We start from the raw sequence: 56,742 nt of genomic DNA, 5'->3' as shown, positions 1-56,742 counted from the left end.
GGATGACCGGGGTTCTGCCTGGCTCGGACGAACGCCCGGGGCGGCCTTCGAGGTGCGGCCTGTGGGGCCGGTGGATGCGCTCACGCGGGGTCTCCTTCTGTCGACGTTGACGTGGTGGGGCTGGACTGAGTATTCCTGCAGGAAATCCGGGCGGCAATAGCCGGTTCCGCAGAGCGCGTGTGCATACTTGCAGATATGAACGACGCACCACGAACGGGCCGACAGAGCGGGCCCCTCCGGCCGACAGGCACCCCCAGCCCGAACCCCGACGACCTGCTGGTGCTGCTCGCCGTCTCGCGAAGCGGCCGGTTCACGACGGCTGCCGAGACTCTCGGTCTCAACCACACCACCGTGTCCCGCCGCATCGCCGCGCTGGAGGCCGCACTCGGCGGCCGACTTCTCGCCCGGTCCCCGGGTGGCTGGCAGCTCACCGACCGCGGGCAGGACGCCGTGCGGGCCGCCGAGGAGGTCGAGAACGCGGTGCGGGCGCTCAGCGACGATCCGTCGGGGTCGACACGCCTCAGCGGCGTGGTGCGGCTCTCGGCGACCGACGGCTTCAGCGCCTACATCGCCGCTCCGGCGATCGCCGCACTGCAGCAGCGGCATCCGCTCCTCAGAGCCGAGATCGTGACCGCCACCCGCCGCGCTCTCCAGCACCGCTCCGGGCTCGACATCGAGATCGTGGTCGGCGAGCCCCAGGTGCACCGGGCCGAGGCGCACCTGCTCGGCGAGTACGCCCTCGGAATGTACGCCTCACACACCTATCTCGTCGACCACGGCACCCCGGCCTCGACCGACGAACTCGTCGGCCATCCCCTGATCTACTTCATCGACTCGATCCTGCAGGTGGACGACCTCGACGCCCCGCGGCGGCTCGTGCCGAGCATGCACGACGGAATCAGCTCGACGAACGTCTTCGTGCACGTCGAGGCCACGCGGGCCGGTGCCGGCATCGGGTTCCTGCCGTGCTTCATGGCCGACCGGCACGCGGATCTGGTGCGGGTGATGCCCGCGGACTACGACGAGCACCTGCCGTACTGGATGGTCGTACGGTCGGAGTCGCTCCGCCAGAGCGCCGTGGCGGCCGTCGCCGACGCGCTGCGGGAGCGTACCCGGGCGATGGCCGGGGAGCTCGCCGGCCACGGTGGAGATGCGGGCGCCTACCGGGCCGACCAGCCGCCGTCCATCGTGTAGCTCGCGCCCGTCACCATCGCGGCGTCGTCGGCGGCCAGCCAGGCGACCAGCGCCGCGACCTCCTGCGGTTCGACCAGTCGCTTGATAGCACTCTCGGTGAGCATGATCGAGCTGAGCACCTCGGACTCCGGGATGCCATGCAGGGCTGCCTGGTCGGCCAGCTGCTTCTCGACCAACGGAGTGCGCACGTACCCGGGGTTCACGCAGTTGCTGGTGACTCCCCGCTCGCCGCCCTCGAGTGCCGTCGTCTTCGACAGACCCTCGAGGCCGTGTTTCGCCGAGACGTAAGCGCTCTTGAACGGCGACGCGCGGAGCCCGTGCACCGAGGAGACGTTGATGATGCGTCCGAAACCGCGCTCGTACATCCCGGGCAGCGCCGCTCGGATGAGCAGGAACGGAGCCTCGAGCATCAGTCGCAGGATGCCGCGGAACTCCTCGACCTCGAACGTCTCGATCGGATTCACCCGCTGGATGCCCGCATTGTTCACCAGGATGTCGATGTTGCCGAGCTCCGGCGCCAGCACTTCGTCACTGAGCGCGTGGGTGTCCTGCAGGTCGACGACCCAGCTGCTGCCGCCGATGTCCGAGGCGACTCGGTCGGCCTGCCGGGCATCCCGATCGGCGATGACGACCTCGGCGCCGCGGGCCGCGAGGGCACGGGCGGAGGCCTCCCCGATGCCGGATGCGCCGCCGGTCACGAGAGCGCGCCGACCGTCGAGCGGCAGGCGGAGGCGCTCCGGGCCGGAGTTCGGTGCGGTCTCAGGATGCTCGGTCATCAGTGTCTCCCACGGCTCCGCTCGACCTCAGCCCTTGAACTCGGCGAACCTCCCCGAGTCTCACCCGTGCGTTCGTCGGCCGTCAACGAACGAATCTGCAGAGCGCGTGTGTTTTTTTGCAGACCACCGGGGCACGGGTAGAGTTCTTCGAGCCCATGACTACTCCTTCGCCAGAACTGCCTGAACACGCGACATCCACCACACAGGGCATCGACCAGCACGAGCTGGAGGTGGCCCTGCGCGTTCTGGCGAGCCTGCACGAGCTCGACGACGAGCATCCGGACTTCGTCGCTGTGCGCCGCGCCACGGCCAGGATGTTCAAGTCGGTCAAGAAGAACCGCCGCGACGAGAAGCGCGACGCCATCGCGAACGCCGACCGCAGCGTGATCGCCAACACGGCGACCGGCGCCCCCGACCGCATCGACGACGAGACCCGTGGCGTGCAGCTCGCCGCGATCACGACCGCACCGACCGCCGGCACGCTGATCAAGTCGCGCCCCTGCTACATCTGCAAGCAGCACTACACCCAGGTCGACGCGTTCTACCACCAGCTCTGCCCGTCGTGCGCGGCAACGAGCCACGCGAAGCGGGATGCCCGTACCGACCTCACCGGAAAGCGAGCGCTGCTCACCGGCGGCCGCGCCAAGATCGGTATGTACATCGCGCTCCGCCTCCTGCGTGACGGCGCACACACAACCATCACGACCCGGTTCCCGCGGGACGCTGTGCGGCGGTTCTCGAGCCTCCCCGATTCTGGCGACTGGCTGCACCGGCTGAAGATCGTGGGCATCGACCTGCGCGATCCGGCGCAGGTCATCGGGCTGGCCGAGACGGTCGCCGCCGCGGGCCCGCTCGACATTCTGATCAACAATGCGGCGCAGACGGTGAAGCGCTCCCCCGGGTCGTACGCGCCGCTCGCCGAGGCGGAACTCGAGCCGCTGCCCGATGGCCCGGGCCCCGAGATGATCACGTTCGGCCACACGAACGACGCCCACCCGCAGGCGCTCGCCGCGTCGGTGGCTGCGCATCCGCTGTTGCAGCGTGCGGCTGTCGTCGCGCCCGCAGCCGCGTTGGGGCTCGCCCCGATCGGGCACGCCTCGGGGATCACGGATGCTGATGCGAACGCCGAACTGGTCGGATCCGAGTTGCTCGGGGCGGCGTTGGCTGGCGCCGGTCTGACGCCGGGTGAGCTGAGTGCCGACGAGCTCTCCGGGCTGGCGCTGGCCGCCGGATCCTCCTCGCTGTCGCGGCTCGCGGACGGCACCGCCATCGACGCCGGAGGGCTCGTACCCGACACGCACCACAAGAACAGCTGGACGCAGGCCGTGCAGGATGTCGACCCGCTCGAGATGCTCGAGGTGCAGCTCTGCAACACGACCGCGCCGTTCCTGCTGGTGTCGCGGTTGCGGCCGGCGCTCGCTGCGGGGGCTTCGGCCGCGGCATCCGGGCGCGCGTACATCGTGAACGTGTCGGCCATGGAGGGCGTGTTCGCCCGCGGGTACAAGGGCCCGGGGCATCCGCACACCAACATGGCAAAGGCTGCGCTCAACATGCTGACCCGTACGAGTGGCAAGGAGATGCTGACCGACGGCATCCTGATGACGAGCGTCGACACGGGCTGGATCACCGACGAACGTCCGCACCCCACGAAGGTGCGGCTTGCCGAGGAGGGCTTCCACGCGCCCCTCGACCTTGTCGACGGGGCCGCCCGCGTCTACGACCCGGTCGTCCGCGGCGAGGCCGGCGAGGATCTCAGCGGCGTCTTCCTGAAGGACTACGCCCCCTCCCCCTGGTGATCGCACGGCGCCTCGCGCTCCGCGCCCCACGCAGGCGCTTGTCCTGACGGGGGGTCGTTCGCGGAACGAGGGCTGTGCGACGCGGGGGGCACGGATTCGCTTCGCGCGCTCTCCCCCCACCGCGGGCGATGCCGATCCGGGGGGCAGTTCGGGCCCTGAGGCACCACCTTCAGGGCCCGAACTGCCCACTCGTTCGGGTTGAGGGGCGCGAAGGCGGGCCGGCGACGGTCGAGGCGACGGCGGTCGAGGAGGACTTCACGCCGCACCCCCTCCCAAACCCATCCCGTCGTGGAGTCGTTTTCCGCCCCAACCGGCCGGTTTTGGGGCGGAAAACGACTCCGCGATTGATGGTGGTAGGGGGATCCCTTGGGCGGGCCGGCGGGTGTCAGGCCGAGGCGGCGGGTGTCAGGCCGAGGCGGCGGCCGCCGAGGCGGATTCGACGCGGCGGATGTCGGCGTCGGCCGTCGAGGCGCCGAGGTCGGCGGCCGCGAACTCAGGGGTGCCGGGCAGGTGCACCTCGATGCCGGTGACCGGCTGCAGGTACAGGGTGCCCGACGTCACGGTGTAGCTCAGCGTGTGCCCGCCGTGCGTGCGCGAGTCGTTCAGGTAGTGCAGGTGGTAGCCCGCCACGCTCACCCCCTGGAAGATGTGCGGCGCCCAGAAACCGACCAGCGTGCCGGTCGTCGAGGGCAGCGTCATCTCGCGCTGGCCGGCCATCACCTCGGACAACGGGCGGTACGGATGATGCTGGCGCACCGGCTCCCGCACGAGCATGTCTTCGAACTCACCGTCGAGCCGGATCGCGTAGAACTGGTTCGGGTTGCCGACCAGCCCGCTGATCAGCGCTTCGAGGCCCGTGCGGTCGACGGATCCGGCCAGCTCGTGCTGGAGTGTCGGCGCGAACGCCACGACTTCGGCGAAGGGCAGCAGCTCATCCGGGTCGCCGGCACTGACGGCGCCGTCGTCGGTGCAGCGGAAGATCTGCCCGTCGACGATGACGAGTTCACCGTTCAGGGCATTGCCGCAGCCGAGCCCGAAGTCGCCCACCGCGAGCACCTCGCTGGAGGGGAACGCTCCGTCGTAGAGCCCGGCCATCAGGGCCTGGATGACGGAGAACTGGTGGATGCGCACCGGCGGTGTCCCGGCGGCCGGGATGCCGGCGGCCGCGATGCTCGCGGTCGGCGTGCTCACGACCGGGCACCGCGGCTCTGGCCGACGCGCGCGCGGGCCCGCCTCCGGAGGATCGCCCCTGCGATCAGCCGCCAGCCGAGCAGGAACACCCCGAGCACAATGATCGCCACGATCACGAAACTCACGGCGACACCCTGCCCGCTCAGCAGGCGGAACAGCATGCCGACGGCGACGGTGAACAGCCAGATCGGGATGCCCGGCAGCACCAGTGCGAACGGATAGCGCCAGGCCCGGGTGGCCAGCCAGCCGACGGCGAGTCCGAGGAGGAAGGGCCACCAGGTGGTGAGGATGCCCGGAACACTGAGCGCCTCGGCGTGATTGCCCCGCCCGATGATGACGAAGGCCAGTACGAGAACGATGTCGATCACGAGCGCCAGCACCACGTGGAGCGGCGGAACGGGCGGGCGCACCTTGCGGAGCGGGGCGGGCTGGGTCATGATCCCCAGTCTACGAAGAACGGCCGACAGCCTGCGGCCAGGTGGCGGGGGCTGGGGGGGCTGGGGTACTGACCCGACAGCACACGGCGGGCACCCCCGGTCATCCGGAACCGCCCGCGACTACAGCCCGAGGTGCGGGGCCCGGCGGATACCGAACGTCACGGCGAGAGCCCGCCTGGCCGCGTGCCAGCCGGCGGACCCGTTGACGCCGGGGCCGGGCGGCGTCGACTGCGAGCACAGATACACGCCCTCCATCGGGGTCTGCCACGGGTGAAGCGACAGCGTCGGGCGCCGGACGAGTTGCGTCAGCGTGGCGGCCCCCGCCGAGATGTCACCGCCGACATAGTTCGGGTTCTGCGCCTCCTCCCCCACGGCGGTTCGACCGGCATGGCTGAGGATCGTGTCTCGGAACCCGGGCGCGAACCGCTCGATCTGCCCGATGATCGTCTCGGTCTGGTCGACGTCGGAGCCTCGCGGCACATGGGTGTAGGCCCACAGCACGTGCCGCCCGGCCGGCGCCCGCGACGCGTCGACCACGCCCGGCTGCGAGACCAGCACGTAGGGCTTCGAGGCATGCTTGCCGGAAGCCACGATCGCCTCCGCGCGGGCGATCTCCGCGTGGGTTCCGCCGACGTGCACGGTGCCGGCCTTCCGCAGCTCGGGGTTCGTCCACGGCACCGGGTCGCTGAGCGCGAGATCGAGCTTCGCGACGGCATTTCCGTAGCGGAACCGCGACAGCGCCCTGCCATATCGGGCGGGCATCCGCGAACCGGCGATCGACAGCAGTCCGCGCGGCGAGACATCCAGGAGCACCGCACTGTTCGGCGGGAGTTCGTCGAGACTGGTGACCTCGGTCGATGTCTGGATGCTGCCGCCGTGGGCGACCAGGTCGTCGGCGAGCGCCTGCACGATCGACCGGCTGCCCCCCATGGGAATGGGCCAGCCGACACCGTGGGCGAGCGTCGCGAGGATCAGCCCTGCCGCAGCGGGCGCGAGCCCCGGCAGCGGAAGGATCGAGTGCGCGGAGACACCACTCATCATGGCCGGCGCGACCACGCTCTCGAAACGCTGGCTCCAGAGCGGACTGCCCTGCTCGAGCATCCGCAGCCCGAAGGCGGCGAGCGCAGCCGGGCTCTGCGGCACCCGCAGGAGGGAACCGCTCGTGTACGACGTGAGCCCCTCCCAGCGCGACACCAGGGGGCGGAGCATCCGCTGCCAGGCCGGTCCGTCGACGCCGAGGCCGCGAGCTGTCTCGTCGAGGCTCCGGTAGGCGATCCCGGCCCTGCCGCCGTCGAGTGGATGCCCGTAGGCGACCTCGGGCTGTCGGAGCTCCACCCGCGAGGCGAGCTCGAACGCGCGGAAGAACGGCGAGGCGAGAGCCATCGGATGCACGGCGGAGCACACGTCGTGGAGGTATCCCGCAAGCGTGAGTTCGGCCGTTCGGGCTCCCCCGCCGATCGTCGACTCCCGCTCGTACACCCGCACGGAGAGGCCCGCCCGGGCGAGGGTGACAGCCGCGGCGAGGCCGTTCGGCCCAGAGCCCACGACGATGGCGTCTACGGTGTCCATGAGACCCAGTATCCCCTGATCAACGCGCGATCCTCTGCGTTCTCGATGCTCATTCCCAGCCGCGTGTCAATCCCTGCCGTCAGGGTCGACTTGATGCTTGTATAACGTCAAGCACCCAACCAAAGGAGGTTGTTGTGACCGACCAGCTCAGCGCACTACCGCTTGCTGCAGACATCCGGATCTCGATCCTCTCCGATCACGAGTGGCGCATCTGCGACCGCCGTGTTCCCGACACCAACGCCGAGAGCGTGCTCGGCTACATCGAGAAGACCGGGGCCTACTTCGAGGTGATGAAGCTCTCCTCGCCCCGCAATCTGTTCTACTTCACCGATCTCGAGCACGCCGTCGAGTGCTTCTCCACAGACGGTCCACCCGTCACGCTGAGCAGACGCCTGTGAGCGATACGTTGGCCCGCGAGGGTTCACCGGCAGCCGTTCTCTTCGACATCGACGGAACGCTCGTCGACTCCAACTACCTGCACGTGTTCGCGTGGAGCCTGGCCCTGAACGACGTGGGCCACCGGGTGGACGATTGGCGGATCCATGCCCTGATCGGCATGGACTCGGCGGGGCTCAAGGACGAGCTGCTCGGCGACGATGCGGATCGCCTCGGCAATGCGGCTTCGGATGCGCACAGCTCCCGGTATGCCGAGCTCGCCGGCGAGTTGCGTCCGTTCGCGGGAGCCCGCGATCTGCTGGCCGAGTGCGCTCTGCGAGGCGTCCGGGTCGTGCTGGCGACCAGTGCGCCGGCGGACGAACTGAAGAAGCTCCGCGACGCGCTCGACAGCGAGGATTCACTGTATGCGGTCACATCGTCGGAAGACGTGGAGACGGCGAAACCTTCACCCGACCTCGTGCGGGTCGCCCTGGAGAGGGCGGGCGTCCACGCATCCCGCGCGGTGATGGTGGGCGACACCGTCTGGGACATCCAGGCGGCGGACCGGGCTGGCGTGCGCTGCATCGGGGTGCGGAGCGGCGGGATCGGCGCAGCCGCGTTGGAGGAGGCCGGCGCGGTTGCGGTCTACGACGACGTGGCGGCCCTGCTCGCGGCGTTCGACGAGAGCCCGCTCGCCGGGTTGCTCTGAGCCGGCCCCCGCGCGCCGCCCTCCCCCGCCGCTGCCGCCTGGCGCACAGTAATTCAGGATATGCGCGGCGCCGAGCCCTCCTGGTGGATGGCCCCGCGCATTGCCTGAATTACGGTCCGGCGGGGCGGATGGGGCGGTCAGGGGTGGAGGGTGCGGAAGTCCGGTGCCACGGTTTCGGACGGGGGCGCTTCAACGGCGAGTGCGGCCGCGAAGCGGGGCAGCAGCGGCGAGTCCACATCGCGCCAAGTGATCGTGCGCGAGTCGACCAGCGTACGACCGAGGAGGGCGCCCGCCACCTCGAGGTGCCGGGGGTCCCGGCGGAGGCCCGAGCCGATGGCCTTGGCGACCGCCTCCTTGCGCACCCAGAGCGCAGCCCGTGCGGCGATCGCAGCGTGCGCATCGAGGCCCGCGGCACCGAGCGAAGCGCGTTCGGACGCGCTCAGAGCCACGTCGTCGAAGCGCGGGAACCCGACCGCATCGATGCGCTCGAGGTCGACGCCGATCGCCGGCACCCGCTCCCCCGCCGGCGCGACCAGCACGGCGAAGAGTGCGGCACCGGCCGACCGCGAGAGCGAGATTGAGACCGAAACGGAGACCGACTCCGGCCCGGCACCGGCGACGACCCTCGGGCGGCCGTGCTGTTCCCCGCACCGCTCGCAGGCGAAGTCGAGAACAACGTCGCTCGGATGAGCACCGACGCTGTCGGCGACGGCCAGCCGGAGCAGGTGGTGCGACACGACGAAACGGTGCCGGTCGACGGGGTCGACCAGCTGCGCGGCCCGGAGCACCTCGCCCGGGGTCAGCCCTCCGGGATCGGCAGGGCGGGCATCCAGACCCGGCTCGGAGTAGAGCGCCACAAGCCACATGCCCCCAGACTGCCACAGAGCGCCGCCGCCGCCCCGCCCAGACCGGTAGCCTCGCAGCATGGATGACCAGACCTGGGCACGCACCCCCATCGAACCGCAGAGCGTGAACGCGCCGCTCTCGGCCGCCGCGATCTTCCTCGTCGTCACCGTCGAAGCCGACGAGACGAGCCTCGCGACTGCCCGCGACGTCGTCAGCGACGTCGGCGGGCTGGTGCGGGCCGTGGGCTTCCGCGATCTCGGCGGTCGTCTCTCGTGCAACGTGGGCATCGGATCCGAGCTCTGGGAGCGCCTCGGCCAGCCGTCGAAACCCCGCCAGCTCGACCGCTTCCACCCGATCCCGGGATCGGGCGGGCACACCGCCGTGTCGACGCCCGGGGATCTGCTGTTCCATATCCGCGGCGAACGGATCGACCAGTGCTTCGAGCTCGAACGGCTCATCCTGGCGAAGCTCGGCGAGGCGATCGAGGTGGTCGACGAGACGCAGGGCTTCCGCTACTTCGACTCCCGCGACCTGCTCGGCTTCGTCGACGGCACCGAGAACCCGACGGGCCAGTCCATGGCCGAGGCCGCCCTGATCGGCGACGAAGACCCGGACTTCGCGGGCGGCAGCTACGTCGTGGTTCAGAAGTACCTGCACGACCTGACCGCCTGGGGAACGCTCAGCACCGAGCAGCAGGAGGCCATCATCGGAAGAACGAAGGCCGACAACCTGGAACTCGACGACGGCGAGCGCCTCTCCCACAAGGGCCTCAACACGATCGTCGACGAGAACGGCGTCGAGCACGACATCCTGCGCGACAACATGCCGTTCGGCCGCCCGGGCGCCAAGGAGTTCGGCACCTACTTCATCGGATACTCCCGCGACCTCTGGGTGATCGACCACATGCTCCGGCGCATGTTCATCGGCAGCCCGGTCGGCGAGTACGACCGCATCCTCGACTTCTCGAAGGCCGTGACGGGCACGACGTTCTTCGTGCCCTCGAACGACGTGCTGGAGGGCCTCGCTCCCTGACGTGGGCGAATGCCCGGCCAGCCATCAGGATGCGCGGTCTAAACTCACTCCATGGAAGAGCCACTCATCAGCTCGTTGCGTCGCGCGATCGCCTCTTCCCCCGATGACATCCCGCTCCGGCTGCTGCTCGGCCAGCTGCTCGTGAAGGCCGGATCGCCCGCCGAAGCCGTGTCGCTGGCGGCCGGTGTGCTGCAGGATGCGCCCGACAATGTGGATGCCCGGCAGCTGATGAGCGAGGCACTTGCGCCTGCGGCGTCCACCTCACCCGCATCCACCGACCCGACGGCCACCGGTGCCGCGCCGCCCGCCGCCACCACGCCCGCGGCCCCTGCCGCCACCGAGCCCCGCGCCGCTGACGCGACACCTCCTTCCGCCACCATCCCGGCCCCCGCACCCGCCCCGCCCTCGCCGCCGGCCCCCGCACCCGCCCCAGCCCAGCCCGAGTTCGACTGGAGCGCCGCCGAGAACGACGTGCACGAGCTCGCCCAGCCGATGTTCACCGACGCCCAGCCCTCCGTGGTGCCGGGATCCGGTTTCGACATCGAACGCTCCGTCATCACCCTGGCCGACGTCGGCGGCATGACGTCGATCAAGAAGCGCCTGAACGCCGCCTTCCTCGCTCCACTGCAGAACCCCGAACTGCGGAAGCTCTACTCCAAGAGCCTCCGCGGTGGTCTTCTGATGTACGGCCCGCCCGGCTGCGGCAAGACCTTCATCGCGCGGGCGATCGCCGGTGAGCTCGGCGCCCGGTTCCTGAGCGTGGGGCTCGCCGACATCCTCGACCCGATGCTCGGCAACAGCGAGCAGAACGTGCACGAGGCCTTCGAGCTGGCCCGGCGCGAGGCCCCCTGCGTGATCTTCTTCGACGAGATCGACGCGCTCGGCCAGCGCCGCAGCCAGACCCGCAACAGCGCCCTCCGCGGAACCGTGAACCAGCTCCTCACCGAACTCGACGGGGTCGCCGACCAGAACGAGGGCGTGTTCGTGCTCGCTGCGACGAACCAGCCGTGGGACGTGGATCCGGCCCTCCGTCGCCCCGGTCGCTTCGACCGCACCGTGCTCGTGCTGCCGCCCGACGAAGAGGCGCGCGAGTCGATCTTCCGCTACCACCTGCAGCACCGCCCCGTCGAGGGCATCGAGCTGAAGGCGCTGGCCCGGGCATCCGGAGGCCTTTCCGGGGCCGACATCGCCTATGTCTGCGAGGTCGCCGCCGAGCGAGCCCTGATCGACAGCGCAGAGACCGGTGAGCTCCGGCTCATCACGATGCGCGACGTCACGGAGGCCCTCAGGGAGGTGACGCCGTCGACGACCAGCTGGCTCGACAGTGCCCGGAACGTCGTGCTCTTCGGCGACGACGACGGCACCTACACCGAATTGAAGACCTACCTGAAGAAGGCCAAACGCCTGTGAACACGGAGGATGCCGCGCTGGCGCACGCCCGCACCTACCTGGCGCTCGGGAAGCCTGTCGACGCCCTGCGTGCGCTCGCCCCGCATCTCGCCGCGCACCCCGAAGACGACCGCGGCCTCTGCCTCGCGAGCCAGGCCCACCTCGTGGCAGGCCACGCCGCCCGCGCCCTCGAAGCCGCCCAGCAGGCGCTCTCCCGCACGCCCGACAACGAATGGGCCTGGCGGCTCGTGGCGCTCTCGTACTCGAAGCTCGGCAACGTGACCGAGGCGAAGGCCGCCGCGCACACCGCCCAGAGCCTCGCCCCCGAGCTCTGGGTGACGCACGCCCAGGTCGCACAGGTCGACATCGCAGCCAAGCGCATCACCGGGGACGCCGAGCATGCGGCCCGCGAGGCCGTTCGGCTCGCGCCGCTGGAACCGGATGCCCACCTCACGGCTGGCAACGTCGCCCTCGCCCAGCAGAACTGGACCGCCGCCGAGGCAGCGTTCCGCCAGGCGCTGAACCTGCAGCCCGATCATCCGGCGGCCCGCAACAATCTGTCGCTCGTGATGCTTCGGCAGGGCCGGGCGGGCAGCGCGGCGGCCGGTTTCATCGACATCCTGGCCTCGGATCCCGGCTCGGCGGTGGCCGTCCGCAACCTCCGGGCGGTCGCGGCTGTCGCGCTCCGCCGCATCCATTTCATTCTCTGGATCGCCTTCGCGGTGGTGACGGTCGCGTTCAGCGGCGCCAGCCAGCCGACGGACTCGCCGCTCTACGGCACCGTCTGGCAGGACTTCCTCGCGGTCGTCGCGCTCACCTCCGCTGTGTTCATCGTGGTGTACCTCGTGCAGCTGAGGCGGGCGGCCGGCCGCCGGTTCGCGCGGTTCGTGCGGAGCATCCCGCGCATCGACGGACTGCTCGTGGTCTGGGCCGCACTGTTGGTGGCGTGCTGGGCGCTGATGGCCGGCGCGTGCTTCGCCGAGGTGCGGATCGCGCAGGTGCTGTACCTGCTCGCGGGGGCGCTGCTCGTGGCGGGCTCGATCGTCGTGATCGTGCGGCGCCACCTGGCGACCGTCTGAGGTCGGCGGGATCCCCGGCAGCCTCGACCTCCCGACCGCGGATCAGGCGGCGAGCACGATGACCTTTCCGACAACACGACCCTCGCTGGCCTCCGCGTGGAGGGCGGGAAGCTCGGCCAGCGGAATGCGTCTGGTGACCTCGACGGTGAGCTTCCCGTCGTCGACGAGGGACACAAGTTCTGCCAGGCGCTCCCGGTTCGGCAGCACGAAGACGGTGGCTGCGCGCACGCCGCGGCTCGCATCCCCCGGGGTCGCCATGGATGCCGTCGTGCTGACCACGGCGCCTCCATCGCGTACGTGTGCGACGAGGGAAGCGAACTGCTCCGGGTCGATCGGAGCGAGGTTCAGCAGCACGTCGACCTGTTCACGAACAGCGCTCTGCAGGTCGGTGTCGGTGTGGTCGACGATCTCGTCCGCGCCCGCGGCCCGCACCGCATCACTGCTCCGCGGGCTCGCGGTCGCCACGACATGCACGCCGGCGCGCTTGGCGAGCTGGATGGCGTACTTGCCGACGACGCCCCCTGCGCCGACGATGAGCACCCGCTGCCCCGCCGTCAGCCGGCCCTCATCGAAGAGCGCCTGCCACGCGGTGAGCGCAACGGACGGAAGTGCCGCCGCATCCACCAGCGGAATGCTGGTCGGGGCAGCCACGACCGCCTCCGCGGGGGCGATAACGTACTCCGCCGCGCCGCCGTCCCGTTCCATGGGCAGGAAGCCGATCACTGCATCGCCGACCGCCACGCCGTCGACATCCTTCCCGACCGCGTCGACGATACCGGAGACGTCGTAGCCGGGCACATGCGGCAGCACCACCAGAATCGGCAGGAACCCTGCCCGCATCCCATTGTCCGCCGCGTTGAAAGCTGAAGCCGCGACACGGAGCCGCACCTCGCCGGCCGCTGGTGTCGGCTGCGCGACGTCTTCGTACTGGAGCACTTCAGGTCCGCCTGTCTCGTGGAACCGCACTGCCTTCATTGTCCTAGCCTCTCGTCATGTGCTTCGAGTTCGAAGCAACTAAGCCCCAAGCTAGCACTGTTTCGAAGTTGAAGCAACAGTTAGAATGAGGACATGGATCAGCCACCCTCCTCCCTGACGTCGACGCAACTCACGGCGTACTTCGCCTTCACCGAGGTCAGCAGCCTCCTGCGCCACGCCGTCGAGCAACAGCTCCGCGATGCCGGCAATCTCAGCTACGTGCAGTTCCAGCTCCTCGCCCGTCTGGGCGACAGCCCCGATGGGCAACGGCGGATGACCGATCTCGCCGATGGCGTTGTCTACAGCCGCAGCGGACTGACCTACCAGGCCCAACTCCTCGAACAGCGCGGGCTCGTCACCCGTGCGCCGTCAGCCGACGACGAACGGAGCGTCGTCGTCACGCTCACAGAGGCCGGCCGCGACATCCTCGCCACCGTGTTCCCCGGTCACATCGAGGCCCTCCACCACCTGCTCTTCGCCACTCTCTCCGACGACGACGTCGACGAGCTCGCGCGCATCCTCGGCCGGGCAGCGGAGCACCTGCGTGCGACGCCGCCGCGCTCGGCAGCACCCCGCCGGCGGAAGACCTCCCCCGAGCGGGCGGCCCCCTGACGCCCCACGGTCTTCCGCGGCAGAATGGTATCCCCACACTCACCGAGGAGACCCCGTGATCCTGCCCGACGACCTGATCGACCTGCTGCGAAAGCCGAGCCCCTGCTTCCTCTCCACCATCATGGCCGACGGCTCCCCGCAGGTGACGGAAACGTGGGTCGACACCGACGGCGAGCACATCATCATCAACACCGTGGTCGGGTACGTGAAGGTGCGGAACGTCGAACGCGACCCGCGCGTGGCGGTTGCGATCCAGGATCCCGAGAACCCGTTCCGCTACATCCAGGTGCGCGGCGAAGTGATCTCCATGACGACGGACGGCGGCTCAGAGAGCATCGAGGCGCTGTCGCGGAAGTACACCGGCCAGCCCTACCCCTGGTACGGCGGGCGAGACCAGCAGCGCGTCATCCTCACGATCGAGGCGAAGAGCATCAGCGGCCAGGGCTGACGAACTCCCTCGAAGACGCATCGAAGCACAGCGCCACGGCATCGGCGTTCGTGGCGGAGACGCCCGTCGCAGCGCCGGTTGCCGGGCACCGTCGCCGGCATGGGGTGGCGCAACGAACCGTTCTCCCTGGAGAAACGGGCACGCAATGGCGGTCAGCGAAGCTACGGGTGCTCCTGCACCTCTTTCCGCACCATTCGATGCTCCTTCGACAGTTGGAGAACCCCTGCCACCGGGTACCAGACGGTCTCGAGCCTGCTGTACTCCGACCCGTCCAGCACGAGGTCGACTACTTCGCCGCTCCGGATTCCGCCAACCGCATCATCCGGCGCACCAGCCTCATCACCCTCGGTGTGGCGGTTCTCGCCGTCGCAGGCCTCGTCACCGGAACTTTCGTGCGCGCGCGGCTGATCGGTCCGGCGAACATGGCCACCGACGGCATCCTGTTCACCGGCGACGGCACCACGACCACCCCTTCGACGACGGCCGCCCTCGACGTGGGCGCCAGCCCGGCCGCGGCGAGCTTTGACCCGTCGAACGGTGTTCTGAGCGTCGACCTCTCCATCGACTACGCGGGCCCGGATGCCGCGACCTTCGAGACGACGAACGGCAGCACCATCCAGGGCTGGGTGACGCAGGGCTATGCCACGCTCTCGATCCACCCGGTCGCCCTCGTGAGTTTCGATTCGAACAGCCAGTCGATGCGCACGGCGAACACGATCGCCTGCGTGGCCGACCAGGCACCTTCGAGCGTGCCGTGGCGAACCTCACCGCCAGCCCCACCGTGGTGGTGGACGGCACGGCCTACACCGGGTCGGTCTCCGACGCATCGGCTTTCGAGACGTTCGTGGCGGCGACCTACCGGCGGCGGTGCCGGAGAGCACCGCGACGCCGACCCCCACGCCTACGCCTGTTCCGACGCCCTGAGCCGCCGGAGGAGTCGCCGTCTCCACCGGAGCGTCGGGGAACTCCGGGGCCAGTTGCGGATCATGGTCCAGAACCCGCGCTGAACCCGGAGTCCGTAGGTGCGCACCCGGGTGAACGGCCGGAACGAGATCCCCAGCGAGATCGTGCGCTCGAACGCGATCCGGTGCCCGGGGGTGAGGTGGATCGTCAGGTCGAGGTCGTCATGCAGACGGAGCCCCGAGCGGTGCACAGCGTGTCGAACCTCCTGCCAGGCCTTCCGGCGCAGAAAGAAGTTCGACCCGAAGAGCGGCGTCGTGCCGAGTGCGAGCCGGAAGGCGGAGAAGTAGCCGCCCAGATAGAGCCGCGCGATCAGTCGCGAGCCGCGCCGAGGTCCGTCGTAGAAGGTCGCGGGCCCGGTCACCGCGTCGATCCCGGCGTTGTCGACGAGAATGCGGATGCCCTCCCCGATCCAGTTCGGCGGAGGCATGGAGTCCGCGTCGAGGCGGCAGATCACCTCGTTCAGCGCTGCGTCATAACCCGCGGTGGATGCCGCGGGGATCCCCTGCACCTGCTGGGTCACCACTCGGGCACCGAACGAACGGGCGACGTCTGCCGTGTCATCCGTGCTGCCATTGTCCACAACGATGATCTCGTCGGGCAGGCGCGTCTGGGCCGCCAGCGCAGCCAGGCAGTTCGCCAGGGCGTCGGCGTCGTTCCGGGCAGGGATGACGACGGACACCGAGGTCGAGGGCGCACGGGTCTCACGCGTTGCGGGGGAACTCGTCATCCCGCCGCGCGGGCGATCTGCTGTCATTGCGGGTGTTCACGACCTTTCGTCGGCGCTCAGTTCCCCTAAACGCTACGGGGCGGATGGCGTGCGGATGAGGGGGCTGACAAGCACCCCGCGCCGTGCAAGTGTGCGCTGCCCGGCGGCTCAGGCGGCGCCGTTCACAGCCGACATCCACAGCCGACATCCACCGTTCACCCGGGAACGTCGGGCAGAGTGAGGGGATGTTCCGACGCCATCCCGTGCTCACCGCCTTCACCGTGGCGTACCTCGGGCTGGTCGCCTGGATCACGCTCGGGCCGCAACCGCTCGACAACCGCGCGGAGGGTCTTCTCTACCGGGCGCTGCGGGTGTTCGGCCGGCACGCCTCGACAGACTGGATCACCTACGACCGTGTCGAGTTCGTCGCCAACATCGCGATGTTCGTGCCCGTCGGCCTGTTCTTGCTGCTGTTGCTCGGCCGACGCCAGTGGTGGCTGGCCATCCTGATCGGCTTCCTCATGACCGTCGCGATCGAGGTCGCCCAGCTGGGCATCCCGGGCCGGGTCAGCGACCTCCGCGACATCGTGTCGAACACCTCGGGTGCCACGCTCGGCGTGCTGGTGGGTCTCGTTCTGACGGTAGGCGCGGCGCGGCGCATCCGCAGGGAGCGGGCGCGCCAGAGCGCCCGGGCGCAGACGATCGCGGGCTGAACCCCGCGCGGGTTCGCGCCCGGGGGCTTCTTCCTCGGGCGGAATGTCCGAACGGACGAGACGGGGCCTTCGCGGCCCCGCAGAGCGAACCGTGTCGCCCGAGGTTCGTCCGTTCATCCGCCGCGCGGGCTTGCAGAGGCGCGGGGTCAGCCGCGCTGGAGCCTCCGGCGTGCCACCATCATCCCGGCGCCTGCGAGAACGGCGAGGAAGGCGAATACGCCGACCGCGATGAGCATGGGTGCGAACACGCCCGTCGCGGCGAGCGCCGACGAACCGTTTCCGGCATCCGCCGCCGGTACCGGTGCTGCCGCTGTCGTGGACGGATCGGGTGCCACGGGAGAGACCGACGGCTCGGGGGTCACTGTCGGTGTGGGAGTCGCCGTCGGCTGCGGGGCCACGACGGGGAAGGCCTTCGCGACCGCCGTTTCGGCGAGCTGGGCCATGAATCCGACGCCGTTCGCATTCGGATGAAGCGACTTCTCATCGATGACCGGCGAGGTCGGCACGGTGAAATCGACGAAGACGCCGTTCACGTAGGATTCGGCCGCGGGGGCGCAGGCGCTGTGGCCCCGCGATTCGGCAAACGTCGGCACGTAGGTGAACCCGGCAGCCTCGGCCTGGGTCTGCACGGTGTCGTCGAGCGTCTGTTCGATCGTGTGCAGGAAGGGCGTGTCGGCGTCGGTGAACGGAAAACCGCCCGGTTGCGTCACGGGCGAGAAGCAGCTTCCGCCGGCAGGCAGATCGGCAGCATCGGGAGCGATGCTCGGGTAGCCCAGCACGAAGATCTTCGCGTTGGGGGCGGCCGCGCGCACTGCGGCGTAGGTCGCGCCGATCACCTGGCCGAGGAGCGGGATGCGCGACGGGAGCGCCGCGATGCCGGGGATCTGCTGGCAGCTGGTGAGGGCACCGAGGCCGGGGCCGACCAGCGGACCGTTCGCGGTTGCCGCGGCACACGCCGCCGCCACCGTGGTGAACTTCAGCCCGTTACCGCCGACGGTGATCGTCACGACGTCGGTGGAGGCATCCAGAGCCGCCGTCTGCACGGGCACCGTCGAACCGTTCACGGGCTGCGGCACGGTGGTCAGGTTCTCGGCCTGCGCTCCGCTGCACGTCACATCCGTGAGGTCGAGCCCCAGGTTCGCAGCCAGTTGGTGCGGAAAGTTGTCGAGCGACTGGCCGCAGTCCGACGGCACGTCGGGGTTGACCGTGCCGATGCCGAGGCCTGAGGAGTAGGAGTCGCCGATCGCCACGTACTTCAACCCGGCGGTCGGCAGGGCGACGTCTGCCGCACTGGCGCTGCCGGCCAGGGCGACCGGTGCGATGCCGGCCACGGTCAGAACGGCGGCGAGCGCCACCCAGCGGCGGAGTCCGTCGCCGCGAGGCGGCCGACTCTCTCGACGTGTCAGTGCTGACGACATGCTTTCCCTCGACTGTGCGGATGGCGATTGTGCGAATGGCGATTGTGCGAACTGCGACTGTGCGAACTGCGATGCGGATGACCGGGCGGGTGCCGGCACGAGTGACGTACAGATGGCGACGCGGTGGTTTGGCCACACACTAGCAGCGAAGCCCCGCCTCCCGTGTTACGCACGCGAGTCGATCGCGCTTGTGTCATTCGGACGGCGTGTCGGCCCAGATGAAGGCGTGTCCCCGATGCGATTCAGGCAGCCGTGAGCGGCCCTCACCGAACAGCTGTTCCCGCAGCGTCGAACCGCGGTACTCCCCCGGGGCGAGCCTGCGCTCCCGCAGAACGGGCAGCACGAGCTCGATGAAGTCGTCGTAGGTACCCGGGGTCAGGTGCGGCTGCACGAGGAAGCCGTCGACGTCGGTGGCGGCCACGAACTCCTCGAGCGCGTCGACCACTTCTTCCGGCGTGCCGACGAAGACGCTCCCGTTGATGCCGGTCGTTCGAAAGTTCTCGAGGATCTCGCGCACCAGCGGTGCCGGCGTGCCGTCCTTCGCGAGATAGCGTTCGACATTGCTCTGGCCCAGCTCGGTGCTCATCTGCGCCAGAGGCAGGTCGGGGTCGAGTGCCAGCAGGTCGATCCCGGTGTTGCCGGCGTAGATCGCCGCGGCGCCTTCGTTCGTCGACATCGCGAGCATCTCTGTATGCTTCGCCACGGCCTCCTCGTGCGTCGGTGCGGTGATGAAGAGCGCCCCGACCAGCAGCTTCACCGAGTCGGCGGTGCGTCCGGCCGCGACCGCGCTCGCCCGCACCCCGGCGACGTTCGCGGCAACCACCGACGGCACGCCGCCCGCCACGAAGACGGCTTCGGCGTTCCGGCCCGCGAAGTCCCGGCCGCGCCCCGACGCACCGGCCTGCACGAGCAGCGGGGTGCGCTGGGGCGAGGGCGGCAGGTTCAGGATGCCGCGGGCCCGGAAATACGGGCCGTCATGGTCGATCATCCGCACTCCGGCGGGGTCTGCGAAAACGCCAGCCTCCTTGTCGAGAATCAGGGCGTCGTCGGCCCAGGATCCCTCCCAGAGCTTCAGGCAGACGTCGACGTAATCGTCGGCCATGTCGTAGCGGAGGTCGTGCGAGATGAGGTCCTTGCCCATCAGGTCTGCCGCCGTCGCGCCGGAGGAACCGGTCACGATGTTCCAGCCGATCCGGCCGTCTGTGAAGTGGTCGAGCGTCGCGAAGCGCCGAGCGTTCGCGGCCGGAGCCTCGACCGTGGTCGAGGTGGTGAGGATGAAGCCGAGCTTCTCGGTGACCGCGGCCATCGCGGTGACGATCGGCATCGGGTCGCCCTGCGGGATGCCGCGGCCCTCCCGCACGGCGGCATCGAGCAGCGCGCCATCCAGAGCAGGGAAACCGTAGCTATCGGCGAGGAAGAGAAAGTCGAGCCCGGCCGCCTCGAACTTCTGCGCGAGCGCCGTCCAGTGTGAGATGTTCAGGTAGTCCAGCGAGGTGTCGCCCGGGTGCTGCCAGGCCGAACCGACGGTACCGTTCGGGGCGATGTACTGGAAGATTCCGAATATGAGAGGCTTCATGGGTATATTTATGTCATAAATATGACGAACTCACGAATCACGCCAGAAACCCCCTCTACAGCGCCGCTCGACGACGATGCGGTCACGATGGGTGCGCGCATCCGCGAGCTCCGGCGCTCCCGGGGTCAGACCCTCGTGCAACTCGCGTCGGCCACGGGGATGTCGCAGCCGTTCCTGAGCCTCGTCGAGCGGGGGCACGCGCGGTTGAGCCTAGCCTCGATGGGCCGGATCGCGACCGAGTTCGGCGTGCAACCGGGTGACCTCCTCGCGCACCGACCGCCCCGCCGGACGACGCACGAGACGACCGACGTGGTCTACTCCGCCGACCGCGACCGCCCGACCGTCGGGGGCGGGGCGCGCTCGGTCTGGCAGCTGGCGGAGCTCCCGGGCGGGCTCCGTGGGGTGGAGATGTTCAGCGCCGAGACCGCGTTCACCGAGTTCGGCGTGCACGACGACGACGAGTTCGTCTACGTGCTCGCGGGCACCCTCGAGGTCGGGCTCGAGGCGCAGCCGGGTGGCGATGTCGCCGACGCTCTCATCGAATCCCTCGCCGCGGGCGGCTCGGTCACTTTCGCGGCCGGCACCCGGCACGCCTGGCGTGCCGCCGGCCCCGAGGGCTTCCGCGTGCTCGTCGTCACCGCCCCGCCCGCGGCCGCCGCCCCGCCCGTACCCCTCCCAGCCCACCCCAACCCCCACCCATGAATCGAAACCCCGAAATTCGTCGGTAAGAACGTCGGATACCGACAGTTTTCGGTGTCTCGATCGCCGGAGGTGGAGGTGGAGGGGAAGTAGGGGTGGGGGTGGGGGTGGGGGTGGGGGGCGGTGCGGGCGCACGTAGACTCAGGAGGTGACAAAAGCCTCCACCGAATTCGCAGCCCCCGGCTGGGTGCGGCGGCTCTGGGGCTATATGCTGCGGCACCGCCGGAGCCTCATCCTCTCGCTCGGCGCGGCCCTGCTCGGCAGCGCCTGCCAGGTGGTCGTTCCGCTGGTCGCGAGGCAGATCGTCGACAACGTGATCCTCGTCGCGGATGCCCCGCTGCTCCCCTGGCTCGCCCTGCTGGTGGGGCTCGCCCTGGTGACCTTCGGGTTCACGTATGTGCGCCGCTACCACGGCGGACAGGTCGCGCTCGAGGTGCAGAACGACCTCCGCAACGGTATGCACGACCACCTCCAGACGCTCGACTTCGCCAGCCTCGACAGGATGCCGACGGGCCAGCTGGTGTCACGGGCGAACTCCGATGCGACCCTCGTGCAGGGCCTGCTGATGATGCTGCCGATCATGAGCGGCAACATCATCCTGATGCTGCTGTCGCTCGTGGTGATGTTCGTGCTCTCGCCACTTCTCGCACTGGTCGCCCTCATTGTGACCCCGTTGCTCGTGCTGATCTCGTACCGCATGCGGGCCCGACTGCTGCCGGCCACCTGGGATGCGCAGCAGCGCGAGGGCGACGTCGCGCAGATGGTCGACGAAGACGTCACAGGCGTTCGCGTGGTCAAGGCCTTCGGGCGTGAGCGTCGCGAGATCGACCGGATGATCGGGGCCTCCACGTCGCTCTACGGCTCCGAGATGCGTGCGGTGCGCATCCAGTCCCGGTTCCAACCCCTGCTCGAAGCCGTGCCCACCCTCGGCCAGGTTGCGGTGCTCGCGTTCGGCGGCTGGCTGGCGCTCAACAACCAGCTGACGATCGGCACCTTCCTCGCCTTCTCGGCCTACGTCTCCCAGCTGATGGCGCCGGCGCGGCAGCTGGCGGGCATCCTGACCGTCGGCCAGCAGGCGCGGGTGGGCATCGAGCGCATCTTCCAGCTGCTCGACCAGCGGCCGGCGATCGTGGATGCCCCGGCCGCTGTGCCCCTGCCGGTCGGCGGTGGGGCGATCGACTTCGAAGGGGTGCGGTTCGCCTACGGCGCTGCGGGGGCAGGCGGCGCGGCGGGCGCAGATGGCACAGCGGGCGTGACCGGCGCGATCGTCGGCATCGGCGCGAGCGGGGAGCGGCCGGTGCTCGACGGCTTCGACCTGCACATCCGAGCGGGCGAGCGCGTCGCCATCGTCGGGCCGAGCGGCAGCGGCAAGTCGACCGTGGCCGCGCTGGTGTCGCGGTTCTACGAACCGGCCGCCGGAACCGTCTCCGTCGACGGCGTCGACGTGCGCCAGCTCACCCTCGCCTCGCTCCGTCGGCAGGTCGGCGTCGTGTTCGAGGAGAGCTTTCTCTTCAGCTCGACGATCCGCGCGAACATCGCCTACGGACGGCCCGGCGCGAGCGAGGCAGAGATCGAGGCGGCCGCGCGGGTGGCCCAGGCACACGCCTTCATCGGCCGGCTCCCCCTGGGCTACGACACCGTTGTGGGCGAGCGCGGGCTGAGCCTCTCTGGCGGACAGCGACAGCGCATCGCCCTGGCGCGCGCCATCCTGTACGACCCGCGCATCCTGATCCTCGACGACGCCACCAGCGCGATTGACGCGAAGACGGAAGAGCTCATCCATCAGAGACTCGATGAGGCCCTCGGCCGACGCACCGTGCTGCTGATCGCCCACCGCGAGTCGACCCTCCACCTCGCCGACCGCATCGTCGTCCTGGAGGAGGGCAGGATCAGCGATTCGGGCACCCACAGCGAACTGCTCGACCGGAGCACCACCTATCGTGAGCTGCTCTCCGGTCTCGATGAGGAGACCCGGACCGCTGCCGCAGCCGGCCGCATCGAGGTGCTCGCCGACCTCACCGCGGCCGGCACGCTGGTCGAAGGCACGCAGGACGACGCGGATGCGGCAGCCCAGCCCGACCGCAGAAAGAAGCCCGCCGCGGCCGGTCCTCCCCTGTCTGCCGGGGCTCAGAGCGGCCTGCTCGGCGCCGACCCCGCCCTGCTCGACGCGGTCGCAGCCCTCGGCCCGATCCGCGACATCCCGGACATCGACCGCGACCGCGAGACCCGGCACGACCCGCAGTTCGGCCTGTTGCGGCTGCTGAAGGAGTTCCGTCGACCGCTCGCGCTCGGTCTGGTGCTCGTCGTGCTCGACGCTCTCGCCGGTCTCGCGGGCCCCGTGCTGGTGAAGACCGGCATCGACGACGGCGTGCAGGCAGGGTCGCTGATGGTGCTGCTCGGGGCATCCGCCCTCTACCTCGTCGTGACGCTCGCCGCCCTCCTCGACGGCATTGCGTCGACGTTCGTGACGGGCCGGATCGCTCAGCGCGTCATGCTGTCACTCCGCATCCGTATCTGGTCGCAGCTGCAGCGGCTCTCCCTCGACTACTACGAGCGCGAGATGGCCGGGCGGGTGATGACCCGGATGACGACCGATGTGGTGCAGTTCGAGTCGCTCGTGCAGAACGGGCTGCTCTCGGCGCTCGTCTCAGTCGTGACCTTCGTCGGTGTGGGGATCGCACTGGTGTCGCTGAACGTCGAACTCGGACTCTTCACGCTCGCCGTCGTGGTGCCGCTCGCCTTCGCGACGGTCTGGTTCCGAAAGCGCGCCTCGTCGCTCTACGACACGGCCCGCGACCGCATCGCGCTGGTGAACGCCGACTTCCAGGAGAGCCTCTCGGGCGTACGCGAGTCGCAGGCGTTCGTGCACGAGAGCGAGACGGTCGAGCGGTTCCATGGCCTCGGCCGCTCCTTCCTCGAGACCCGGGTGGCCGCGCAGCGGCTCGTCGCGCTGTACTTCCCGTTCGTGCAGTTCCTCGCAAGCGTCGCGGATGCGATCGTGCTCGGCGTGGGTGCCGGCCTCATCGCCTCAGGGCAGCTCAGCTCGGGCGACCTGATCGCCTTCATCCTGTACATCTCGCTGTTCTTCTCCCCCATCCAGCAGCTCTCGCAGGTGTTCGACTCCTGGCAGCAGACGCGCGTGTCGGTGGGGCGCATCTCCGAACTGATGAAGCTCGACACGCTCACCCCCGAGCCAGCACCCGGAACCGCGATCGAGCCGGGGCGGCTCCGCGGCGCACTCTCGCTCGTCGATGTGCACTTCGCCTACCCGGCGGCGGTGCAGGCGCAGAAGCCCGCGGAGGCGCTGCACTCCATCACGCTCGACATCCGCCCGCACGAGACGCTGGCGCTGGTCGGCGAGACCGGCGCGGGCAAGTCGACCGTGATGAAGCTGCTGGCCCGGTTCTACGACGTGGACTCGGGCGCGGTGCTGGTCGACGGAATGGATGTTCGCACCCTCGACCTCGTCTCCTTCCGCACCCAGCTGGGCTACGTGCCCCAGGAGGCTTTTCTCTTCACCGGCTCGGTGCGCGACAACATCGCGTTCGGTGATCCGGAGGCGTCGGATGCCCGGGTCGAGGCTGCGGCCCGCGCCGTCGGCGCGCACGACCTCATCCGGGGCCTGCCCGGCGGGTACGGGCATGTGCTCAGCGAACGCGGCCGTTCCCTCTCGGCCGGGCAACGGCAGCTGATCGCCCTCGCCCGCGCCCAGCTCGTCGACCCGGCCATCCTGCTGCTCGACGAGGCCACCTCGAACCTCGATCTCGCCACGGAGGCGCGGGTCACCGCCGCGATGGAACGCGTCTCGTCGGGCCGCACCACCGTCGTGATCGCGCACCGCCTGCAGACGGCCCGCGCAGCAGACCGCATCGCGGTGATGCACGACGGCCGCGTGGCGGAGCTCGGGTCGCACGACGACCTCATCGCCGCGGGCGGGCGCTATGCGTCGATGTGGGAGGCATTCGAGTCGGTGGAGCGCCCTGCCTGACTCAGACCGGGTCGGAGACGGTCGTCAGGTACTGCAGGATCTCGGCGCGGCGGGTGAGGGCGACGAAGTGCCCCTCGTTCCGGAATTCGTGCAGCCGGGCTTCCGGCAGCCGCTCGACGAGGATGCGCGACCACTCGACGCGGATCACCCTGTCCGCGTCGCCCTGAAAGACTTCGACCCGGGCCCCGACGGCTTCGGGCGCGAACCCCCACGGCGCCCCGAACGCGAGGTAGTCATCCACAGACCCTCGGGTGTCGGCCACCGACTCGGCCATCGCGCGGGCGAACCAGTTCGAGTACGTGGTGATGAGGCTCACGTCACTCGGGCCGAGGCCGATCGACGCCAGCCGCGCGAGGATCGGCGGCGACAGGACGCTCAGCCAACGACTCCCCAGAAAGTACGCTCGCGCGACGATCGGAACCCGACGGGCGAGCGCGATGAGCCGCCGGTCGTTCGCATTGAGTTCGGCGAGCCGCTCCGGATGCGCCGGTTCGGCCAGCGGCAGGGCCCCGGCGACGATCGCCACACGGTCGACCCGGCCGGCGTGCGCGTGCGCGGCGGCGAGCGCGTACTGGCCGCCCTCCGACCAGCCGATCACGCGGAACCGCTCGACGCCGAGGTGCGCCAGAAGCACATCGAGGTCGGTGCTGGCCCAGTCGAGCATCCGGTGCCCGGGCCATCTGGAGCTGCCGCCGATCCCGGGCCGGTCGGGCGAGATAATGCGCACCCCGAGAGCCCGCGCCGGTTCGTCGGAGTACTCGATGTCGATACCGCTGACGAGACCACCGTGGCAGTTGACCACGACGGACCCGGCCGGGTCGCCGTACTCGTGGTAGGCGAGCTTTCGCCCGTCGGGCAGGATCAGGATGCTCGGGGGCAGGTTCTCCCGGAGCGGGGTGACGGGCGCTCTCCGAACCATCGTCTGCCTCCCTGGAGGCAATCGTAATAGAGCAGCGGGCCGAGCCGACGCCGTAGGCTGGCCTGAGTCGAGACCACCGAACGGAAGCAGCCGATGAGCGATCAGAACCCGCCCCCCGCCCCTGAGCAGCCGAAGTACGGGGAGACCCGGCCGACCGAACAGTACGGCCAGCCGCAGCAGCCGGAGTACGGCCAGCCGGCGTACAACCAGTCGGCCTCCGCGCAGCAGCCCTACGGCCAGACCGCACCCGCTCCGAGCTACGGCCAGGCCCCGACCGCTCCGCAGTACGACCCCTACGCGGTTCCGCCGCCCCAGGCCTACGGCCAGCGCACGAACACCCTGGCGATCATCGCGCTGGTGCTCGGGCTCACCATTCCGATCGGTGGAATCGTCACCGGCCACATCGCGCTCGGCCAGATCCGCCGCACCGGCGAATCGGGTCGCGGAATGGCATTGGCAGGCCTCATCATCGGGTACGCCTACACCGCCCTCGTGATCCTCGGGATCATCGCGTACATCCTCTTCTTCGTAGTGCTGTTCAGCACGGCGGGCCTGACGCACAGCTCCGGGTACAACTACAACACCTGATCTGCCCGAGCCGGGGGCGAGGTGTCAAGTCCCCGGCAAAACGGCAGGGAGGCTCCATTCCCGGCCCCGGTGCCAGTAAGTTGTCGGCATGAGTGCTGAGCTGACCCTCGGAGCAGAAGAAGAACTGCATCTGATCGATCTGGAGAGCGGGAAGCTCTCAGCCCGTGCGCCACAGCTGCTCTCGCGGCTGCCGAAGGAAAACTATTCGGCCGAGATCCAACGCACGACCGTCGAGACGAACACAGCCGTCACGACCACCCTCGGCGGTCTGCGCCAGGAACTGCTGCGGTTGCGCGGCGACCTCATCGGCGCCGCCGCTGAGGTCGGGCTCGGCGTCGCCGCGGTCGGCACCGCCCCCCACTCCGAGTTCGCCGACTTCGAACTGACGGCGACGGGCCGCTACCGCCGCATGCAGGAGCAGTACCGGCTCCTCGTCGACGAACAGCTGATCTGCGGAACCCAGATCCACGTCGGCGTGGCCGACCGCGACATGGCCGTGCAGATCGCGCAACGCGTCTCCCGCGACATCCCGATCTTGCTCGCCCTGTCGGCCAGCTCGCCCTTCCTGAACGGGCACGACACCGGGTATGCGAGCATCCGCACCACCATTTGGCAGCGCTGGCCGAGCGCCGGCGCGACGGGGTATCTCGCGAGTGCCGCCGAGTACGACGAGATGCTCGGTGACCTCATCTCGAGCGGCGTGATCGCGGATGCGAAGATGGCCTACTTCGACGTGCGGCCCTCTGCGCACGAGCCGACCCTCGAGCTGCGGGTCTGCGACGCGTGCCCGATCGTCGACGATGCCGTACTCATCGCGGGGCTCTTCCGGGCGAGCGTTCGCGCCGCCGAGCTGGAGATCGAAGACGGCAGGCCGCCGCTCGGCATCCGCGCTCCCCTGCACCGCGCCGCCATGTGGCAGGCTGCGCGCGGCGGACTCTCGGGTCACCTTCTCGACTCCACCGAGCATCCGAGACCCGTGCCCGCCGCGCAGGCGGTGCGGGGCCTCATCAAACGGCTGCGCCCCCAACTCGAGGAGCTCGGGGACTTCGACGAGGTGCGTCGCCTCGCCCAGGCCACCCTCGCCCGCGGCAACTCGGCCGACCGCCAACGCGCAGCGTTCGCCGAGCGGGGCAGCCTCACCGATGTGGTCGAGCTCGTCGTGGCCGAGACCCACGGCCCGGCCGGGGGGCTCGAACCCGCGGCCTCCGCCCTCCGCGGCTACCGGATCCGCGCCGGCGACGAAGCAGTCGGCCCGAGCGCCGCCCCACGGCCGCACTACCGGGAGATCGTCGACTTCTTCCGCACCCTCACACCGGGGGCGCTGGCCGACCGCAGCAGCGAACGCGATGCGTGGACGGCGGATGCCCGGCTCGACTTCGGCGTGGGCGGTGAGTTCACCCCCTTCGAGATCGACCTCGTGCCGCGGGTGATCAGCGCCTTCGAGTGGGCGGAGCTCGGTTCGGGCCTCACCCAGCGGGCCCGCGCGATCGACGCGTTCCTGCGGGACATCTACGGCGAGCAGAAGGTCATCGCCGACGGGGTGCTGCCGGCGAGCACCGTCGACGGGGTGGGCTGGCGAGCGGAGGCCGCGCGACTCCCCCACGACACGGTGCGTGCCCCGATCATGGGCTTCGACCTCGTGCGGAACGAGTTCGGCGGCTGGCGCGTGCTCGAAGACAACGTGCGTGCACCGAGTGGTGCCGCCTATGCCATGGCCGCGCGCCGGCTGATGGATGCGGTCGTGCCCGACCTGCCCCGACCCGACGGGCTCCTCGATCCGCACTCCGCGCTCAGCGCCCTGCGGCAGAGCCTCGGAGGAGCGAAGAAGACCGGCCTCGGAGCCCTCGCCCTGCTCTCCAGCGGTCCCGGGAGCTCGGCCTGGTTCGAGCACCGCCGCCTCGCCGATGATGCCGGCCTGCTGCTCGTCACGGCCGACGATCTCGACATCCATGAGGGCCGCGTCGTCACGGGCGAGCGCAGAACGGTCATCCGTTCGCTCTATGTGCGCATCGACCCGGAACTCGTCGACCTGCAGAACAACGCCGGCCGCGCAATCGGGGCGGAGATCTTCGAGGTGGCGGTCGCCGGCAACGTGTTCCTCGCCAACGCGCCGGGCAACGGGGTCGCCGACGACAAGGCGATGTACTGCACCGTGCCCGATCTCATCGCGTACTACCTCGACGAGCGGCCGTTGCTCGAATCCGTGCCGACCTACCGCACGAGCGACGACGTCGAGCGCCGGAGTGTGCTCGAACGCGTCGGCGAGCTCGTCACGAAGCCCGTCGACGGCGAGGGCGGGCGGGGTGTCATGATCGGCCCCGCAGCGACGGCCGCCCAGGTCGCCGCGCGTCGGTCGGAGATCGCGCGGGAGCCTGCGGCGTGGGTCGCCCAGGAGGTCGTCGCGCTCTCGTCGCTCCCGGCCTACACCGGCGCGACGCTCGAGCCGCGCCACGTCGACCTACGGGCCTTCGTCTACGTCACCGGAGACGGCGCCGGTGACTTCGAGATCGCCGACCTGGCGCTCACCCGCGTCGCCCCGACCGGCAGCCTGGTCGTGAACTCGACGCAGGGCGGGGGCGCCAAAGACACCTGGATCCTCGGGCCCGACAGCACCCCCGACGACAGAAGCGCGTCGGTCAGGCCGTCGGGCGATCGAACCGAGCGCCCTGCGGAACACCCGGCAGCAGCACGAACACCAGCAGGATGATGCCGCCGACCAGCGGGATCAGGCCGAGCAGGATGAACCAGCCGGCCTTGTCAGTGTCGTGCAGCCGACGCACGACGAGCGCCAGGCTCGGAATCAGAATGGCGAGGCCCCAGCGTAGACGACCGTGATGAAGATCGCGGCACCCGTCGGGGTGTTGACGGTGCCGTTCATGTTCGTGTTCAGGCCGCCGGCGGTCGCCAGGATGATCTGCAGAACGAGGCTCACGACACCCGTGAACAGCGCGACCCACCAGTACTCAGCGCGTCCGGCGCGGCCCGAGAAGGTGGCGTACTTGGTGAAGAACCGCCTGACGGCGGCGCCGAATGGTGCGCCGTAGAAAGGCGCCCAGAGCGGCGCATTTGGCAGACTATTCAGCAGGAAACTTCGCCGAAAAACGGCGAACATCGTCCAGATCAGATTGATTCTCGTCTGTTGCGCCTGTCGGCAGTACCATGAGCCATCCGGGGCATTAAGCACGACGCTGCCGGTGTTCCGTCCATCTGGATGATCCTGGAGGCCGTCATGTCCACTTGCTCTGAAAGCTCCCCGTCAGCGCCCGATTCGACGGAGTTCGAATCGCGTTTCCCCCGTCGGCTGCTGTTCGCGGGAGCCGCGGCGGGGCTGGCCGGCACCGCCGTGATCGCCGGTGCCGCGCCCGCCCAGGCGGCATCCGCAACCACACCGTGGATGCTCGGCGGCAACAGCGGCGTCACGACCAGCAATTTCATCGGCCCGACGACCGCTGGCGTGCCCCTGATCTTCAAGACCAAGGCGAACTCGACGTCGGCTGTCGTGGAGAAGATGCGGCTGACGGCCGACGGCAAGGTCGGCATCGGTGTGACGTCGCCGGCCGCGAAACTCGACATCGTCACCAGTGGAACTGCCGTGCAGGGCAAGAGTATCGGCACGACCACCTCCGGTCGCGGCCTCCTCGGATCGTCACCGAACGGGTACGGCGTGCAGGGCACATCGACCAACAACGTCGGCGTTCGGGGTGAAGGCACGACGGCCGGCGTGTCGGGCAAGGGCAATACCTACGGCATCGTCGGCGAGGCCACCTCGTACGGGGCCTACCTCAATGGAGGGCTCGCGGGTGTCTACGCGAGTGGCGGCAACTACGGCGTGCTGGCGACCGGAGCGACAGGCGTATCCGGCTCCGGTGTGACCGGCGTGTCCGGCTATTCGACCGATGCGAACAGCAACGGCGTCTACGGAAGCGGCGGGCAGTACGGCGTGCACGGTGTCAACGCGCGAACGGCCGGCGTCCGCGGCGACTCGGGCTACGTGGGCGTCTGGGGCGAGGCGCCCACCTACGCGCTGTTCGGCAGTGCGACCGCGACGACAGGACAGGTCTACGGCGTCTATGGCACGACCGCAAGTCCGAACGGATACGCCGTCTTCGCCCAGGGAAACGCCCACGTGAACGGCACTCTCTCGAAGGCCGCCGGATCCTTCAGGATCGATCACCCTCTCGACCCCGACAAAAAGTGGCTCTCGCACTCTTTCGTCGAATCGCCCGACATGATGAACATCTACAACGGCAACGTCACCACAGACGGCTCGGGTACTGCAACAGTGGGCCTGCCCGCGTACTTCGCCGCCCTGAACCGCGACTTCCGCTACCAGCTCACCGTCATCGGCGACTTCGCCCAGGTCGTCGTCTCCAAGGAGGTCGCGAACAACAGCTTCGCCATCAGGACCGACAAGCCGAACGTCAAAGTCTCGTGGCAGGTGACGGGCATCCGCCAGGATTCCTACGCCGCGGAGCATCCGATCGTCGTCGAGACGGCCAAAACGGGCACGGATGCCGGCACTCGCCAGTTCGTGCCGAAGGGTTCCACGGCCAAGGCCGCGCCCACCGGCCCCGGCTCGCCATCCGCCTCGATCACGCCCGCCTCCCCCGCAGACGTCGCGAAGCCACAGGACAAGGCCGCCGGCACCACGCCGGCCCCCGCCTACTGACCCACGCGGCGCTCAGATTCCCGGCCGGGCGCCGCGTTCTCGCACGATCGTCTCTACTGCCGCGCGGTCACGAGGAATATCTCGGACGATCGTGGTGAAGATCACATCCCAGTCGATCAGATTGTAGAGGTGTGCGGCACGGTCCCGGATTCCGATCAACGACTTCCAACTCACCTGCCCGTGCTGGCTGCGGAACGCCTCCGGCAGGTCCTTCGCCGCTTCACCGACCTGGATGAGCAGACTGTGTGCCGCCAGACTGATGAGCGTGCTCTCGTCGTCGAACTGAGCCCTGCCTCTCACGCCGAGAGCTTCAAGCTGGGTCAAACGATCCAGAACCTCCTCCAGCGTGCGGTCGACCCTCTCCCAGCGCTCAGCCTCGCGCGCCTCGGGGTTCACAGCGCAATCGCGTGGCGTTGAACAGATTCGATGCGACGCGCCGCCGAACTGACGACGTCAACGGACACACCCAGCAGCGCCGACAGTTCATCCTCAAAGTTGACGAGATCGCCCAAGCTCATGCTGCCGGGTTCGAACGACACAATGAGATCGATGTCCGACCCTGGGCCATCATCTCCGCGCGCTACAGAACCGAACACCCGGATCTCTGAGATACCGAAGCGACGGGCAATCGCGAGAATTTCCCCGCGGTGAGAATGCAGCACGACAGAAGGTCGATCCGCGAGCGCGTTGTCCATCAGTCCTCCTTAGCCAACAGTGTAGTCGCGGGACTGAGAACGCTGCAGCGCGCCGAAAGAACAGACGGGTCTCAGCTGACGGGGAACCTCGTCGCAGCACGGTCGAAGTACTCATCGCTCGATGTCAGCGTCGAGCGGGTGAGTGAGTCGCCGTTGGCGAGATCGAAGTCCGTCCACGTCTTCAAGCCGCTCGGATCGGGCGTGCGCCCGAGGTAGAGGGCGTACATCGCTCCAACCCGCTTCTGCGCGGTCTCTGTCGAGATCCAGAAGTCCTTGACGACCTCCATACGGCCCTGGCGCTCGGCGATCCCGCCCCAGAACACGATGTCAGCCTGGGATGGCAGTCTGCCGAGAAGCGCGAGGTACACCCCGGTGACGAAGCCGGCGTCGTTGCCGCCATGCTGGTCGTAGTACTCGGCGGAGGCGTAGTAGGTCATCTCGACATCGTCGGTCTGCGTGAGACCCTTGTGCATCCTGTCGAGCCAGAACAGACGGCCCGGTGCGTCGCTCTGGCGGTGAAGCACCGACTGGTAGGCCGCATCGATCCGGATGAGTCGGTATTCGTCGCTGTCGGCGAACCCCAGCGATACCGAACTGCGCGGCGAACCCGTCTTCAACCTGTCGGCCCAGAACGCGATCTCGCTCGTGCCGGGCGTACGCCCGAGAAAGTCTTTGTAGAGCGCGGTGATGTACGAATTCACCTTCGCGGGCACGCCCGGCTGCGTGGAGGCCGCCGACGCGAGCGTGACATCCTTCGACGCCACAGCCCCCTCGGAGATCGTGAATGTCGAGGTCGACGCCGGCTGGAAAGCGTCATCGGGGTACGTCACGGTGATCCGGTACGAACCGGGGTAGATGAAAGTCGTCTGATAGGTCAGAGCGGATCCGGTGCGCTCCACCGTCCCTGACGAGCTACTCACCCACGAGGCAGATGAGGCGTTGTAGCCCTCGACCGAGAGGGCGACCTTGGCGGGGTCGAGTCGGGAGAGGTCGCAGGATGCACAACCGATTGTTCCCTTCACCCGGCCGCCCTGCACCAGGGTCATGTCGACGCCGGATCGCACCTGCCCGGGCTTCACCGTGTACGGCACACCTTGGGGCGCACCGGCTGCCATGCCGAGGAATCCCTCGAGATAGGTCGTGGGCTCGGCAGCACCACTGTAGAACTCGACCTGGTAGGCTCCCGAGGCGTTGAGGTTCCGGAAGTCGTAGGTACCCGTGGCATCCGTGTTCGGGAGGGTGATCCGTGTGTCGGGCTGGCCCCCACCCAGAGTCTCACAGCCGTGCACGTCGTATGCCCAGACCTCGACATCCGACACGGGCGCGCCCTCCAGATTCTTGACAGTCCCCTTCAGTTCGCCGCCGACGGGCAGGGTGATGTTCCAGTTGGCGATGTCGGAGGCAGCAGTGGTGTAGTCCTGGCTCTCGACAGTGCAGCTGGACGAGTCGAACGAGGCCGAGAAGTACCGCGCGAAATTGCCGGGGCCCACGTTGTCGGCCTGGAGGAGGAACTGCGAACCCTTCTGCACCTGCACGGAGTAGTTGCCCGCGGCATCGACGCTTCCCACGACTGTCGGCGCATCGTTGACGCTTCTGACAAGAGAGATCTCTACCGCGCCGGCGCCCGCCGACCGACTGCCGAGCGAGACGTGACCGCTGACCGTGATCATGGCCGGTGCGGCGAACGCCGGCGAGGGCAGGAGAAGAGACGTGACGACGACAGCCGTGGCCGCAACACCCGCCAGGACACGCTTCATGCGGAACATGGATTCCCCCTCCATACAGACGAGGGAAGGCCCACCCGAGGGTGAGCCTTCCTTCGATCCGGTGGACCATCTTCGGTCCGGTGGAGCTGAGGGGATTCGAACCCCTGACCCCCTGCATGCCATGCAGGTGCGCTACCAACTGCGCCACAGCCCCTCATGTCTGGCCCAGAACCCGGGGGTTCTGCTTCAAACAACTTGCCTAGACTACTACACGCCGAGCCCGGTACGAAACCGAGACAGTTTCGAAAGCGCAGCGGGCGGGCATCCGGAACCTAGGTGACCGACACCGTGAGCGGAACGACCGGGCAGTCCTTCCAGAGCCGTTCGAGAGAGTAGTACAGGCGGTCCTCGTCGTGGAAGACGTGCACGATCACATCGCCGAAGTCGAGCAGCACCCAGCGACCTTCGGAGAGGCCCTCTCGACGCAGGAGCTTCGCACCGGACTCCTCGACCTTCTCGATGATCTCCTCGGCTATGGCGCGCACGTTGGGTTCATTGCGGCCCGAGGCGATCAGGAAGACGTCGGTGAGGGGAAGAGGGCCGGTCACGTCGAGGGCGACGAGGTTCTCAGCCTGCTTCGAGTCGGCCGCGCGTGCGGCGATGCGGGTCAGTTCGAGGGAACGGTCGGTTGCAGTCAAAAAGGGGTTACCTGACGGTTAGAAGATTCTGAGGGCGAAGACGGCCACGAGGAGCCCGACCACTCCGACGGCCAGCACACCGGCCGTCACCATGAGGATCACGGGGGCGTTTGCCCGGCTGCGCTTGGGGGGCGCGATCAGGCCCGAGCTCGCACCGTGGGTGCTGACGGCGCGACTCGCGCTGACGGGTGCGACATCCGACCCGACGTCGCCGTCGGGGTCGAGGTAGGCGTCGAGCTCGGAGGACTCGAGGCCGTCGGCCGGAGCCGCGCCCATCGAACCGAGACTCATGGGGAGGTCGATCGAACCGGTGATGATGACCTCACCGGTTTCGTCGAGCGCTGTGCCGACGTCGCCGTGGTGGGGCACGGACGGAAGCACGAGTGCGCTTGTGGTGGAGACACTGTTCGAGGAACCGACGCCGCGGGTGGCGATCAGGGCGTCGAACGGGGACTGTGCCCGAGCGGCGTCCACCTCGCGTGCCCGTTCGTCGGACTTCGGGAACAGCGGCGAGAGGATCGGGCCTGACGGGTTCTCGTCGATCGTGATGACATGCACCGCCTCGGGAGCGACGGTGTCGTCGATCTCGGCGAACTCCTCGTCCTCCTGGGTTGCCACCTCTTCATCGACCGATGGGTCGACCACGATCAGTTCTTCGACAGGAACGGCCACCTCGCTGGTGTCTTCTGAGAAACCGGACCCTGACGAGTCACCGCGGGTGTCTTCGATCGTCTCCACGGAGCCCGTCGGAACGATCTCGATACTGTTCGTTTCGGGTGCTTCGGGGATGATCTCAGCGATGATCGGGCCGGTCGTCGGGCTCGAGGGGGCTTCGGCTTGAGCTTCGGGCTGGGCCTCGCCCCTGTCGGCATCCCCAGCGCCAGCCGCATCCTGCGAGCCGGCGGCGTGCTGCTCGGCGAACGGGTGATCGACGGAGACCACGCGACGGGCGCGACGGCTGAGCGACGGGGCGGCGCCGGCGGGGGTCGCCGGAGCGAAGGGAACGACATCGACAGAGTCGGTTACCGGAGCGGACACCCCAGGCTCAGCTGGCACCGAGTCGGGCTCGGTCGTCGGTTCGGGCGTTGCAACGGGAGCGTCTGTGGCAGCAGCCGTAGCAGCAGCGCGGCGCTCGGCATCCGCCTCTTCGGCGGCCTTCGCGTCTTCTTTCTGCTGCTTGCGCGGTTTTTGGCGCTCGAGTTCACGGAGCGCACGCCGAGTCAGCGGCTGCTCGTCGTGAGGCACAGTCATTCAACACTCCGATATAGGTGATGCTTGGTGATGTACTGAACTACACCGTCGGGTACCAAGTACCACACTGGGAATCCCCGGCCTACCCGCCCACGACAGTCAGTGGACGATATGGCGAGCGCCGGAACTTCCAAATAGCTTACGTCCTGTCGCGGCAAAGCGGAAATGGCCAGGGTGTGCCCAGGCCGCGAAACTGCTACGAAGTGGGCGAGCGACCACAGCTCTTCGCTGTCTTTCCAGCCGAGGATCTGCGCGATGGCATCGGCCCCGGAGATGAAGAAGAGGTCAGCATCGGGGTTCGCCTCCTTCAGGTCACGAAGCGTGTCGATCGTGTAAGTGGGCCCACCTCGGTCGATGTCCACCCGGCTCACCGTGAAGCGGGGATTGGATGCCGTGGCGATCACCGTCATCAGATACCGGTGCTCGGCCTCCGTCACATCGGTCTTCTGCCAGGGCGACCCGGTGGGTACGAACAGCACGGTATCGAGGTCGAAGAACTGCGCGGCCTCACTGGCGGCGACGAGATGGCCGTGGTGGATCGGGTCGAACGTGCCGCCCATGATGCCGATGCGCGGCCGCCTGGGCTGGCCGGGAGTCACCTCGGGAGCAACGGTCATGAACGTGGCGCGGTGATTCGTCGGAGGGCCGGGGCGCTGGCAGGCGTCGGCAAGCGTCAGTGGTCGGCGCCGGTGCGGTCACCGTGACCGTGCAGGTCGTGCGACTGCGCGAACGCCGCGGACTTCTGCGGGTGGCGGTTGGCGACGTCGCGGTAGCTCCACATGACGAAGCCGGCGACCAGGAAGATCGCGAAGGCGATGAGCCCGAAGAAGACGCCGGGGAAGGGCAGGTGGTTGACGGCCTCTTCGGAAAGCACGATGGCGCTCGCTACGACGGACATTGATTCTCCTGATCATTCGTGCGGCCCGGAAGGCCACAGCACAAGACTACCCGTCTCAGCGGATCTGTCCGGAACCACGCACGAGCCACTTCGTGCTCGTCAGCTCGGGCAGTCCCATCGGACCCCGGGCGTGCAGCTTCTGGGTGGAGATGCCGACCTCCGCCCCGAAGCCGAACTCGCCGCCGTCGGTGAACCGGGTGGACGCATTCACCATCACCGCCGCAGAGTCGACCTCGTTCAGGAACCGTTCCGCGTGTGAGAGGTCGTTCGTGATGATCGACTCCGTGTGGTGCGTCGAATACCGGCGGATGTGCTCCATCGCCTCGTCGATGTCGGAGACCACCCGCACCGAGAGGTCGAGGCTCATGTACTCGGTCTGCCAGTCCTCCTCGGTGGCGGCGACGGAGTCGGGGAAGAGGGCGCGCGCCTCGTTGTCGGCGTGGATGACCACCCCGTCGGCCCGCAACCGCGCGAGCACCGGCGGCAGCAGCCTGGCCGCAGAACCCCTGTGAACGAGGAGGGTCTCGAGAGCGTTGCAGACGCTCGGCCGCTGCACCTTGGCGTTCTGCACGATGTCGACCGACCACGTCTCGTCGGCGCTCTCATCGAGGAACACGTGCACGACACCCGCCCCGGTCTCGATGACCGGCACCTTCGACTCCGCGACCACCTTGTTGATGAGCGAGGCGCTGCCCCGCGGGATCAGCACGTCGACCAAGCCTCTGGCCTGCATCAGCTCGTGGGCTCCTGCCCGCCCGAACTCGTCGATGGTCTGCACGCACTCCCGGGGAAGCCCGACGGAGGCCAGGGCATCCTGGATCAGCCCCACGAGCACACGATTGGTGTTCTCGGCCGCCGACCCACCGCGGAGCACGACGGCGTTGCCACTCTTCAGCGCGAGCGCGGCGATATCGACCGTGACGTTGGGCCGGGCCTCGTAGATGACCCCGACGACGCCGAACGGCACGCGTACCTGGTCGATGCGGATACCGTTCGGCAGCACCCGGCCGCGAACCGTCTCACCGACGGGGTCGACCAGACCGACAATCTCGAGCACGGCCGCCGAGAGGGCCCCGAGCCGGGACTCACTGAGCGAGAGCCTGTCCTGAAGCGCCGTCGTGAGGCCGTTCTCCCGGCCGTTGCCGAGATCGAGCGCATTCGCCGGCAGTATCTCGGCGGCGCCTCCGGCGACGGCCCGGGAGATGGCTTCGAGGGCCCTGTTCTTCACATCGGCTGTCGCCGTCGCGAGCGCGAGCGACGCGGCACGGGCCGCGACGAGACGGTCGGTGAGCGACGAGAGCGGGGGTGCGTCGAGTGTGGTGTTGGCCATGCTCACGATTCTAGGACTCCCCTCCCGCCAGCCGGCCGGAGCCACCAGAATCTGTGGACAACTCCTACGAGGCCGCCGGTGTGAAGAACGTGCCGACCGGATGCCCGGCCAGGGCCTCTGTCACGAGGGTGGCCGAGGTCACGAGCACGGCCGTGCCGGCATCCGCTGCCAGCCGGGCGGCAGAGACCTTCGTCGCCGCTCCCCCGGTTCCGACGCCCGCCGCGCCGACGTCGCCGAACGTGACATCGGCGAGCAGATCGCCGACCGGCACGTCCACGATCCTGACGGCGCCCGGCTCCGAGGGAGGGCGGGTGTACAGCGCATCCACGTCGGAGAGCAGCACCAGCACGTCGGCCTTCACCAGCACCGAGACGAGAGCGGCGAGCCGGTCGTTGTCTCCGAACCGGATCTCCTGCGTCGCCACGGTGTCGTTCTCGTTCACGATCGGAAGGATCCGGAGCTTCAGCAGCCGCTCCATCGCGCGCTGAGCGTTGCTGCGATGGCTGGGGTTCTCAAGATCGCCAGCGGTGAGCAGAACCTGGCCTGCCACGATACTGAACGGCCTCAGCGCATCCTGGTAGCGGTAGATGAGAAGGTTCTGCCCCACAGCGGCGGCCGCCTGCTGGGTCGCGAGATCGGTCGGACGATCGTCGAGCTGCAGGAAGGGCATGCCCGTCGCGATGGCGCCCGATGAGACCAGGATGACTTCCGTGCCCCGACCGTGGAGCTCGGCGAGCGCGGCGACCAGCACGGCGATGTGCTCGGTGTTCGCTCCGGTGATCGACGACGACCCGACCTTCACGACGACGCGCGCCGCCTCACGGATCTCCTCCCGGGAGCGGATGGAGCCTCGGCTCACTCGCGCTCCCCGGAGGCGGAACCCGCTGAACCCGCGGAGCCCGACGCACCCGACGGCGCCGGCGTACCCGACCCGTCCACCGCGGTGTCGAAGTCGGGCTCGGTCAGGCCGTCGGCCTCCTCGTCACCCCAGAGTCCGGCCTCCTTCTCCCGCACGAGCTCGGCGCGGGCCGCGGCCTTCGCATCCATCAGCTCCACATAGCGCTGGCGACGGGTCTGGTTCGTGCGGCGGTTGTTCGGGTCGAGGCGCGCGTCGGTTCCACGCGGGGCGGTGACGAGCTCGGCCGTCGATGTGAGGGTGGGCTCCCAGTCGAAGATGATGCCGTTGCCCGGGCCGATGACGACGGTGGATCCGCCGACTGCACCGGCACGGAACAACTCGTCTTCGACACCGAGCTTCGCGAGCCGGTCCGCGAGGAAGCCGATCGCCTCCTCGTTCGTGAAGTCCGTCTGGGCGACCCAGCGCTCAGGCTTGCCGCCCAGCACGCGGTAGACGTTGCCGAACGAGCCGCCCTCCACGACCACCCGGAAGTCGGCATCGTCGACAGCCTTCGGCCGGATGACGATCCGAGGCTTGGCGGCCTCGGTGGCGGCCTCTGCGCGGCTGGTCTCGACCACGCCGGCCAGCGCGAACGACAGCGGCTGCAGTCCTTCGTGGCTCACCGTCGAGATCTCGAAGACGCGGTAGCCGCGGGCCTCGAGGTCGGGGCGCACGAAGTCCGCGAGTTCGCGGCCCTCCGGCACGTCGATCTTGTTCAGCGCGATCAGCTGCGGCCGGTCGAGCAACGGCAGCTGGCCATCCGGAACCGGGTACGCGGCAAGCTCGGCCAGGATGATGTCGAGGTCGCTGAGTGGGTCGCGGCCGGGCTCGAGCGTCGCGCAGTCGAGAACGTGCAGCAGGGCGCTGCACCGTTCGACGTGGCGGAGGAACTCGAGGCCGAGGCCCTTGCCCTCGCTCGCACCCTCGATGAGGCCGGGCACGTCGGCGATCGTGTAACGGGTCTCCCCGGCCTGCACGACTCCGAGGTTCGGGTGCAGTGTCGTGAAGGGGTAGTCGGCGATCTTCGGCTTGGCCGCGGACATCGCGGCGACGAGGCTCGACTTGCCAGCGGACGGGTATCCCACCAGCGCGACATCGGCGACCGTCTTCAACTCGAGGAAGACGTCACCCTCCCAGCCGGGCGTGCCCAGCAGGGCGAACCCGGGAGCCTTGCGCTTGCTGGACGAGAGGGCCGCGTTGCCGAGCCCGCCCTGTCCGCCGGGCGCGACGATGATGCGGATGCCCGGCTCGTCCATGTCGACGAGGGTCTCACCCTCGGCATTCTTGACGACGGTGCCGACGGGCACGCTCAGCACCATCTCCTCGCTCGTGAAACCACTCTTGTGATCTCCCGCACCGGGGCCGCCGTTCTCGGAGCTCCGGTGCGGACGACGGTGGAAGTCGAGGATGGTCGTGGTCTGCGGGTCGCTGACGAGAACGATGTCGCCCCCGTTGCCGCCGTTGCCGCCGTCAGGTCCGGCCAGCGGCTTGAACTTCTCGCGCTTGATCGACACACAACCGTTGCCGCCGTTGCCGGCACGCAGATGGAGGGTTACCTGGTCAACAAACGTTGCCATTTGCACTCCTTACGATGGTGCGACCTTCGTCGCGTCTAACGAAAAAACAGGGGCGAGCCGAAGCCCGCCCCTGCCGAAACATGAGGTACCTGACTAGGCAGGCACCGCGACGGGCTCGGTTGCGACAACCGGCACGACGATGTTGATGACTTTGCGGCCACCCTTGTTGCCGAACTCGACCGAACCTGCGGCGAGGGCGAACAGCGTGTCGTCGCCGCCACGGCCGACGTTCACGCCGGGGTGGAAGTGGGTGCCGCGCTGGCGGACGATGATCTCGCCGGCCGAGACGACCTGACCGCCGAAGCGCTTCACGCCGAGGCGCTGAGCGTTGGAGTCACGACCGTTGCGAGTGGAACTCGCGCCTTTTTTGTGTGCCATGAGTGTCTACCTGCCCTTACTTGATCGTGGTGACCTTGACACGAGTGAGCTCCTGGCGGTGGCCCTGGCGCTTCTTGTATCCGGTCTTGTTCTTGAACTTCTGGATGACGATCTTCGGGCCACGGAGGTCTTCGAGGACCTCAGCGGTGACCTTGACCTTGGCGAGCTTGGTCGAGTCGGACGTGATCGTCGAACCGTCGACCAGCAACACCGCTGCCAGCTGGATGTTGCCTTCTTTGTCGCCCTTGATGCGGTCGAGGGTGACGATTGTGCCGACCTCTACCTTCTCCTGGCGGCCACCGGCGCGCACAACTGCGTAAACCACTTCACATACCTATTCTCTACTCGGCGACTGCGCCCCAACCAGTGGTTGGCCTGCACCCTTGATATTCATTGAAAGCTTCTGGAAAGTCCCAGTGACTGTGCGCGGGCAGAGCCAGCACGCACCAACGGTCTACTTTACTTCGTAGCACGCGCCGGGTCAAACGCAGCCGGTGTGTCCGCTTCTGCATTCTACACGGCCGGGGTTTGTAGGCTTGCTGGATGACCGTGCTGATCGATCTGCCGCGCTGGCCCGCGCACGACACGCTCTGGTCGCACCTCGTGAGCGACTCCTCGCTGGCCGAGCTGCACGCCTTCGCGGCAGCGGCCGGAATCCCGCGACGCGGTTTCGATCTGGACCACTACGACGTGCCCGCCGCGCGCTACGTCGAACTCGTTGCGGCCGGCGCGCAGCCGGCCACCATGCGGGAGATCGTGGTGGCGCTCCGCTCCAGCGGGCTGCGGGTGATCGCGAAGGATCGTACCCAGCACCGCTGAGCGGCGGGCACAGCCGCCGGCCAGCAGAGACGTCGGCGGAGCGGGGCGCTACTCGCCCTCCGCCGTGACCGGAGCGCTGAGCGCCGCCGTCGAGACGCGCCGGCTCCTCGAGCGACCCTGGCCGGGCTGCTTGGGCTCCGGAAGCGCCTCGAGCACCGAGTCGAGGAGCCTGGCGGCGTCCTCGCGCTTGGCGCGCTGGGGCGCCCGGGGCGGCGACGGAAGGTCGATGATCGGCAGTTCGAGGGCGGCGTCCGGCGTCTCGTCCGATTCGGGCAGCTCAGTCACCGTGGAGGCCTTCTCCGGCGAAACGGCAGGAGTGGGCTCGGGGGCGGTCAGCTCAGGCGCCGTGAGCTCAGGGGCTGCCACCGCTTCGTCCGCCGGGCCGCGCACAGCGCCCTCGACGGTTGCCCGATCCTCGTTCGCGGCCTCCGCACTTGCGGCGGCACGCTGGCTCCGGGAGCGCCTGGAGCTCCGGCGGGAGCGCTGCGACGTCTCGGCCTCGGCCGTGTCGACGGTCTCACCGAAGGCGCCGACACCGGGTTCGGATCCGACGGCTTCCGTCGTGGGCAGAGTTCCCTGGAGCGCCGCTTCTGCGACGGCAGCAGAGTCGGCCAGCGTCACGTCGACGGCGGGCTTCTGCCCCGCAGCCGACGCAATGGTGCTGGCGGCGATCTTCGCCAGAGCGGTCTGCGCGGCCGGGGTGATGCTGTGGGTCACGCCGGCGGGGTGCGATCCGTTCGAGGTTCCGTTGCCGAAGGCGGATCCGTTCGCCGAACCGTTGCCCCCGTTGCCACCGTTCGAGCCGCTACCCGAACCGTTGCCATTGCCGTTGCCGTTGCCGTTGCCACCACCGTTGTTGCTGCCGTTCGAATTCTGGCCACCCTTTCGTCCGCGGCGCTGTTCAGGCTGCGGGGTCTGGGTCTGGCGATGCTTCGACGTGGGATCGTGGTGCACGATCACACCCCGGCCCGCACACACCTCGCAGGGCTCACTGAATGACTCGAGGAGGCCGAGCCCCAGCTTCTTGCGGGTCATCTGCACGAGGCCGAGTGAGGTGACCTCTGCCACCTGGTGCTTGGTGCGGTCGCGGCTCAGGCATTCGACGAGCCGGCGCAGCACGAGGTCCCGGTTGGATTCGAGCACCATGTCGATGAAGTCGACCACGATGATGCCGCCGATGTCGCGGAGGCGCATCTGGCGAACGACCTCCTCGGCCGCCTCCAGGTTGTTCTTCGTGACGGTCTCCTCGAGGTTTCCGCCTGAACCGACGAACTTGCCGGTGTTGACGTCGACAACGGTCATGGCCTCGGTGCGGTCGATCACGAGGGAACCGCCGGAGGGCAGCCAGACCTTGCGGTCGAGCGCCTTCTCGATCTGCTCGTTGATGCGGAACCGGTCGAACGGATCGCCTTCGCCGTCGAAGATGTCGATGCGGTCGACCAGATCCGGTGCCACCTGCGCGAGGTAGGTCTCGATCGTGGCCTGGGCATCCGACCCGCTGATGACGAGTTTGCCGAAGTCCTCGTTGAAGACGTCGCGGATGATCTTCACCAGCAGGTCGGGCTCGCCGTGCAGCAGCGCGGGCGACTGCAGGGACTTCACCTTGTCGCTGATGGAGGACCACTGCTCGATGAGCCGCTGCACGTCGAGCGTGAGCTGCTCCTCGGTGGCGCCCTCGGCCGCGGTGCGGACGATCACGCCCACATTGTCGGGAAGAACCTCCTTGAGGATTTTCTTGAGGCGTGCGCGCTCGGTGTCGGGGAGCTTCCGCGAGATGCCGTTCATGTTGCCGTTCGGAACGTACACGAGGTAGCGGCCGGGCAGCGAGAGCTGGCTGGTGAGGCGGGCGCCCTTGTGTCCCACGGGGTCTTTCGTGACCTGCACGAGAACCGTGTCGCCGGGCTTCAGCGCGAGCTCGATGCGGCGGGGCTGGTTTCCGGTGTCGGCGGCGTCCCAGTCGACCTCGCCCGAGTAGAGCACAGCGTTCCGGCCGCGTCCGATGTCGACGAAGGCCGCCTCCATGCTCGGCAGCACGTTCTGCACGCGGCCGAGGTACACGTTGCCGATGAGCGAGGCGTCCTGCGCCTTCGCCACGTAGTGCTCGACCAGCACGCCGTCTTCGAGAACGCCGATCTGGATGCGATCGTGCGCCGAGCGCACGATCATCGAGCGGTCGACGGACTCGCGGCGGGCCAGGAACTCGGCTTCGGTGATGACCGGGCGTCGACGGCCGGCGTCACGGCCGTCGCGGCGGCGCTGCTTCTTCGCCTCGAGCCGGGTCGAGCCCTTGATGCGCTGGGGCTCGGTTATCAGCTCGGCGGCGGGCGCCTGCTGGCGAGGCGGACGCACCTTGACGACAGTGTTCGGCGGCAGATCGTCGGGCAGCCGGCTCTCGTCACCGCTCCGCCTGCGGGTGCGGCGGCGAACGGTGGTGTCGGCGCGGTCGCCACCCCGATCATCCCTGTCGCCGGCATCCCCGCTGTCCCGGTCGTTCCGGTCGCGATCGTCTCGGCCCCGATCGTCGCGGTCCCAGTCGTCGTCGCGCTCGCGCCCCGGGCGGGGTGGGAGCAACTGGATGTCGGGTGCCTGGAACAGCAGCGACGTCGTGGTGCGCGGCACCGGCTGGCTCGGAGCGGCCGGAGCCTGGCCGAGTTCGGGTTCGAGCCAGGGCTCGTTGGGTTCGTTCGAATCTGTCATGGGGACCTTCACATCTGTTGCGGCCGCCGCTGAGGGGGCCGACGCTGTCTGGGTCGGTGCTGTCTGGGCTGGCGCTGTCTGGGTCAGTGCTGTCCGGGGCTGCGTCGTCTGGGTCGGGGCCGACTGGGTCGGCCGCACCTCTGGCGACGCGGTTTCGGACGCGGCGGGAACGCCGGAGGCAGAGTCGGGCTGTGTCAGCTCTGCTGCCTTCTTGGCTGACCTGCGCCCGCCGAACAGGCGGGAGCGTCGTTTGACCGGTTGGTTGTCTTCCACCATTTCTGGTGCACTCCTAGCCGGGCTGGGTGACCGCGCCACCCGCCGGGTACTCTCTCGTGCGGCCCCGCTTCCGGTGAGACTTCCCCGTCTTCGGTACCGCAAATCCTTCACGCGAACCGTCCGGCTTCAGCTCTGGACGGGTTCTTCGTGCTCCTGGTGATGCTCCGTTCCACCTTCTTCAGGTGGCCCGGCAAACTTTTTGCGCAACTGAGCGCATGTTGTGCTGTCGTACCGGGCGCGGCCCGGAAGACATGCTGCCATTATCGCACGCATTCCCAGAGAGGGCGGTTGGGGCGTGTGGCAGAATGCCACAGTGATCGAAGAAACCCTGCCCACGCGGCGTCCTGTGGGGCTCGCCGTCTTCCTCGTGATCGCCGGGCTGATCGGCTGGATCGCCTCCTTCGCCCTCACTCTCGAGAAGATCGAGACCCTGGTCAACCCGAACTACGTGCCGTCGTGCAACATCTCGGTGTTGGTCAGCTGCGGCCCGAACATGGCCAGCCCGCAGGGGTCGCTCTTCGGCTTCCCGAACCCCCTCATCGGAGTCGCGTGCTTCATCGCGGTGATCGTCGTGGGAGTCGGGATCCTTGCAGGTGCAACGTTCGCCCGCTGGTTCTGGATGCTCTTCAACCTCGGCATCGTCTTCGCCCTGGTGTTCGTCATCTGGCTGATCGGCCAGAGCATCTTCGTTCTGGGCACGCTCTGCCCCTACTGCATGGTGGTCTGGACGATGGTCATCCCGCTGTTCTGGTACGTGACCGTGTACAACCTCCGCGAGGGCAACATCCCCGCGCCGGCCGGGGTGCGGAGCATTGCGCGGCTGTTCTTCCCGTTCCTCTGGCTCTTCGTGATCGTCTCGTACCTCGTGGTGGCCGTGCTGGCCCAGCTGCGGCTCGACGTCATCGCCTCACTCACCAATAGCTGAGCATTCTTCGCTAAACTGGGAGGATGCTTCGAGACATCTTCGACGAATGCGCAGACAGGTTCGTCTCCCAGGCCGCCGGTTCCGTCGAGATGCTCCTTCTCGAACCGACCCTTGCACCGCTGCAGTATCCGCTGCTCGACCCGCGATTGATCGAGTGGATCGGCCGCATCTCCACTGGTGAAGATGTGACTCGGAACGCTCAACGGTCCAACCATCCTTTGCAGATCATGTCGGAGAACTCGCTCATCGAAGTTCGCTGCGAGAACGGCTTCTCAGTGAAATTGAGTGCTGCAATGGTCGATTGCAGCTGGCGACGCGGTGCCGGCGCCGCAAAGAGCAGGTGAGCCGCCCAGTGCTCGGTGAACAAACCGTAGGCTCGGCTCAATGCGGCGTCGAAAGTGCCACGGGAGTGATCCTGTGAACGCCAGTGAAAGTATGCTGGCGACGAAGTCCGCGATGCAGTCTTTCGTCGCGGAACACAGAGCGTGGCGCAGCGCTTCCTTTTCCGACCCGCGGGGCCCATTCGCCATCGCTTGCGATCCCAGGCGTCAGGTCGGCAGGGCTTCATCCCACTGTTACGTGATGGTCGAGGATCCACCCGGCACGACCACGTTCGTGTTGCCCTTCTGCCCAGCAATCGAGATTGCGTGGATGGAGGCCTCGAAGTGGAGCACGGCAACACTTTTGGAGCTGGGCGAACAGAGCGGGTTGCGTCCTCGCGTGGTCGAAGGAGATCGGACGCCTCTCGCGCTTCAGTTCGACGACGGATTCTTTATCGAGCTGAAGGGGAACCGTCTCATCTTCGGGTGGCGAAAGCCAGTCGACAGGATAAGTGACTAGTCGAACCAGAGGGCGAGCTCGCGGGCGGCGGACTCCGGGGAGTCACTGCCGTGCACGAGGTTCTGCTGCACCTTGAGGCCCCAGTCGCGGCCGAGGTCGCCGCGGATCGTTCCGGGCGCCGCAGCGGTGGGGTCGGTCGTGCCGGCGAGTGAGCGGAAACCCTCGATCACGCGGTTGCCGGCGACACGCGCAGCGAACACCGGGCCCGACTCCATGAACTCGATGAGGGGTTCGTAGAACGGCTTACCCTCGTGCTCCTCATAGTGAGCGGCCAGAAGCACACGTGACGGCTCGAAGAGCTTCACATCGACGAGTTGGTAGCCCTTCGCCTCTATGCGGGCCAGGATGTCGCCGATCAGGTTGCGCGCGACTCCGTCGGGCTTGATCAGAACGAGTGTCTCTTCGACGTTTGCAGTCACAGGGGTTCTACTTTCTTGTGGAGGGTCTGGATGATGAGCAGGAATGTCGGGGTGCCAGGCAGTCGAGGCGCCGGGACTGTCGAGGCGTCAGTGCAGTTGGGCGAGGCGGGCGTTCTCGCGATCGATCATGCCACCCCTGACCACGGCGAACACCCACATTCCGCCGAACAGCACCGCAACGATGAGCATCAGCGGCACCAGGATCGCGGAGGCGAGGATGATCAGCTGCAGCAGCCAGCCGAGGGCGATGCCGAACGGCCTGTTGAGCAGCGGGATGGTCGCCAGCAACAGCACGCAAAGCGCTGCTCCCCCGCCGAGCGCGACCGGCCACGGCAGCGCCTTCAGCCCGAAGACGGCGAGCGTCGCCAGGAACATGATGACCGACTCGAAACCCAGCACGATCGAACAGATGCTCTCGCGCACGCTCCGCTGGCGACGCGCGCGCGGCGCACGGCCGGGCTTCCCGGGCCGCTCAGGCCCGTTCGGCACCCCGCCCACCTCGAGCGGCTCGGTCACGGCTTCCAGCCCTCGTCGGCTGCCAGGGTGATGATCTCGCCCACGAGCGTGATCGACCCGGTCACCAGCACGGCGCCCTTGTCGGACTCCCCCGCGGATTCCCGGGCGATCGCTGCTGCTTCACGCGGGTCGAGCTCGACCACGACGCGGTCGGCGCCGGCAATGCCGACCACCACGCTCGCGAGCTCATCGGCGTCTGTCGCGCGGTCTGACGACGAGCGGGTGACGACGAATTCAGTCACCACGGGTTCGAGGGCACGGATGATTCCGGCCGCATCCTTGTCGGCGAGGATGCTGATCACCGCCACGACCTTGTCGAACGTGAAGTACTGCTTCAGCGCCGCCGCGAGCACCTCGGCTCCGCCCGGGTTGTGCGCGGCATCCACCAGCACTGTCGGCTCGGTGCCGATGAGTTGCAGGCGTCCGGGCGAGGTCACCGTGTTGAACGCCTCGGTGAGCACGTCTTCGACGAGCGCCGTCGACCCGCCGCCGAGGAACGATTCGACCGCAGCGACAGCGACGGCCGCGTTCTGGGCCTGGTGGTCGCCGTACAACGGCAGGAACAGATCGCTGTAGGTTCCCGCGATGCCCTTGATTGTGACGACCTGGCCACCGACGGCGACAGAACTCGACACGACCTCGAACCCGCCACCCTCGACGACGAACGTCGACTCGGTCAGCTCGGCGGCGCGCTTCAACTCGGCAAGCGCCTCCGGCTGCTGCTTCGCGGTGACGACCTGGGCGGCCGGCTTGACGATGCCCGACTTCGTGCGGGCGATCTCCGCGACGGTGTTGCCGAGGCGGGCGGTGTGATCGAGCGAGATCGGAGTGAACACGGCGACCTGGCCGTCGGCGACATTGGTGGAGTCCCACTCGCCGCCCATCCCGACCTCGATCACAGCAACGTCGACGGGAGCGTCGGCGAACGAGGCAAACGCCAGCACGGATAGCGCCTCGAAGAACGTGAGGCGGGGCTCGCCGGCATCGGTGAGTTCGGCATCGACGATGGCGAGGAACGGCTGGATGTCCGCCCAGTTGGCCGCGAGCGCCTCGTTCGTGATGGGACGGCCGTCGACCATTATTCGTTCGTTCAGCCGTTCGAGGTGGGGGCTTGTGAAAAGCCCGGTTCGAAGACCGTAGGCCCGCAGGATGCTCTCGGCGATGCGGCTCGTGCTCGTCTTGCCGTTCGTTCCAGTGATGTGGATGATCGGGTAGGCCCGGTGCGGGTCGCCGAGCAGTTCCACCACACGCCTGGTCGCCCCGAGCCGCGGTTCGGGAGCCGCTTCGCCCAGACGGGTCAGCAGCTCGGCATAGACCTCGTCGCCCTGCTCGACGAATTCGTCGGGCAGTTCCGGTTCGTCTTCGCCGATCGTCGCGCCGCCGCCGGCCCGCACCACGAGCTGCTCGTCGTAGGCGTCGGCCATCTCGAACTCGCTCGGATCCTCGGTGTCGTCGTCGACATTGTCATCGTCAAGCGTTCCGTCGTCGTCGTAACGCTGTCGGTGCACCCCGTCGCCCGGATCGTCGCCGTAGCCGATCTGGTCGCGGACGCCATCACCCTCGCGCAGCTCATCGCGCTCGGACTCGCCACTCCCGAACGCGCCTGGCTCGAACCCATCGGCCCCGACCTCCTCGGGATTCCTGGGATCAGACATCACGGACTCCTTCCGGCCGGCTCACGGCCACAACGAACAGGTCGCTGTTGGCGTACCTGCCCTTCTCGACGCGGGCGAAGTGCTCAGGCGGGGTGCCCACCATGCGCCCGATCCATTCTGAGACCAGAACATCCCGATACTGCTCCAGATTGCGGAAGTCCTTCGGCGACACCACGGTGAACCGGGTGGCGAGGGTCTCCTCGTCGATGGCGACGATTCCGGCGTTGCTGCCCGAGCCGCCGGCCGCGACGCTCCGCACGGCGTCTGCATCATCGTCGCTGAAGAACACCAGGTCGAGTGTGATGCGGTCGCTGACGTCGAACCCTGCACCCTTCCGGGTCTCCTGCACGGCCCGGATGACGTCCCGTGCGAGCCCCTCGGCCTCGAGTTCGGGAGTCGTGGTGGTGTCGAGCAGCGCGAAGCCGCCGCCTGGGAGCAACGCCAGCGCACTGGCGCCCGTCTCGCCCGCGGCATCCGGAGCAGCCGTCTCGAGCACGAGGTCGTACTCGGCGGGCTCGAGCGCGATGCCGCCCGCCGTGACGACACCGTTCTGCTCCGACCAGTCCCCGCTCCGGGCGGCCTTGATGACCTGCTGGACCTGCTTGCCGAGCCGCGGGCCTGCGGCCCGGGCGTTCACGGTGAGGCGCGAGGTGATGCCGAAATCGGCGGCGCTGGTCAGCGACTGCTCGACGAACGAGACCGTCTTGACGTTCAGCTCGTCGCGCAGGATCTCCTCGAACGCCGCGAGCGCGCTGGCATTCTCGGTGACCACGGTCAGGGTCGATAGCGGCAGACGCACACGGAGCCCGTTCGCCTTGCGGAGGGAGAGCGCACTGGAACTGATCGCGCGGATGCGGTCCATCGTCGCCACGAGCTCGTGGTCTTCGGGGAACGCGTTCGCGTGCGGCCAGTCTTCGAGGTGCACGCTCCGGCCACCGGTGAGACCCTTCCAGATGTGGTCGCCGATGAGCGGGATGAGCGGGGCCGACAGCCTCGTGAGCGTCTCGAGCACGGTGTAGAGCGTGTCGAAGCCCTGTGTGTCGTCGCCTGACCAGAAGCGGTCGCGGGAGCGGCGCACGTACCAGTTCGTGAGCACGTCGGCAAAGTCGCGGAGCCGGGAGGCGGCCACCGTCGCATCAAGCGCTTCGAGGTCGTCGGTCACGCCGTCGACGAGTTCGCGGGTCTTGGCGAGCAGGTAACGGTCGAGCACGTCGGTCGAGTCGGTGCGCCATTCGGCCTCGTAGCCGGTGGCCCCCGCCGCATTCGCGTACAGAGTGAAGAAGTAGTACGTGTTCCAGAGCGGCAGGATGAACTGCCGCACCGACTCGCGGATACCCTCCTCCGTCACGATGAGGTTGCCACCCCGCAGAACCGGTGAACTCATCAGGAACCAACGCATCGCATCCGAGCCGTCGCGGTCGAAGACCTCGTTCACGTCGGGATAGTTGCGGAGGCTCTTCGACATCTTCTGGCCGTCGCTGCCGAGCACGATGCCGTGGCTGATCACGTTCTTGAACGCAGGCCGGTCGAAGAGCGCCGTCGAGAGGATGTGCATCGTGTAGAACCAGCCGCGCGTCTGCCCGATGTACTCGACGATGAAGTCGGCGGGGCTGTGCGAGTCGAACCAGTCGTGGTTCTCGAACGGATAGTGCACTTGGGCGAAGGGCATCGACCCGCTGTCGAACCAGACGTCGAGCACGTCTTCGATGCGGCGCATCGTCGACTCACCCCTCGGGTCGTCGGGGTTCGGGCGCGTCAGGCCGTCGATGTAGGGGCGGTGGAGGTCGGGCTGGCCGTCGGCGTTCAACGGCAGTTCGCCGAAGTCGCGGGCGAGCTCGTCGAGCGAGCCGTAGACATCCACCCGCGGGAACTCGGGATTGTCGCTCTTCCACACCGGGATCGGCGAACCCCAGTAGCGGTTTCGGGAGATCGACCAGTCACGGGCGTTCGAGACCCACTTGCCGAACTGGCCGTCCTTGACGTTCTCGGGCACCCACTCGATCTGCTGGTTGAGCTCCTCCATGCGGCCACGGACGTCGGTGACCCTGATGAACCAGCTGGACACGGCCTTGTAGATCAGCGGATTGCGACAGCGCCAGCAGTGCGGGTAGGAGTGCTCGTAGCTCGCCTGGCGGAGGAGCCGGCCCTGGGCCTTCAGCAGCTGGGTCAGCGGCTTGTTGGCTTCGAAGACCTGGAGCCCGGCGACCTCGGTGATGTTCGGCAGGAAGCGCGCCCCCTCATCGACCGAGATGAGCACGGGGATGCCCGCTGCCTCGCAGATCTTCTGGTCTTCCTCGCCGTAGGCGGGCGACTGGTGCACGATGCCGGTGCCCTCTGTGGTGGAGACATAGTCGGCCACCAGGATCTGCCAGGCGTGCTCGGTGCCGTACGTCTCGACGTCGGCGTAGTAGTCCCATAGCCGGTCGTAGCGCACGCCGTCGAGTTCGCTGCCCCGAAGCGTGCGGGTGACGGCCTCCCGTGCCGCCTCGGCGGAGTCGTAGCCGAGCTCCTTGGCGTAGTTGCCGACGAGGTCTTCGGCCAGGAGATAGTCGGCGCTCAGTACATCAATGCTGAGCACGTCGGTGGCAGCATCCGGAGCCTGTTCGCCCTGCTCCCGCGACACCTCGGCATCGGCGGTGCCGTTCGGGCCCGAGGGCACCACGGCGTAGGTGATGTCGGGCCCGACCGCCAGCGCGAGGTTGGTGGGCAGCGTCCACGGCGTGGTCGTCCAGGCGAGTGCCCGCACCGCGGTGAGGCCGAGCGCCTCGGCCTTCGTGCCGACCAGAGGGAACGTGACCGTGACAGTCTGGTCCTGGCGCATCTTGTAGACGTCGTCGTCCATGCGGAGCTCATGGTTCGACAGCGGGGTCTCGTCGTGCCAGCAGTAGGGCAGCACCCGGAAACCCTCGTAGGCGAGACCTTTGTCGTGCAGCTGTTTGAAGGCCCAGATCACGCTCTCCATGAAGGTGATGTCGAGCGTCTTGTAGTCGTTCTCGAAGTCGACCCAGCGGGCCTGCCGGGTGACATACTCCTGCCACTCACCGGTGTACTGCAGCACGGATGCCCGGGCCGCCGCATTGAACTCGGCGATGCCCATCGCCTCGATCTCGCTCTTTTCGGTGATGCCGAGCTGGCGCATGGCTTCGAGCTCGGCGGGGAGGCCGTGCGTGTCCCAGCCGAACCGGCGGTGCACGAGCTTGCCACGCATGGTCTGGAAGCGGGGAAAGAGGTCTTTGGCGTACCCGGTCAACAGGTGGCCGTAGTGGGGAAGGCCGTTGGCGAAGGGCGGGCCGTCGTAGAAGACCCACTCGGGGGCGTCGGCGCGCTGGTCGATGGAAGCCCGGAAGGTGCCGTCTGCCTTCCAGAAGCCGAGCACCTGCTCTTCGATCGCGGGGAAGCGGGGGCTCGGGCTGATGCTGTTCGAATCCAGGCCGAATGCCGCGCCTGCGGGTGACTCTCTGGGATACGTCATGTGCTGGTGTCTCCTGGACGGCTGTGTGTGCTGCTGCCTGTTCCACGAGGACGCCAGCTCTGCTCTCTCCGGCGCGGTACCACCCCGCTTACCGTCTGTGCCTTCTCCCTCTCGGGTTCAGGCTCGTCAGGTCGCTCTCTCTTTGGCTGTGACGGGCCAGACCCGGCTGGTTCTACTGGGCGATGCACCCCTGTTGTGAGGCTTACCACTGTTCTTCCGGCGACTCCCCGGTGATGACCGGTTCATAGTCTTTGGTGAGCAATCTTACACTCGAATCGAGTGGATAGGCTGCTGTGGATAGACCTGCCGAGAGGATTCGCCTGTGGACGAGCAGTCAGCCACGACCGCACGGCCCGCGCGCGGTCGACCTCGCGCGTCGTCCCGAGAACTCCTCGAGGAGGCAGCGTTCGAGCTCTTCTTCGAGAACACCTACGCCCGAACCACCGTCGAGCAGATCACCCAGCGCGCCGGCGTCGGTCGCTCGACCTTCTTCAACTACTTCGACGGCAAGAGTGACGTCTTCTGGGGTGACCTCGACCGGGCATCCGAGGTTCTGCAGCGGCGCCTCGACGAGCAGGCTCTGGATGCTCCCCTCCCCCTCGCGCTGGGTTCTGCCCTGACGGCCGTCGCCCGCGACTTCGGGCCGTCGCGCGTGCCGTGGATCCTCACGCAGTACCCGTTCATCGGATCGGTGGCGGAGGTGCAGGCGTCGGCGCTGGCTCGGTTCGCGCGCTGGGCCGGCATCCTCGCGACCTTCGCGGGCGTGCGGCTGGGGCTCGACCCCGAGTCGCTCAGGCCGCGTACCCTCGCGTACGCCGTGACGGGCGCCGTCGTGGCTGCGACGCAGGAGTGGGCGGCCGCCGGCCCGTCTCGCGGATCGCTCGAGCCGTTCGTGGTGAAGGCGCTCGACGCACTCGCCGACGGCTTTGCTGCCTGAGCCATTCGCCGCACGAGTCGCGGGCGCGCGGCGGCGCGGCAGCGCGGCGCGCGGGGTCGCGGCGGCGCCGCGGACTACGGGCGCAGGTAGTAGCGGTGCAGGAACGCCGCCAGCACGTCGCGCGTGACCGGGGTGGCGGGGCCGAACCCGGTGCCGGTGGAGATCTTGTTCGCCCTGATCCACTCGATGGCGCGGTAGTTCGGGTTCGACGTCGGCACGTCGGTGAACGACGGTGTTGCGGGGTTCGGCAGTGTGTCTCCGCTGTAGGCCGAGAGCCAGACGGCCAGGTCGGTGCGTGTGGCGTTCGAGGCGGGCGAGAACTTCTTGTCGGCCGGCAGCGTGATCAGATGGTTGGCGAGCATCCACTCGACGGCGGTGTACGAGCCGCTCGTCTTCGGCACGTCGACGAACGACGGCGTCGCGGGCGGCGTGAACGGCAGTCCGCTGTAGCGGTACAGGTATATTGCGGTCGTGCCCCGGTTGATCACCTGGGTGGGCGAGTAGACGCGGGTGCCGTTCGCGGCCACCGACCCGGTGCCGAAACCGAGGCTCGCCATCCACTGGATGTCGGCGTACTTCGCCGTCGTGGGCGTCACGTCGGTGAAGAACTGGTCGGGTGCGGCGTTCGGCGTGCCGAACCAGTCCGAGTACACGTAGAAGAAGTTGCGGTTGCCATAGGCCGAGCACGCATCGCCCGTGCCGTAGGGGTTCGCGAGCGCAGCCTTGTTCGGCTGGTACGGCGTGTAGTAGTAGAGCGCCGCGGTGGCCGCGTTCGTGATCGTGACCTTCGACGAACCGCAGCTGGTGTCGTAGTTGTACTGGATGCTCGTCAGTTTGCCGACCGGGAAGTAGGTGAAGTCGAGGGTGCGTCCGGGCGGGTTGAGGTAGCGCTTGAACTGCCACGCGGCGTTGTAGACCTGGTTGTAGAAGCCGTAGTAGTACTTGTCGCACGTGGCCTGCGTGTCGGCGCAGCCGTACCCCGTTGCGGTCTCGTAGTCGCCGACTGAGGGGCTCGTGTTCGCAACCAGCGAGGACTCCTTCTGGATGAGCGTGAGAAGCACCTTCTGGCTGATGCCGCAGAGCTGGCCGACCCGGTAGACGATGGTGGCCGCCGTCTCGTTGGAAGCGCCGACGTACTGGCCGCACATCTGGTCGGCGGCCTGCGTGTACGTGGTCTGCCGGTAGTTCTTCAGGCAGAGGGCGCCCGCCGTGCATCCGGAGCCCTTCGAGACCAGGAACGACTGCACCTGCGAGGCGGTCATCGACGTGCCCGTATAGAAGAGGGAGTCGTTGATGATGTTGCCGGCGGTGAATTTCGCCACGGCGACGGAGGCCTGCCGATCGGCGCTGTCGGGAGCGGCGGCAGGGCCCGTAGGCGCGGCCACCGCGGTGCCGCCCGCATGGGTCGCCGCGAGCTTCTGCTGCAGCGTGGCCTGCGCCGCAGCCTGGGCCTGGATGCTCGCCGTGGTCTCCGTGGCGCGGGGCGACGCGTCGCCGTCGGCGGCGGATACGGATGCGGAGGCGGCCAACGACCCCCCGAGCACCAGGGCGACAGCGGCAACGGTGCCGACGAACGCGGAGACGAGGGAGGAAGTTCTGCGGGAGATCGGCACGTGTCGAGAGTAACCCCGCCCGCCGACATCCACAGGCCTCATTTAGGGGGACCCGGGCGAAGCGGCCGGGCGGCCCAGAACCCTACGATGCCGCGTGCGACTCGAGGAACTCGTACACTTCCCGGTCGTCGACCCCCGGGAACTTGCCCGACGGCAACGGCGAGAGCACGTGTGCGTGCAGCCGGGCGCTCGGCCAAGCGCTCTCCGACCAGCGTTCCACCAGTGCCGAAGCGGGGCGCCGGCAGCACGACTCGTCGGGGCAGCGGGAGAGCGCGCGCTTCTCGGTGTCGCGCCCGCGGAACCACTTCGCGTCGGCGAACGAGGTGCCGAAGCTGATCGAGAACTCGCCCGCGGCGGTCGTCCCGGTCTGGGTGGCGCACCAGAACGTTCCCGACGGAGTGTCGGTGTACTGGTAGAATTCGGTGCTGCGATTCGTGCGGGTGAGTGCGACGCGCGCGGCCCAGTTGCGGCAGACGAACTGGCCCTCCACCGCCCCTGTCACGTCCTGCGGCAGCGGTAACCCATCGTTCTCGTACGCCTTCTGGATGGCCCCGTCATCCGTGAGGCGCAGGAAGTGCACGTCGATGCCGAGGTGCGAGGTGGCGAGGTTGGTCATCCGCAGCGCCGCTGCTTCGTGGGTGACACCGAATGCGTCGCGGAAGTCCTCGACGGAGAGGTCGCGCCGGGCCTTCGCCGCCTGCAGGAACTTCACCGATGCCGCCTCGGGCATCAGCGACGCCGCCGCGAAGTAGTTGATCTCGAGCCGCTGCTGCAGGAAGTCCGCGTAGTTCTGCGGGGGCGTGTGCCCGAGCACACGGTGCGCCATCGCCTGGAGGGCCATCGAACGGAGCCCGTGCCCACCCGGGATCGACGCCGGCGGCAGGTAGATACGACCACTCTCGAGGTCGGTCACTGAGCGGGCGGAGTGCGGCAGATCATTGACGTGGATAAGGCGGAAGCCGAGGTCCTCGGCCAACAGGCTCACCGTGCGGTGGCTGAGCGCCCCGCCAGTGTGGCCGACGCGCGCCAGTGTCTGCTCGACGACCTTCTCGAGCTCGGGCAGGTGGTTGTTCTGCTCACGCATCCGCTCACGCGACTCGGTGTTCGCCCGGCGCGCCTCCTCGGGCGTAGCGATCGACTCTGTCGCGCGCCGGATCAGCTCGCGGTGAAGGCCCACGAGCGACTCGAGCGTCTCCTGCGGGAGGTTCCGGCTGGCGGGAACGCGCGGGAGCCCGAGCGAGGCGTAGAGATCGCCGGTCTGCGCCCGGGCCAGCTCGATCTCGAGGGCGGTGCGGGCATCCGGCGCCTCCTCGGAGAGCAGGTCGGAGAGCGGTACGCCGAGCACGGAGGAGAGCGACTGCAGGAGGGAGAACTTCGGCTCCCGCCGGCCGTTCTCGATGAGCGACAGCTGGCTGCCGACGACCCCCACCTTCTCGCCCAGCTGGTCGAGCGTGAGGTCGGCGGCCTTCCGGAAATGCCGGATGCGGCGACCGAGCGTGATCAGGTCGAGAGTCGATGGCATCTTTGCCTCCTGTAAAGAACGGGCGATCTTTCGCGATGGTTTCTCTGAATTTAGCGCAAATTGAGCGCACAGTGGAAGAACACCCCAGAACTTCTGCACTCTTTCAACCGAAGGGTGCCCGTCACAGAACGAGCGGAGCGATCGTGAGCCTCTTGCAACGACCGACACAGAAAACCATTACGTCGAAGTACCCCACCCGAGTCGACAGCGTCGGAACCCGCCCCGACCGGGCATCCGAGACTCCGCCCACCCTGCGCATCGATGCCGGGCTGGCTGCGTGGATCGCCGACGTCACCGCGCTCACCGAGCCCACTGACGTAGTCTGGTGCGACGGATCGACGGCCGAATACGATCGCCTGACCAAAGAGATGGTTTCGCAGGGCACCCTCATCCGGCTGAACCCGGAGTGGCGCCCGAACAGCTTCCTGGCCCGCAGCGATCCGGCCGACGTCGCCCGCGTCGAAGACCGCACCTTCATCTGCTCGCCCACGGAGATCGACGCCGGCCCTACGAACAACTGGCGCGAGCCGTCTGAGATAAAGAACGAGCTCATCCCGCTTTTCCGCGGCAGCATGCGCGGGCGCACGATGTACGTCGTGCCGTTCTCGATGGGCCCGGTCGGTGGCCCGCTCTCGCAGGTCGGCGTGCAGGTCACCGACTCGCCCTACGTCGTCGCCAGCATGGCGCTGATGACCCGGATCGGAACTGACGTTCTCGACCTGATCACCGACGACACCCCCTGGGTGCCCGCACTGCACAGCGTCGGCGCGCCACTTTCCGCCGGCGATGTGGATGTCGCGTGGCCGCACAACCCCTCGAAGTACATCGCGCACTTCCCGGAGACCCGCGAGATCTGGTCGTTCGGATCGGGTTACGGCGGAAACGCCCTGCTCGGCAAGAAGTGCTTCGCCTTGCGCATCGCGTCGGTGATGGCTCGAGACGAGGGCTGGATG

General features: G+C 68.3%; 52 protein-coding genes and 1 tRNA gene (1 of these 53 only partly in view). 21 read left to right on the top strand and 32 right to left on the bottom strand.

Going from position 1 to position 56,742, the window contains the following annotated elements:
- Positions 1-195 precede the first annotated feature (195 nt).
- The gene (locus tag B7R22_RS05870; protein WP_116410844.1) at positions 196-1,194 is read left to right on the top strand and encodes a LysR family transcriptional regulator; all 999 of its coding nucleotides are present in this window, start codon (positions 196-198) and stop codon (positions 1,192-1,194) included.
- Here the strand turns inward: B7R22_RS05870 and B7R22_RS05865 are convergent.
- A complete protein-coding gene (locus B7R22_RS05865; RefSeq protein ID WP_116410843.1) occupies positions 1,161-1,970 on the bottom strand; it encodes a 3-hydroxybutyrate dehydrogenase in 810 nt (269 codons plus the stop codon). The two genes, B7R22_RS05870 and B7R22_RS05865, sit on opposite strands and share 34 nt — an antisense overlap.
- Positions 1,971-2,125: 155 nt before the next feature.
- Between B7R22_RS05865 and B7R22_RS05860 the strand changes: the two genes are divergently transcribed.
- The gene (locus B7R22_RS05860) at positions 2,126-3,766 is read left to right on the top strand and encodes an SDR family NAD(P)-dependent oxidoreductase (RefSeq protein WP_116410863.1); all 1,641 of its coding nucleotides are present in this window, start codon (positions 2,126-2,128) and stop codon (positions 3,764-3,766) included.
- 405 nt (positions 3,767-4,171) lie between these two features.
- On the opposite strand, the gene budA is transcribed toward B7R22_RS05860, so the two are convergent.
- The 3 genes from budA to B7R22_RS05845 all read right to left on the bottom strand — a co-directional run bounded on the left by budA (position 4,172) and on the right by B7R22_RS05845 (position 6,963).
- Positions 4,172-4,957: an acetolactate decarboxylase gene (gene budA / locus B7R22_RS05855; protein WP_116410842.1), complete on the bottom strand. Its 786-nt coding sequence runs from the start codon at positions 4,955-4,957 to the stop codon at positions 4,172-4,174.
- On the bottom strand, positions 4,954-5,394 hold the full coding sequence (locus tag B7R22_RS05850; RefSeq protein ID WP_116410841.1) for a DUF3054 domain-containing protein: 441 nt from the start codon (positions 5,392-5,394) through the stop codon (positions 4,954-4,956). The genes budA and B7R22_RS05850 overlap by 4 nt, the downstream gene beginning before the upstream one ends.
- 120 nt (positions 5,395-5,514) lie before the next feature.
- Entirely contained in the window at positions 5,515-6,963 is a 1,449-nt protein-coding gene (locus B7R22_RS05845; RefSeq protein ID WP_116410840.1) for a phytoene desaturase family protein, read from the bottom strand.
- Positions 6,964-7,097: 134 nt separating this feature from the next.
- On the opposite strand from B7R22_RS05845, the gene B7R22_RS05840 reads away from it, so the two are divergent.
- Together B7R22_RS05840 and B7R22_RS05835 are read left to right on the top strand one after the other, a co-directional pair.
- The gene (locus tag B7R22_RS05840; RefSeq protein ID WP_116410839.1) at positions 7,098-7,361 is read left to right on the top strand and encodes a hypothetical protein; all 264 of its coding nucleotides are present in this window, start codon (positions 7,098-7,100) and stop codon (positions 7,359-7,361) included.
- On the top strand, positions 7,358-8,047 hold the full coding sequence (locus B7R22_RS05835) for an HAD family hydrolase (RefSeq protein WP_253258904.1): 690 nt from the start codon (positions 7,358-7,360) through the stop codon (positions 8,045-8,047). Before B7R22_RS05840 ends, B7R22_RS05835 begins: the two co-directional genes overlap by 4 nt.
- A 137-nt stretch (positions 8,048-8,184) precedes the next feature.
- Here B7R22_RS05835 and B7R22_RS05830 read toward each other — a convergent pair whose 3' ends face one another.
- Complete coding sequence (locus tag B7R22_RS05830; RefSeq protein ID WP_172582235.1) at positions 8,185-8,913, bottom strand: 4'-phosphopantetheinyl transferase family protein; 729 nt, start codon at positions 8,911-8,913, stop codon at positions 8,185-8,187.
- 58 nt (positions 8,914-8,971) lie between these two features.
- On the opposite strand from B7R22_RS05830, the gene B7R22_RS05825 reads away from it, so the two are divergent.
- Genes B7R22_RS05825 through B7R22_RS05815 form a run of 3 tightly spaced genes read left to right on the top strand, consistent with a single transcriptional unit; the run spans position 8,972 to position 12,393 of the window.
- Positions 8,972-9,925, top strand: coding sequence for a Dyp-type peroxidase (locus B7R22_RS05825; RefSeq protein WP_116410837.1), 954 nt, complete (start codon positions 8,972-8,974; stop codon positions 9,923-9,925).
- A 51-nt stretch (positions 9,926-9,976) separates the two neighbouring features.
- Positions 9,977-11,335: an ATP-binding protein gene (locus tag B7R22_RS20055; RefSeq protein WP_116410836.1), complete on the top strand. Its 1,359-nt coding sequence runs from the start codon at positions 9,977-9,979 to the stop codon at positions 11,333-11,335.
- On the top strand, positions 11,332-12,393 hold the full coding sequence (locus B7R22_RS05815) for a tetratricopeptide repeat protein (RefSeq protein ID WP_116410835.1): 1,062 nt from the start codon (positions 11,332-11,334) through the stop codon (positions 12,391-12,393). Before B7R22_RS20055 ends, B7R22_RS05815 begins: the two co-directional genes overlap by 4 nt.
- Before the next feature lie 42 nt (positions 12,394-12,435).
- On the opposite strand, the gene B7R22_RS05810 is transcribed toward B7R22_RS05815, so the two are convergent.
- Positions 12,436-13,368: an NADP-dependent oxidoreductase gene (locus tag B7R22_RS05810; RefSeq protein WP_116410834.1), complete on the bottom strand. Its 933-nt coding sequence runs from the start codon at positions 13,366-13,368 to the stop codon at positions 12,436-12,438.
- Positions 13,369-13,461: 93 nt separating this feature from the next.
- Between B7R22_RS05810 and B7R22_RS05805 the strand changes: the two genes are divergently transcribed.
- The 3 genes from B7R22_RS05805 (at position 13,462) to B7R22_RS05795 (ending at position 15,435) form a co-directional block, all read left to right on the top strand.
- A complete protein-coding gene (locus tag B7R22_RS05805) occupies positions 13,462-13,980 on the top strand; it encodes a MarR family winged helix-turn-helix transcriptional regulator (protein WP_116410833.1) in 519 nt (172 codons plus the stop codon).
- A 55-nt stretch (positions 13,981-14,035) separates the two neighbouring features.
- Positions 14,036-14,428: a PPOX class F420-dependent oxidoreductase gene (locus tag B7R22_RS05800; RefSeq protein WP_116410832.1), complete on the top strand. Its 393-nt coding sequence runs from the start codon at positions 14,036-14,038 to the stop codon at positions 14,426-14,428.
- Between the two features lie 197 nt (positions 14,429-14,625).
- Positions 14,626-15,435: a hypothetical protein gene (locus B7R22_RS05795; protein ID WP_147305319.1), complete on the top strand. Its 810-nt coding sequence runs from the start codon at positions 14,626-14,628 to the stop codon at positions 15,433-15,435.
- Here the strand turns inward: B7R22_RS05795 and B7R22_RS05790 are convergent.
- Positions 15,330-16,145, bottom strand: a complete 816-nt coding sequence (locus B7R22_RS05790; protein ID WP_253258903.1) for a glycosyltransferase family 2 protein — start codon at positions 16,143-16,145, stop codon at positions 15,330-15,332. The genes B7R22_RS05795 and B7R22_RS05790 overlap by 106 nt on opposite strands.
- A 197-nt stretch (positions 16,146-16,342) precedes the next feature.
- Between B7R22_RS05790 and B7R22_RS05785 the strand changes: the two genes are divergently transcribed.
- Complete coding sequence (locus B7R22_RS05785; protein ID WP_116410830.1) at positions 16,343-16,810, top strand: VanZ family protein; 468 nt, start codon at positions 16,343-16,345, stop codon at positions 16,808-16,810.
- 146 nt (positions 16,811-16,956) lie between these two features.
- On the opposite strand, the gene B7R22_RS05780 is transcribed toward B7R22_RS05785, so the two are convergent.
- Both B7R22_RS05780 and B7R22_RS05775 read right to left on the bottom strand, forming a co-directional pair.
- Positions 16,957-18,228: an SGNH/GDSL hydrolase family protein gene (locus B7R22_RS05780; protein WP_116410829.1), complete on the bottom strand. Its 1,272-nt coding sequence runs from the start codon at positions 18,226-18,228 to the stop codon at positions 16,957-16,959.
- A gap of 193 nt (positions 18,229-18,421) precedes the next feature.
- Positions 18,422-19,804, bottom strand: a complete 1,383-nt coding sequence (locus tag B7R22_RS05775; RefSeq protein ID WP_116410828.1) for an NtaA/DmoA family FMN-dependent monooxygenase — start codon at positions 19,802-19,804, stop codon at positions 18,422-18,424.
- Between the two features lie 21 nt (positions 19,805-19,825).
- Between B7R22_RS05775 and B7R22_RS05770 the strand changes: the two genes are divergently transcribed.
- Together B7R22_RS05770 and B7R22_RS05765 are read left to right on the top strand one after the other, a co-directional pair.
- Positions 19,826-20,506, top strand: coding sequence for a helix-turn-helix domain-containing protein (locus tag B7R22_RS05770; protein ID WP_116410827.1), 681 nt, complete (start codon positions 19,826-19,828; stop codon positions 20,504-20,506).
- Between the two features lie 145 nt (positions 20,507-20,651).
- Positions 20,652-24,491 carry an ABC transporter ATP-binding protein gene (locus B7R22_RS05765; RefSeq protein ID WP_216363400.1) on the top strand — a complete coding sequence of 1,280 codons (3,840 nt, stop codon included), beginning with the start codon at positions 20,652-20,654 and terminating at the stop codon, positions 24,489-24,491.
- 1 nt (position 24,492) lies between these two features.
- On the opposite strand, the gene B7R22_RS05760 is transcribed toward B7R22_RS05765, so the two are convergent.
- Complete coding sequence (locus B7R22_RS05760) at positions 24,493-25,410, bottom strand: alpha/beta fold hydrolase (protein ID WP_116410826.1); 918 nt, start codon at positions 25,408-25,410, stop codon at positions 24,493-24,495.
- Between the two features lie 93 nt (positions 25,411-25,503).
- On the opposite strand from B7R22_RS05760, the gene B7R22_RS05755 reads away from it, so the two are divergent.
- Positions 25,504-25,998: a DUF4190 domain-containing protein gene (locus B7R22_RS05755; RefSeq protein WP_116410825.1), complete on the top strand. Its 495-nt coding sequence runs from the start codon at positions 25,504-25,506 to the stop codon at positions 25,996-25,998.
- An 88-nt stretch (positions 25,999-26,086) separates the two neighbouring features.
- The gene (locus B7R22_RS05750; protein WP_172582234.1) at positions 26,087-28,705 is read left to right on the top strand and encodes a carboxylate--amine ligase/circularly permuted type 2 ATP-grasp protein; all 2,619 of its coding nucleotides are present in this window, start codon (positions 26,087-26,089) and stop codon (positions 28,703-28,705) included.
- Here B7R22_RS05750 and B7R22_RS20190 read toward each other — a convergent pair.
- Positions 28,635-28,790, bottom strand: a complete 156-nt coding sequence (locus B7R22_RS20190; RefSeq protein ID WP_367379178.1) for a DUF805 domain-containing protein — start codon at positions 28,788-28,790, stop codon at positions 28,635-28,637. The genes B7R22_RS05750 and B7R22_RS20190 overlap by 71 nt on opposite strands.
- 8 nt (positions 28,791-28,798) lie before the next feature.
- Complete coding sequence (locus B7R22_RS05745) at positions 28,799-29,110, bottom strand: DUF805 domain-containing protein (RefSeq protein ID WP_172582233.1); 312 nt, start codon at positions 29,108-29,110, stop codon at positions 28,799-28,801.
- A gap of 117 nt (positions 29,111-29,227) precedes the next feature.
- Between B7R22_RS05745 and B7R22_RS05740 the strand changes: the two genes are divergently transcribed.
- Entirely contained in the window at positions 29,228-30,667 is a 1,440-nt protein-coding gene (locus tag B7R22_RS05740; protein ID WP_147305318.1) for a hypothetical protein, read from the top strand.
- Positions 30,668-30,679: 12 nt separating this feature from the next.
- Here B7R22_RS05740 and B7R22_RS05735 read toward each other — a convergent pair whose 3' ends face one another.
- The 13 genes from B7R22_RS05735 to rplU form a co-directional block, all read right to left on the bottom strand.
- A complete protein-coding gene (locus B7R22_RS05735; RefSeq protein ID WP_172582232.1) occupies positions 30,680-31,063 on the bottom strand; it encodes a HepT-like ribonuclease domain-containing protein in 384 nt (127 codons plus the stop codon).
- A complete protein-coding gene (locus B7R22_RS05730) occupies positions 31,060-31,362 on the bottom strand; it encodes a nucleotidyltransferase family protein (protein WP_116410822.1) in 303 nt (100 codons plus the stop codon). The genes B7R22_RS05735 and B7R22_RS05730 overlap by 4 nt, the downstream gene beginning before the upstream one ends.
- Before the next feature lie 71 nt (positions 31,363-31,433).
- On the bottom strand, positions 31,434-33,128 hold the full coding sequence (locus tag B7R22_RS05725; RefSeq protein WP_172582231.1) for a DUF4214 domain-containing protein: 1,695 nt from the start codon (positions 33,126-33,128) through the stop codon (positions 31,434-31,436).
- An 81-nt stretch (positions 33,129-33,209) separates the two neighbouring features.
- Positions 33,210-33,282, bottom strand: a tRNA-Ala gene (locus tag B7R22_RS05720).
- Positions 33,283-33,400: 118 nt separating this feature from the next.
- Positions 33,401-33,766 (bottom strand): ribosome silencing factor, encoded by a 366-nt coding sequence (rsfS, locus tag B7R22_RS05715; RefSeq protein WP_116282469.1) that lies wholly within the window; start codon positions 33,764-33,766, stop codon positions 33,401-33,403.
- Between the two features lie 18 nt (positions 33,767-33,784).
- Entirely contained in the window at positions 33,785-35,017 is a 1,233-nt protein-coding gene (locus tag B7R22_RS05710; RefSeq protein ID WP_147305317.1) for a hypothetical protein, read from the bottom strand.
- Positions 35,014-35,634 carry a nicotinate-nucleotide adenylyltransferase gene (gene nadD / locus B7R22_RS05705; RefSeq protein WP_116410819.1) on the bottom strand — a complete coding sequence of 207 codons (621 nt, stop codon included), beginning with the start codon at positions 35,632-35,634 and terminating at the stop codon, positions 35,014-35,016. The genes B7R22_RS05710 and nadD overlap by 4 nt, the downstream gene beginning before the upstream one ends.
- Positions 35,635-35,690: 56 nt before the next feature.
- Positions 35,691-35,915 carry a hypothetical protein gene (locus tag B7R22_RS05700; RefSeq protein WP_116410818.1) on the bottom strand — a complete coding sequence of 75 codons (225 nt, stop codon included), beginning with the start codon at positions 35,913-35,915 and terminating at the stop codon, positions 35,691-35,693.
- Positions 35,916-35,970: 55 nt separating this feature from the next.
- Positions 35,971-37,245 (bottom strand): glutamate-5-semialdehyde dehydrogenase, encoded by a 1,275-nt coding sequence (locus B7R22_RS05695; protein WP_116410817.1) that lies wholly within the window; start codon positions 37,243-37,245, stop codon positions 35,971-35,973.
- A 64-nt stretch (positions 37,246-37,309) separates the two neighbouring features.
- Positions 37,310-38,104, bottom strand: coding sequence for a glutamate 5-kinase (gene proB / locus B7R22_RS05690; RefSeq protein WP_116410816.1), 795 nt, complete (start codon positions 38,102-38,104; stop codon positions 37,310-37,312).
- Positions 38,101-39,720 (bottom strand): GTPase ObgE, encoded by a 1,620-nt coding sequence (obgE, locus tag B7R22_RS05685; protein ID WP_116410815.1) that lies wholly within the window; start codon positions 39,718-39,720, stop codon positions 38,101-38,103. The genes proB and obgE overlap by 4 nt, the downstream gene beginning before the upstream one ends.
- Before the next feature lie 93 nt (positions 39,721-39,813).
- The gene (gene rpmA, locus B7R22_RS05680; RefSeq protein WP_116282462.1) at positions 39,814-40,098 is read right to left on the bottom strand and encodes a 50S ribosomal protein L27; all 285 of its coding nucleotides are present in this window, start codon (positions 40,096-40,098) and stop codon (positions 39,814-39,816) included.
- Positions 40,099-40,114: 16 nt separating this feature from the next.
- The gene (gene rplU / locus B7R22_RS05675) at positions 40,115-40,423 is read right to left on the bottom strand and encodes a 50S ribosomal protein L21 (RefSeq protein WP_116410814.1); all 309 of its coding nucleotides are present in this window, start codon (positions 40,421-40,423) and stop codon (positions 40,115-40,117) included.
- 218 nt (positions 40,424-40,641) lie between these two features.
- Between rplU and B7R22_RS05670 the strand changes: the two genes are divergently transcribed.
- On the top strand, positions 40,642-40,917 hold the full coding sequence (locus B7R22_RS05670; RefSeq protein ID WP_116410813.1) for a DUF4031 domain-containing protein: 276 nt from the start codon (positions 40,642-40,644) through the stop codon (positions 40,915-40,917).
- 48 nt (positions 40,918-40,965) lie between these two features.
- On the opposite strand, the gene B7R22_RS05665 is transcribed toward B7R22_RS05670, so the two are convergent.
- Positions 40,966-43,890 (bottom strand): Rne/Rng family ribonuclease, encoded by a 2,925-nt coding sequence (locus B7R22_RS05665; protein WP_116410812.1) that lies wholly within the window; start codon positions 43,888-43,890, stop codon positions 40,966-40,968.
- Positions 43,891-44,203: 313 nt separating this feature from the next.
- Here B7R22_RS05665 and B7R22_RS05660 point away from each other — a divergent pair, with 313 nt between their 5' ends.
- On the top strand, positions 44,204-44,815 hold the full coding sequence (locus B7R22_RS05660) for a vitamin K epoxide reductase family protein (protein ID WP_116410811.1): 612 nt from the start codon (positions 44,204-44,206) through the stop codon (positions 44,813-44,815).
- A gap of 23 nt (positions 44,816-44,838) precedes the next feature.
- Positions 44,839-45,159: a hypothetical protein gene (locus tag B7R22_RS05655; RefSeq protein WP_116410810.1), complete on the top strand. Its 321-nt coding sequence runs from the start codon at positions 44,839-44,841 to the stop codon at positions 45,157-45,159.
- A gap of 492 nt (positions 45,160-45,651) precedes the next feature.
- On the opposite strand, the gene ndk is transcribed toward B7R22_RS05655, so the two are convergent.
- From ndk to ileS, 4 genes are all read right to left on the bottom strand, one after another.
- Positions 45,652-46,074, bottom strand: a complete 423-nt coding sequence (gene ndk / locus B7R22_RS05645; RefSeq protein ID WP_116410808.1) for a nucleoside-diphosphate kinase — start codon at positions 46,072-46,074, stop codon at positions 45,652-45,654.
- Between the two features lie 87 nt (positions 46,075-46,161).
- A complete protein-coding gene (locus B7R22_RS05640; protein ID WP_253258902.1) occupies positions 46,162-46,590 on the bottom strand; it encodes a DUF4233 domain-containing protein in 429 nt (142 codons plus the stop codon).
- Positions 46,587-48,245, bottom strand: a complete 1,659-nt coding sequence (locus B7R22_RS05635; protein WP_172582230.1) for a bifunctional folylpolyglutamate synthase/dihydrofolate synthase — start codon at positions 48,243-48,245, stop codon at positions 46,587-46,589. Before B7R22_RS05635 ends, B7R22_RS05640 begins: the two co-directional genes overlap by 4 nt.
- Positions 48,238-51,717: an isoleucine--tRNA ligase gene (gene ileS, locus B7R22_RS05630; RefSeq protein WP_116410807.1), complete on the bottom strand. Its 3,480-nt coding sequence runs from the start codon at positions 51,715-51,717 to the stop codon at positions 48,238-48,240. The genes B7R22_RS05635 and ileS overlap by 8 nt, the downstream gene beginning before the upstream one ends.
- A gap of 322 nt (positions 51,718-52,039) precedes the next feature.
- Between ileS and B7R22_RS05625 the strand changes: the two genes are divergently transcribed.
- Positions 52,040-52,654 carry an acyl-CoA-like ligand-binding transcription factor gene (locus B7R22_RS05625; RefSeq protein ID WP_116410806.1) on the top strand — a complete coding sequence of 205 codons (615 nt, stop codon included), beginning with the start codon at positions 52,040-52,042 and terminating at the stop codon, positions 52,652-52,654.
- Between the two features lie 74 nt (positions 52,655-52,728).
- Here B7R22_RS05625 and B7R22_RS05620 read toward each other — a convergent pair whose 3' ends face one another.
- Both B7R22_RS05620 and B7R22_RS05615 read right to left on the bottom strand, forming a co-directional pair.
- Complete coding sequence (locus B7R22_RS05620; RefSeq protein ID WP_172582229.1) at positions 52,729-54,267, bottom strand: S-layer homology domain-containing protein; 1,539 nt, start codon at positions 54,265-54,267, stop codon at positions 52,729-52,731.
- Positions 54,268-54,349: 82 nt separating this feature from the next.
- The gene (locus B7R22_RS05615) at positions 54,350-55,789 is read right to left on the bottom strand and encodes an XRE family transcriptional regulator (protein ID WP_116410804.1); all 1,440 of its coding nucleotides are present in this window, start codon (positions 55,787-55,789) and stop codon (positions 54,350-54,352) included.
- A gap of 251 nt (positions 55,790-56,040) precedes the next feature.
- Between B7R22_RS05615 and B7R22_RS05610 the strand changes: the two genes are divergently transcribed.
- Positions 56,041-56,742: the 5' portion of a phosphoenolpyruvate carboxykinase (GTP) gene (locus tag B7R22_RS05610; protein ID WP_253258905.1), read on the top strand. It continues 1,089 nt past the right edge of the window; the window shows 702 of its 1,791 coding nt (coding positions 1-702); it begins with the start codon at positions 56,041-56,043; its stop codon lies beyond the right edge, outside the window.

The sequence above is a fragment of the Subtercola boreus genome, assembly GCF_003399635.1.
Lineage (GTDB): Bacteria > Actinomycetota > Actinomycetes > Actinomycetales > Microbacteriaceae > Subtercola > Subtercola boreus_B.
This window is presented reverse-complemented; position numbering and strand designations above follow the sequence as displayed.

What these genes read in the sequence shown, in the direction of transcription:
- B7R22_RS05870 (WP_116410844.1), top strand. Translation starts at nt 196, where the DNA reads ATGAACGACGCACCACGAACGGGCCGACAGAGCGGGCCCCTCCGGCCG.
- B7R22_RS05865 (WP_116410843.1), bottom strand. Translation starts at nt 1,970, where the DNA reads ATGACCGAGCATCCTGAGACCGCACCGAACTCCGGCCCGGAGCGCCTC.
- B7R22_RS05860 (WP_116410863.1), top strand. Translation starts at nt 2,126, where the DNA reads ATGACTACTCCTTCGCCAGAACTGCCTGAACACGCGACATCCACCACA.
- B7R22_RS05850 (WP_116410841.1), bottom strand. Translation starts at nt 5,394, where the DNA reads ATGACCCAGCCCGCCCCGCTCCGCAAGGTGCGCCCGCCCGTTCCGCCG.
- B7R22_RS05845 (WP_116410840.1), bottom strand. Translation starts at nt 6,963, where the DNA reads ATGGACACCGTAGACGCCATCGTCGTGGGCTCTGGGCCGAACGGCCTC.
- B7R22_RS05830 (WP_172582235.1), bottom strand. Translation starts at nt 8,913, where the DNA reads ATGTGGCTTGTGGCGCTCTACTCCGAGCCGGGTCTGGATGCCCGCCCT.
- B7R22_RS05825 (WP_116410837.1), top strand. Translation starts at nt 8,972, where the DNA reads ATGGATGACCAGACCTGGGCACGCACCCCCATCGAACCGCAGAGCGTG.
- B7R22_RS20055 (WP_116410836.1), top strand. Translation starts at nt 9,977, where the DNA reads ATGGAAGAGCCACTCATCAGCTCGTTGCGTCGCGCGATCGCCTCTTCC.
- B7R22_RS05810 (WP_116410834.1), bottom strand. Translation starts at nt 13,368, where the DNA reads ATGAAGGCAGTGCGGTTCCACGAGACAGGCGGACCTGAAGTGCTCCAG.
- B7R22_RS05805 (WP_116410833.1), top strand. Translation starts at nt 13,462, where the DNA reads ATGGATCAGCCACCCTCCTCCCTGACGTCGACGCAACTCACGGCGTAC.
- B7R22_RS05795 (WP_147305319.1), top strand. Translation starts at nt 14,626, where the DNA reads ATGCTCCTTCGACAGTTGGAGAACCCCTGCCACCGGGTACCAGACGGT.
- B7R22_RS05790 (WP_253258903.1), bottom strand. Translation starts at nt 16,145, where the DNA reads ATGACAGCAGATCGCCCGCGCGGCGGGATGACGAGTTCCCCCGCAACG.
- B7R22_RS05785 (WP_116410830.1), top strand. Translation starts at nt 16,343, where the DNA reads ATGTTCCGACGCCATCCCGTGCTCACCGCCTTCACCGTGGCGTACCTC.
- B7R22_RS05780 (WP_116410829.1), bottom strand. Translation starts at nt 18,228, where the DNA reads ATGTCGTCAGCACTGACACGTCGAGAGAGTCGGCCGCCTCGCGGCGAC.
- B7R22_RS05775 (WP_116410828.1), bottom strand. Translation starts at nt 19,804, where the DNA reads ATGAAGCCTCTCATATTCGGAATCTTCCAGTACATCGCCCCGAACGGT.
- B7R22_RS05770 (WP_116410827.1), top strand. Translation starts at nt 19,826, where the DNA reads ATGACGAACTCACGAATCACGCCAGAAACCCCCTCTACAGCGCCGCTC.
- B7R22_RS05760 (WP_116410826.1), bottom strand. Translation starts at nt 25,410, where the DNA reads ATGGTTCGGAGAGCGCCCGTCACCCCGCTCCGGGAGAACCTGCCCCCG.
- B7R22_RS05755 (WP_116410825.1), top strand. Translation starts at nt 25,504, where the DNA reads ATGAGCGATCAGAACCCGCCCCCCGCCCCTGAGCAGCCGAAGTACGGG.
- B7R22_RS05750 (WP_172582234.1), top strand. Translation starts at nt 26,087, where the DNA reads ATGAGTGCTGAGCTGACCCTCGGAGCAGAAGAAGAACTGCATCTGATC.
- B7R22_RS05745 (WP_172582233.1), bottom strand. Translation starts at nt 29,110, where the DNA reads ATGTTCGCCGTTTTTCGGCGAAGTTTCCTGCTGAATAGTCTGCCAAAT.
- B7R22_RS05740 (WP_147305318.1), top strand. Translation starts at nt 29,228, where the DNA reads ATGTCCACTTGCTCTGAAAGCTCCCCGTCAGCGCCCGATTCGACGGAG.
- B7R22_RS05730 (WP_116410822.1), bottom strand. Translation starts at nt 31,362, where the DNA reads ATGGACAACGCGCTCGCGGATCGACCTTCTGTCGTGCTGCATTCTCAC.
- B7R22_RS05725 (WP_172582231.1), bottom strand. Translation starts at nt 33,128, where the DNA reads ATGTTCCGCATGAAGCGTGTCCTGGCGGGTGTTGCGGCCACGGCTGTC.
- B7R22_RS05710 (WP_147305317.1), bottom strand. Translation starts at nt 35,017, where the DNA reads ATGACTGTGCCTCACGACGAGCAGCCGCTGACTCGGCGTGCGCTCCGT.
- nadD (WP_116410819.1), bottom strand. Translation starts at nt 35,634, where the DNA reads ATGACCGTTGCTCCCGAGGTGACTCCCGGCCAGCCCAGGCGGCCGCGC.
- B7R22_RS05700 (WP_116410818.1), bottom strand. Translation starts at nt 35,915, where the DNA reads ATGTCCGTCGTAGCGAGCGCCATCGTGCTTTCCGAAGAGGCCGTCAAC.
- B7R22_RS05695 (WP_116410817.1), bottom strand. Translation starts at nt 37,245, where the DNA reads ATGGCCAACACCACACTCGACGCACCCCCGCTCTCGTCGCTCACCGAC.
- obgE (WP_116410815.1), bottom strand. Translation starts at nt 39,720, where the DNA reads ATGGCAACGTTTGTTGACCAGGTAACCCTCCATCTGCGTGCCGGCAAC.
- rpmA (WP_116282462.1), bottom strand. Translation starts at nt 40,098, where the DNA reads ATGGCACACAAAAAAGGCGCGAGTTCCACTCGCAACGGTCGTGACTCC.
- B7R22_RS05670 (WP_116410813.1), top strand. Translation starts at nt 40,642, where the DNA reads ATGACCGTGCTGATCGATCTGCCGCGCTGGCCCGCGCACGACACGCTC.
- B7R22_RS05665 (WP_116410812.1), bottom strand. Translation starts at nt 43,890, where the DNA reads ATGGTGGAAGACAACCAACCGGTCAAACGACGCTCCCGCCTGTTCGGC.
- B7R22_RS05655 (WP_116410810.1), top strand. Translation starts at nt 44,839, where the DNA reads ATGCTTCGAGACATCTTCGACGAATGCGCAGACAGGTTCGTCTCCCAG.
- B7R22_RS05635 (WP_172582230.1), bottom strand. Translation starts at nt 48,245, where the DNA reads ATGTCTGATCCCAGGAATCCCGAGGAGGTCGGGGCCGATGGGTTCGAG.
- ileS (WP_116410807.1), bottom strand. Translation starts at nt 51,717, where the DNA reads ATGACGTATCCCAGAGAGTCACCCGCAGGCGCGGCATTCGGCCTGGAT.
- B7R22_RS05615 (WP_116410804.1), bottom strand. Translation starts at nt 55,789, where the DNA reads ATGCCATCGACTCTCGACCTGATCACGCTCGGTCGCCGCATCCGGCAT.